The organism is Roseobacter sp. GAI101, assembly GCF_000156335.1.
Lineage (GTDB): Bacteria > Pseudomonadota > Alphaproteobacteria > Rhodobacterales > Rhodobacteraceae > Sulfitobacter.
Window position 1 is genome coordinate 1,161,346 of sequence record NZ_DS999213.1, and the last position, 47,999, is coordinate 1,209,344.

Here is a 47,999-nt window from a genome sequence, read left to right on the forward strand (position 1 = left end):
CCCGAACCATTGCGCCTATATTCCTCCCGAAAGCTGACAGTAACGGCTTAGTATAACTGCATCAGCAAACGCATCCCGATCATAAGTTGGCTGAACGCGCGGTCGTGCGCCTAGGTCAAGCCGTGGGCATTGATCTTCAGGGTCGTGAGCCCGCGCAAGGGATCGAGGCTTTGCACGTTTGTCCGTCGCAAATTCAATTCCTCCAGCGCGGTCAATTTCGGTATCATTGAAATATCTGATACCCCCGCACCATCAAGCGTCAGTCTTTTTAACGAGGTCAGAGCCCCCAACTGCGAAAGGTCTTGTAGATCGTCCGCGTTAATCACCAACTCTTCAAGCCGCTTCAACGGGCCGAGCACAGAGAGATCAGTACCAGCGACGGACACTGCCAGCGATTTAAGGCTGGTCAGCCCGGAAAGTGGCGTCAGGTCTGATGTCGCCACGCGAGAAAGGGCCCATAGATCCTGCAATTTGGTCAGGGGAGCCAGGGTCGACAGATCGCCAACCGGCAGGCTGGACATCGTCAATGCGCGCAGATTTGTGAGACCGGACAGTGGCGAAAGATCGGTTAGCTCGTTCCCTGAGATATTAAAGTCTTCAAGCGCCGTCAGCTTGGTGAGCGGACCAATATCGGAAAGCCCCGCCTCAGAAACACTCAACACTTTCAAACGCGTGAGCGGCGCAAGAAGACGCGCATCAAGTGCCGGTGGCGTCATGGAGCCGTCGTCAATGAACAAAAGATCTAGCGTCAGCGATTCCAGACGTACAAGTTCGGTCAGCGGACTGGGATCGTGCAGCGAGCAATCGAAAAGCGTTAGGGACGTTAAGCGGGGCAAATCCACCAAAGCGCGCAGCATGGTGTCAGTTTCAACGCATCGGTCAAAGTTTACCAACTCTAGAACTTCGAGCCGACGCAGTCTGCCCAGCTGCATCGCGTCTGGCAACATGCAGTCGGAAAGGACAAGTCGCCGCAAGGACGGTAAATCCGTCAGCGGCATAAGATCTAAGGTGGCCCCACCACACGTCAGGCTTTCAAGCGTTTCAATACGTTTCAAAGGGCCGAGATCGATGTGGGGATAATTGCCGGACATCTGGGCCAGAACAAGCTCTGTCAGCGGCAGTTTCTCGATCTCTGGAGGCAACTGCGTCAAACCACTCAGGTGTTTGAGGTCCAGCTTTCGACCACCGGTTTCCTTTAGATCCGCAATGGCTTTTCTAGCGTCGATAAAGGCTTGATCCCGAACTTTTGGGTCTGCAACCACGACCGGACTGTTTGCCGTTTTCCCTTGATCGCCGCTCAGCGTTTTCTGAGTGCTGCGCCTGAACCACGGGGCGCGGGCCAGCCAGCGCATCCAACGCAAGCGTTTTATCTTGGGGTGAACCGCCATTACTCAGAGTGAGTTCAAAGCAGCTAATTTGTCAAACAGTGCATAGACATCGTCGGATGTTCCCCCCCCCCCCTCTTCAAATGTTTTCAAACCGGCTTCTCCCTCACATCGCCTGAATGGCGGCTAATTCAAGCGGACAAGACAGACACGCCAGAAACCGTTCAAGTGAGTGGCAATACCGGGCACATCAGGAACAATGATCCAGCAATTCCATCCCGAGATCCGGCGAAAAAAGCATGAGCCATTCGGCGGTGCGCGCTATGAAATACCGCGTGGCCTCGGGCTGGTCTTCGACATGGCAATTGGCATCCCGAAGTTCCGCCTGCATCCGCTGCACCCCGACCCTGTCGGTAAAGGTGCATTGCACGTGCCCCCTGTCCAGCTTTGTATCGCTGATGATGACGCGCCCTACACTGCAATCGTCGCCCCTGAATGCATAGCTCCCCGACAGCCCTTCATCGCCGGCAGCGACCATCGGGGTCCACAGGAGTGAGAGAGCGAAAACAGTTTTCATCTTTTTCTCCAACGTGGCTCGAAATGATCGGTTAAAGCACCTCTCGCGCATGGGGGTTGTCTGGCGGACACAATCAGACGTACTTTTAATCCCGATACGTGAGATGCAACACAGTTGGTGCACTCATTCGGCTCAATTACAATTGAGCACATGGAAAGTTTGCAGATCAAGGCATTCCTTTGACGGGCGGATGCGAACGGGATTTTGCAAAGGGAAACAGTGAATATGGAAGCAACGGCAATTGCGATCGACGCGCTCGTTGCGGATGTGATTGACACCATGCCCGAGCGCCTTCGGCAGTCCGGCCGCGTTAAAGTGGAAATCAACCGCGCGTTTTCCGATTTTCTACGTGAGCGGGGCAAGATAACAGATGCAGATGTCGCGAGATGTGAAACCATATTGCACGAAGCGATGCACCGCCATGGCATAGAGGTGGCAGACCATAGGCCCGCCCCTGCGGCCCCTAAACCGATAGATGGGCCTGACATTTCGCACTGCAAGGATAGTCTAAGCACTCTCGTGGGTGCGGCATTCGCCACCACATTCGATGGCTCAGAGCACATGGCAAAAGCTGCCGCCGACAGGGCGTGGCGCGACGTGACATATCAACTTGATCGCTGGGCACTGCCGCCCAGCATCCGAACGGAACTGGAGAGTGCGGCCAGAATAGATATTGAAATCAACCCCCACGGGGTCGTTTCCCCCCCGAACAACGCGCAAGGTGGATGACACATGGGCAAGATGCTGATCCCGTCCAGCGATGAAATTCGACAGACTTTGGACCAGTCCGGACAGCACAAGGCGCTTACTGCATTCGACACAGCCATGGCCGCGGGTGATAAAATACAGGCGATCCAGATTGCACGTGAGGCCGGTGTGATACCCCGAAACTCAGGCACCGACACACGAGGAGACCGAACGAATGTATAATTTTTTCCCGGACGGCTTTGAGCCCGGCGAGGACGATGCGCTGTTCGGCTGGATTTTCGTTATCACGCAGATTGGCTTTCAGGCCATGCCTTACGTGTTTGGCCTGCGCCACTTTTTCACGTGGGAGGTCGAGAAACCGATCCTCTGGTTCTTTATCGGCAGCGGGCTTTCAATAGTGACCACATTCGGTATTCTGACCATTATAAGTCTGGCTCGGTGAATCCTGGATGTGCGGGCTGACAAAAATCAATAGCCACACGCGTGTGCCGACAAGTCGAAGAAGAAAATCCGAATTTCGATAACGATAAGTACCTGAACCGCATGATTACCAAGAGGCTGAAACTCCCCGATAAACTGACCTACCCGGTACAGATCGTTACGGTACATTTTGCCGCCGGGCAGAAGGTCGCGACCGGTGATGCGCTGTACACTCTCAAGGACTCCAAAGGCAAATCCGGCGTGATGCGCGCGCCCTTTGCCGGGACAATCATCGAAGGTCCAGTGCCCGAGGGCGTACATTTCGCGACGGCTCAGCCCGTGCTCGGCTTGGTAGCCGGAAACGAACATCCGATCCAAAGCAACATGAACGGAAAAGCGGAAGACGCTGCCGCGGAACAAAAAACCACGGCCTCCAGAGCCAAAGCTGAAACGAAGTCCCAGAGCTCCCCGACACGTCAGACCAAGAGCGATCCCGAAGTTGAGGCGAGCTCTGACTTTGCCTGCTTCGCAAAGAAACCGCAGCAAGAAAAAGACCCTGCCGCACGCTGTGACGCAAGCCCGGTCGCATCGCAGGAGAAGCTGGGCCTGGCGGTCGGCGGACTGATCCTGCTCGTCAGTCTTATCGTCATCGCTCTCGTCGCGGTCACCATTAGGCTACATTCGAGCCGGATCGCCTTGTTAGCGTAATCGCAGGGTGCGCCCTCGTTCTCGCTGCAATCGCGATTACGGACAAGGTTTTCACCAGACTTGGCAAAAAGCCCAGGGCAGGTTTCGTCATTTTGATGTTCTTTGTATTCTCCGCAGGCAGCATTGGCTTAATGTCCCTACCGGACAAGGCGGTTTCGCAGATCTTGGCACAGCTAGAGAGTCCCGCGCAGCTCATGCCTGATATGGAAAGGTCGCGGATTGCCTCTGAAGGCCCAAGTCCAAAAGAGCCTTACGCAGACGCGCCGCCCACTCAGCCAAATGTCACTGAGCCCCAACCCACGAAAACCAAGGGATTTCTGGATTTTATCCCTGAGAGTAAATGATCCGACTATTTTCCTTTGCAGCACACCTTCATTGGTAAGGGACGCAGCTTCGCAAACCCAGAAATGACCCGCGAGTTTAAGGTGATTTGGAAAAGGCGAAAAGGGGAGAATGATAGATTGGCGGAGGAGGTGGGATTCGAACCCACGGTACGCTCTCACGCACGCTGGTTTTCAAGACCAGTGCATTCGACCACTCTGCCACTCCTCCGCAGCACGGACCGCTTAAAGGGCTGGCAGCGATTCTGCAAACCTCGAAATGCAACAAAGCGCCATGTATCTCGCGGGGAAATTTGCCGATGCCGGCGCGACGGCCTTTTCACAGGCCCCGGTGCGCGCTACTGTGCTGCTCAGACCCCGGCAACGGGGCGTTAAACATGCCGTATCAACGGCGCGATCAGGCAGCGGTGCAAACGCCGCGCCAGCAGGCAAGGACGACAAAGATGAACAGGCGATCGCATTTCCCGACACTCTGGATACGACCATTGCGCGGCACGACGGCCGTTTTGGTGGCCGCTCTGACGCTTGCGGGGTGTGATGCAGCCGGTACGTTCGGTTTTGGGAAATCCGACGGCCAGGGGGCGGTGACCCCTGCCGGGTCAACCAAGCTGGTTGAACGTGACGTCGAAGCGCCTGATGTATTTTCCGCAAACGATCAGGGGCTTTGGGACGGTCGGCCAAGCCTGGGCGGTGTCTGGGTTGCGCATCCCGATGTCACAGACCCCGAGCGCGTGATCATTCGGAATGAAGCAAACGGCAAATTCGTGATCGGCGCTCTGTTTCGCCGCGAACGTGACCTTCCGGGGCCCAAGCTACAAATCTCGTCCGATGCGGCGGCCGCGCTAAGCATACTGGCAGGCGCTCCGGCACCGCTGAATGTGACCGCCCTGCGCCGCCAAGAGGTGGATACCCCCCCGCAAGACGCGGCACCGCAAGGTACAGTGGAAGCCCCCGCAGCCATGACCGAAACCACGCTTGACCCGGTCATGACGACGGCAAGTGCCGCCATAGATACTGCCCCAGCGGCGGCCCTGCCCGCCCAGACAGCGCCAAAACCCGCGGCCCCGCAGACGACATCATCGCTTGGCACACCCTTTGTGCAGATCGGTATTTTCAGCGTCGAAGCAAATGCCAACCGTGCTGCCAACCAGATGCGCAGCGCGGGCATGTTGCCAACGGTCAAGCGCAGCGAAATCGACGGCAAAGCGTTCTGGCGTGTGGTCGTCGGGCCCGCGAAGTCGAAATCGGAACTCAATGCATTGCTGAAATCCATCAAGACCGAAGGGTTCTCGGATGCCTATGCGGTGTCAAACTGACCCGTTGAAACAAGGAACCCGCCCCATGATCCGTATCTTTGCTGCCACGATCGCGCTGATCCTGACGACCCTGCCCGGCCACGCGTTCGAAACCCGCGCATCTGCGGCCTACGTGATCGACCAGACCACGGGCACCGTGCTGCTGGCCAAGAATGCCGATGATCCGCTGCCGCCAGCGTCAATGTCGAAACTGATGACGCTTTACATGGCGTTCGAGGCGGTCGAGCGGGGCAAAAGCAATGGCGGCCTGGACCTGACCGAAGAACTGCCCGTGTCGCAGCATGCGATGTCCTATGGTGGATCGACGATGTTTCTGGACACCACCGACCGCGTCAAGGTCGAAGACCTGCTGCGCGGCATCATCGTGTTGTCGGGCAATGATGCCTGCGCCGTGATCGCCGAAGCGCTTAGCCCGGACGGGACCGAAGCAGGCTTTGCCCGGCTGATGACCCGGCGTGCCCAGCAGATCGGCATGACTAATTCCACCTTCGCAAATTCCAATGGCTGGCCCGCCGCAGGTCACCGGATGTCGATGCGGGACCTCGGCCTTGTGGCGATGCGTTTGATCACTGACTTTCCGCAGTACTACCCGTTGTTTTCCCAGCGTGAATTCCTGTTCGATGGCCGCGCGCCCCAGAACAAGGCAAACCGCAACCCGTTGCTGGGTCTGGGGATCGGGGCGGATGGTCTGAAAACCGGCCATACCCAAGAAGCGGGCTATGGGCTGGTAGGATCGGCCAAACAGGGCGACCGGCGGGTGATCTTCGTAATCTCCGGCCTTGAAACCGCTGCTGAACGGGCGCAGGAATCCGAAGCGATCGTGAACTGGGCCTTTCGCCAGTTCGCACAACGCGAAATGGGGTCGGCCGGCACACAGATCGCCCAGGCCCCCGTTGCATTGGGCGCACAAACAGCTGTCGGGCTGGAACTGGCGAACGACCTGTCGGTCCTCATCCCCGTGTCGGGCGGCAGCGAAATCAACGCTGAGGTGGTCTATACCGGTCCGCTGCGTGCCCCGATCCTCAAGGGCGATCCCATCGGTGAATTGGTGCTCACCCGTGGTGACCTGCCAGAGGTACGCGCGCCTCTGGTCGCCTCGGACAGCGTCGCACCGGGCGGTTTCTTTGTGAAACTTCAGGCCGCAGCGCTGCATTTGCTGGACCGCCTGAACGCCGGGCCAGAGGCGGCTTCGTGAAGAGCCAAGGCTTTTTCATCAGCTTCGAAGGCATTGATGGGTCCGGCAAATCCACACAGACCAAGATTTTGAAAGAATCGCTCGAGGCGTTGGGATATGACGTGATCCTGACCCGCGAACCGGGGGGATCACCGGGGGCCGAGGAAATCCGCGCCCTTGTGCTGCAAGGCGACCCTGACCGCTGGTCGGCGCAGACCGAAATACTGCTGTTTACTGCCGCGCGCCGCGATCACCTTGAACGCACGATCCAACCTGCGTTGGACGCGGGAAAGGTGGTGATTTGCGACCGGTTTGCCGATTCCACCCGCATGTACCAGGGCCTAAGCCGGGGTGATCTGCGCGATGCTGTGGACCAGTTGCACGCGCTGATGATCGGCATCGAACCCGATCTGACGGTACTGATCGACATGGACCCCGCCGAAGGCCTGTCGCGTGCCCTGTCGCGCAACACTGTCGAAGAGCGGTTCGAGGATTTCGGTGAAAGCCTGCAAGTGGCCATGCGCAAGGGGTTTTTGGCACTGGCCGAGGAATTCGATGACCGCTTTGTCGTCATAGACGGTGCGCGGCAGATCGATCAGGTCGCGGCGGATGTTCTCGCCCAGACCCGTGCGCGCCTTGACGCCCGCTAGGCCTTTTCCTGCGCCCGCAATCTGCTAAACCACCCCCATGAGCGATGATGCCCCCCAGCCAGACCGTATCGACGGTGCGCGCCACCCGCGCGACACGCCCCGCCTGATTGGCCAGGAACCGGCCGAGGCGGCGTTTCTGGATGCCTTCAATTCGGGCAAGCTGCACCATGGCTGGCTGCTGACCGGCCCGCGCGGCGTGGGCAAGGCCACGCTGGCCTGGCGCTTGGCGCGGTTCTTGCTGGCCACGCCGGACCCGGAAGGGGGCGGCATGTTCGCGCCCGAACCGCCCACCAGCCTTGATGTCGATCCCGACCACCCTGTCGCCCGGCGCATCGCGGCTGGCGGCGAAGGCGCGCTCAAGGCCGTCACCCGTTCGGTGGATGAAAAGACCAAGCGCCTGCGCAAACAGATCGTGGTCGATGACATCCGCAAGCTGAACGGTTTCTTCCAGATGTCCGCCGCCGACGGGGGCCGCCGCGTGGTCATCGTGGATGATGCCGATCTGATGAACCCAAATGCTGCCAATGCCCTTCTCAAGATGCTCGAAGAGCCCCCCGCCCGCGCCATCATCCTGCTGATCAGCCATCGCCCTTCCGGCCTGCTACCCACCATCCGGTCGCGCTGCCGGACCTTGCGGCTGGGGACGTTGGACTCCGACCAGATGGGACAGGCATTGGCCCAATCGGGCGTCGATATCCAGGGCGATCCTGCGGCTCTGGCGGCGCTTTCGGGCGGGTCCGTCGGCGGTGCGCTTGGCCTGTCGCTGATGGGCGGCTTGCAGCTTTACGCCGAACTGGTCGGCATTCTGGGCACCCTGCCCCAGCTTGACCGGTCCCGCGCCCTTGCCTTGGCCGAAGCCGCCGCGGCGCGCGGTGCCGAAGAAAAGCTGGCGTTGCTGTTCACGCTGACCGATCTGCTGATGCTGCGCCTCGCGCGCACCGGTGCCTTGGGCCATCCCCCCCAGACCCAGGCGGCCCCGAACGAACATGCCATCCTGACACGGCTGGCCCCCACCCCCGCCCAAGGCCGCATCTGGGCCGAGGTCGCCCAAGACATAGGTGCCCGCGCCCGCCACGGCATGGCGGTGAACCTTGACCCTGCCGCGCTCGTCCTAGATACCCTGTTCAAGCTGGGTGATAACGCCCCACGATAGCCCTAACTTCAACAATCGGGACAGGCATGAGCGACATTTACCCCATCACCGACAGCCATTGTCACCTTGATTTCCCTGACTTTCAGGATGAATTGCCCGACGTGATCGACCGCGCCACGGCCGCTGGCGTCACCCGTATGGTCACAATCTGCACCAAGCTGAAAAACGAACCCGCCGTGCGTGCAATCGCAGAAGCCTATGCGCCGGTCTTCTACGCCGCCGGGACCCACCCGATGAGCGTCGCCACCGAACCGATGGCCAGCTATGATGATCTGCTGGCGCTGACCAAACACCCCAAGATGGTGGGCATCGGGGAAACCGGCCTTGATTACCACTACACCGCGGACTCGGCCGATATCCAGCAAACGTCGCTGCGCACCCATATCGCCGTCGCCCGCGACACGGGCCTGCCGCTGATCATCCATGCGCGCGATGCCGACGACGATATGGCCCGCATCCTGACCGAGGAACACGCCAACGGGGCCTACCCCTGCGTGATGCATTGCTTTTCCAGTACAGAGGCTTTGGGCCGAGCCGCCCTCGATCTTGGGTTCTACCTGTCGATGTCCGGCATCACGGCCTTCCCCAAAAGCCAGGATCTGCGCGACATCTTTGCCAACGCCCCGCTGGATCGCATATTGGTCGAAACCGACAGCCCGTATCTTGCGCCTCCGCCCCACCGCGGCAAACGCAATGAACCGGCGTTCACCGCCCATACGGCGCGCCGCGGGGCCGAAACCTTCGGCCTTGATTACGCCGATTTCGCCGCCCGGACCCAGGCGAATTTCGACCGCCTGTTCACCAAGGTCGCAGCCTTCCAAGAGGCCGCATGATGGCCGAAATGAAGATCACCATCCTCGGTTGCGGTTCTTCGGGGGGCGTGCCGCGTCTTGGCGGACATTGGGGGGCCTGTGATCCCGCCAATCCAAAGAACGCGCGGCGGCGGTGTTCAATACTGGTGGAACGCATCACCAAGGACGGCACCACATCCGTGCTGATCGACACCTCCCCCGACATGCGCAGCCAGCTGCTGGATGCCGGCGTGTCACGCCTTGACGCGGTGCTGTACACCCATTCGCATGCGGACCACGTGCACGGCATTGATGACCTGCGCATGATCGTCATCAGCATGCGCAAACGGCTGCAGGTCTGGGCCGATGCGCCGACCACCGCAGCCTTGCTGGACCGCTTCAGCTATGTCTTCGTCCAACCCGAAGGCTCCTCCTATCCGCCGATCCTCGACCTGAACCCCATCGAGGGCGACGTCACAATCGACGGCCCCGGCGGCGCGCTGACCTTTACGCCGTTTCTGGTCAATCATGGTGGTATGGACGCGCTTGGCTTTCGGGTGAACGACGTTGCCTATCTGCCTGACGTGGCCACGATCCCCGATCCCGTCTGGCCGCATCTGGAAAACCTCCGTTGCTGGATCGTCGACGCCCTGCGCCGCGACCCGCACCCCACCCACAGCCACCTTGCCCAAACCCTCAACTGGATCAAAGCCATGGCACCCGAAACCGCCGTGCTGACCAACATGCACAACGATCTGGATTACGAGACGCTGGCCGATGAAACGCCGGACCACATCCAGCCGGCCTATGACGGGCTGACCCTGACCTTCCCCGCCTAAGCTTCATTTTGCCAAATAAACTCCACGGGGGTGTGGGGGTGTGAAACCCCCGCTCCGACCCGCGCCAAACACACCAAGGCCTGATACCCGTGCAAACCCTCCTAGACGTCATCCTTCCGGTCTTTCTTGTCATCGGCTTCGGCTATGTCGCGGTCTGGCGCGGGGTGTTTCCCGTGGCGGGCATCGACGGCGTCATGCGGTTTTCGCAAGGCTTTGCGATCCCTTGCCTGCTGTTCCAGTCCATCGCAAAACTTGATCTGTCGGCGTCTTTCGACCCCGCCTTGCTGATCAGCTTCTACACTGGCGCTGCGATCTGCTTTGCCCTTGGCATCCTTGGCGCACGGTTCCTGTTCAACCGCGATTGGGAGGATTGCGTGGCCATCGGCTTTTGCTGCCTGTTCTCGAATTCGGTATTGCTGGGCCTGCCCATCACCGAACGCGCTTATGGCGAAGACGCCCTGACGGGCAATTTCGCGATCATCGCCATGCACTCGCCGTTTTGCTACGGGCTGGGCATCACGGTCATGGAATTCGTGCGCAACCGGGGTCAATCCGGCATCAGCTTTGTGCGCAATGTCGGCAATGCGATGTTCCACAATCCTCTGGTGATCGGGATCATCGGCGGGTTTGCGGTGAACTTCAGCGGTTTTGCGATCCCCGGCGTGATCGATGACGGGCTGTCCTTGATCGTGCGCGCCGCCCTGCCCGCAGCGCTTTTCGCTCTTGGCGGCGTGTTGATCCAATACAAACCCGAAGGCGACCTGAAGGCAATCGCCATGGTCTGCCTCATTGCCCTGCTGGTCCACCCGGCGATCGTGTGGATGATGGGGACCGGTTTCGGGTTGCCCCAAGACCTGTTCCGCTCGGGTGTGCTGACCGCGGCCATGGCACCGGGGTTCAATGCCTATATCTTTGCGAACATGTACGGGCGCGCGCGGCGCGTCGCGGCAAGCTCGGTCTTGATCGCCACGATCGCCTCGGTTCTGACGGCATGGATGTGGCTGACGGTCCTGCAATGACGCCGTTACTCTATTCCTTTCGCCGCTGCCCCTATGCGATGCGGGCGCGGCTGGCGATACAGGCTGCGGGCATCCCGGTTCACTTGCGCGAAGTCGTCTTGCGCGACAAGCCCGCTGCCTTTCTGGCCGCCTCTCCCAGCGGCACGGTGCCCTGTCTGGTGCTGCCCGAAGGGCGGGCCGTCAGGGTCATCGACGAAAGCCTCGACATCATGTTCTGGGCGCTGAAAATCTCCGACCCCGACGGCCTGCTGGATATGCCAGCCTCGGGACGTGACCTGATTGCGCGCTGTGACGGGCCGTTCAAGCATGCGTTGGACAGGACGAAATACGCCACGCGGTATCCGGACAGCGACCCGCTCCAGCACCGCGCCCATGCCGCTGCATTCCTGACCGATCTGAACGCGCAGATCGACACTCACATCTTTGACCGCCCCACCGTCGCGGATCTGGCCATTGCCCCCTTCGTGCGCCAGTTTGCCTTTATCGACAAGCCCTGGTTCGACGCGCAACCGTGGCGGCAGGTTCAGGCGTGGCTGGCAGCGTTCATGGCCTCTGATGACTTTGCGCGCATCATGGCGAAATACCCCCCTTGGGCAGAGGGCGACGCGCCAACACCTTTCCCACCTGCCGGAGACCTTTGATGACGCAAGCAATTGATCCGAAATGGGAATATGTCGCCGACGCGGTGATGGGCGGTGTATCACAGGGCCAGTTGACCCGGGAAACTGTCCAAGGCCATGCAGCCACGCGCCTGACGGGCGACGTGTCGCTCGACAATAACGGCGGCTTTTTGCAGATGGCGTTTGATTTCAGCGACGGGGGCGGCCCCGTTGACGCCAGCGCATGGTCCGGGATTGAACTGACGCTGTGCGGCAATGCCCAAACCTATGATCTTCGGCTGCGCACCACCGATCTGGACAGGCCCTGGCAAAGCTTTCGCATCCCCTTCACCGCGCCTGCACAGTGGACCACGATGCGATGCGCCTTTGCCGATCTGGAAGCACACCGCACCGACGCGCAGTTCGACCCACATGCGCTGCGCCGTCTGGGGCTGGTCGCTGTGGGCCGCGCATTTGCGGTTGATCTGGCGGTGCGCGATGTGGCGTTCTTTGCCTAGCGCGCCCTAGCGGAATGCCTTGTTGAAGTAATCCGTCAGGGGCTTGGCCAGATAGCTCAGCGGTGACCGCTCTGCGGTGCGGATAAACGCCTCGACCGGCATGCCGGGCACTAGCTTTTGGTCGCCAAGCTTCTCCAGCTCTTCCTCTCTTGGCAGCAGTTCCGCACGGTAGAACGACTGGCCGGTGACCTCGTCCTTGAAAACATCCGCCGAAATCCGTGACACCTGCCCGAAAATTTCCGGCGTGGTGCGCTGTTCAAAGGCGACGAACCGCAACGATGCTTCCTGACCCACATGGACCTGATCGATGTTGATCGCCTCGATGCGCGCGGATACCACCAGCGGCTGGTCCTGAGGGATTACGTACATGATGGGGGCCGCTGGCGACAGAACCGCCTGCAACGCGAAGATCTGTGAATCGTAGACCACGCCGGACACGGGGCTGCGGATCTCCATCCGGGACAGCGTTTCGCGCAAGGACAGGCGACGCTCGGCCAGCTCGATCTCGCGGTATTGCAAATCGCTGAGGGTGGTGTTCGCCTCTTCACGCCGGGTCGTGGTCAGCTTGAGAACCTGAATTTCCAGCGACGCGATCTGGCCGCGCAATTGTGCGACCGTCGCCTTGAGGCTGCCGATCTCGCCCAAGAGCCGCGCTTGTTCGCGTTGCAGCGACGACACCTTGGATGCTTGCGCCAGCCCTTTTTCCAACAGCGATTCCGCGTCTTCAAGTTCGCTCAGGATCAGATCCTGCTGGGTCTGGAACGCCGCCAATTGCGCCTCAGTCCCCTCGATCTGGTTGTTGGCCTGCGCAATTTGTTCCGAAATCTGGTCGGCCTCGCGCCGCAGGGATTCCTTGCGGGCCAGGAACAGGCTGCGCTGGCCGTCGATCATACTTTCGATCTCAGGGCTGTTTGCCGCCGCCTCGACCAGTTCATCGGGCAGGACGATATCTTCCAAGCCGTCCCGTTCTGCGGCAAGACGCGCCTGGCGTGCCTTGATCTCGAACAATTGGCCCTGGACGATGGCCAGTTCCGATTGCAGCAAAGCATCATCCAGCCGCATCACCACATCACCGGCCTCGATCTCATCGCCGTCCTTGGCCAGGATTTCACCGACCACCCCGCCTTCGGGGTGCTGCACGACCTGCCGGTTGTTTTCGACCTGGATCATCCCCGAGGCAATCACCGCCCCGGCGATCCGCGCGGTCACGCTCCAGACGCCCAGAACACCGACCAGCACGACAAGCGCACCGAACCCGATGCTCAGCGGCATCCACACGCGCCATGCCCTTTTTTTCGTTTGCCCAACGTTCATGATCGTGCTCCCGCTGCGATGGTCTGTTTGACGGTGTCCACGTTGCGCAGCATGGCCTGCATCACCTCGTCACGCGGTCCGTCAGCCTTGACGCGGCCCTGGTCTATCACCATCAGGCGGTCGCATTCCGCAATCGCCGATGGTCGGTGGGTCATGATGATGACCGCCCGGTCAGAGCGTTTGAAATCGCGCACCGCACGGTTCAGCGCCTCCGACCCTTCGGCGTCCAACGCCGAGTTCGGCTCATCCAGCACTAGCAACACCGGATCATTGTAGAACGCCCGTGCAAGGGCGATGCGCTGCCGCTGCCCCCCCGACAACTGGCTGTCCTGACCTTGGACGACGGTCTTGTAGCCGTCCGGCAGGGTCAGGATCATCTCGTGGGCGTTGGCCTGCTGCGCGGCTTCGATCACTTTGGCCTCGTCCGGCACCATCGACATGCGGGCGATGTTTTCGGCGACGGTACCATTAAACAGCGTCACCTGCTGCGGCAGATATCCGATGAAAGACCCCAGATCGTCCGGGTCATACTGGTCCAGCGTGGCCCCGCCCAGACGGATTTCACCCGTGGACGGTCTGACCAGCGCCAGCATGGTTTTCGCCAACGTCGATTTGCCCGACCCGCTCTTGCCGATGATCCCCAGAACCTGCCCCGGAGCGACCTCGAAATTGATGTTGGTCAGCGTCAGTTGTTTGGCCTCGGGCAGCATGACCGAAAGCCCCTTCAACCCCAGTTGTGCGGCGGGTTTGGGCAGCTTCATCGTCATGTTTTCAGGCGGCGTGGATTGCAGCAATTCGCCCAGCAATTTCCAGCCGCGCATCGACCGCTGTACCAGATGCCATTGCCCGATGGATTGTTCGATCGGGGCCAAGGCACGGCCCAGCAGGATCGACCCGGCGATCATCGCACCCGCGGTCATCTCGCCTTTCAGCACCAGCCAGGCCCCCACGGCCAGCATCGCGGATTGCAAAAACAACCGGAAGGTCTTGGTCAGGGCCGCGAAAAGGCCCGTCCAATCACTGGCGCGGATGGTCTGGTCCAACGCGCGGTCGCGCATGATATGCCAGCGCTCCGCCATGGTTCTGCCCATCCCCTGCGCACGGACGATTTCGCTGGACAGTCGCGACTGCTCGGCAAAGCTTTGTGCATTCTGGGACGCGATCTGCGCCTCGCTGGATTTGCGCTGCGTCAACCACGAGTTCAGCAAGGTCACGACGATCAGAACCGCACCGCCACCGACAGCCATCCAGCCCAGAAACGGATGGAAAATAAAGATCGCGGCCATGAACAGCGGCGTCCAGGGCACATCGAACAGCGCCAGCATCGCAGGCGAGGTAAACACTTGCTGCATGATTTCCAGATCGCGCAGTCCAGAGGCCGGCGAGGCACGGAATTTCGGCGCAATCGACCGCTTCATCTCGGCGGCGAAGACTCGGTCGTCCAGGCTGGTCTGGAACCGTGCCCCGAACCGCGCCAACACCCGACCGCGCGCGTAATCGAGAAACCCCATCAACCCGTAGAGCAGCGCCACCAGCAAGGACAACGCCACCAGCGTTTCCTCGGAGCGCGAGGCCAGCACGCGGTCATAGACCTGAAGCATGAACAAGGGGCCGGTCAGCATGAGGATGTTTACAAAGACGCTGAACAGGAACACGGCAATCAGCAGTCCTGTGCCGTTGCGCCGGGCTTTGCGCAATTCAGCCAGTCCGTATTGAGATTTCTTCACGATGGTATTCTTTCAAACCAGAGAAACTTTCGGGATCTGTAATGTTCATAGATTAAGTAAATGTGCCAGCGAGCCCCACGGAAGGCAGGCGGGAATCTGCCTTATTATTATGCGGCTTTGCGCCATCAGCCCCGGTGTTATGTTATCTATGTCACTGCATCGGGGCCGGACTTAGCGGTCGATTTGAGCCCGCTGCACAGGCGGATTAAGCGGCAAAAATGAGGCAAGTGAAATCTGTCGAACTGTACTCTTTCGGGAAAAACAGGTGCAAAGATGCTGCACAATGCTGCCAAAAACTGAAGATACCGCCATTTTTGGAAACAATGACATTTCAGCTTGGACACCGGATTTTACCGCCAACGTCATGCGCAAAACCGATGTTGAAAACGGCACGATCTTCTTGGGGAAAAGCGATTGGCACCGGGATAGGGATACAGGTCGAAATCATGGTGATCCGGCGAAATCTGCTTGGCCTCGCGGTCCCAGGATTGCGCAACCCGCCGACGCGGCGCGCGAATCAGTCGCGGTTCAGGACCGATTCGTGCAGGTGATAATTCCGGCATGCAACCCAAATTGACCGGCAGCGGATGCGCCAGGTTTGGTCCGACATCTTGAAGGTGGCGATTGTCAAAAGCCCCGTGCCCGTGCCAGCCCGGCCAGACAATGCGTGGCGATGGCGATCACATTAAGCCGCCCAATATGTACCTTCGTCGCATAGACATGCCGACACCGGGTCGCGATAGTTTAGCTCTTACCAGTGAGCTTTAGGGAGGCACAAAATGGCTTGGACGAAACCTAAAATCCGCGAAATCGAATGCGGTATGGAGATCAACATGTACGGTCCCGAGGGCGAAGAAGACGCCGGCGGTGTATTGTTCTGAACGGATTTTGCGTGCGGAAAGTAGGTTGACGTTTCGCGCGCATATCCTCGGGGCTGCTGCCGGTGGCGGATTGCCCCAGTGGAATTGCGGATGTGAAAACTGCAATTTGGCCCGCGCGGGCGCGATCCCCTCGCAGACCCAATCGTCGATCGCGTTCAGCGCGAATGATCGCGATTGGGCGATCCTGAATGCATCCCCCGACATTCGCCAGCAGATCGCACAGACGCCTGTGCTCCATCCAACGGACCTGCGGCGTTCGCCGCTTCGGTCCGTTTTGCTGACCAACGGCGACATCGACCATATTGCCGGATTGCTGACCCTGCGCGAGCAGCAACCGTTCAAACTGTTCGCGACCAAGGATATTCATGCGGTCCTGGCCAATAACCCTGTCTTTGATGCACTGAACCCCAATTTCGTGACCCGCGAGACGATTGAGCTTGGCGAAACCGTCGAAATTGCGCCCGGTCTGCGCGCGACCCTTTTCGCAGTGCCCGGAAAAGTGCCGCTTTATCTTGAAGGGGCGAGCGTACAAACCGATCTGGAGGGCGAGCAGACAGTGGGTGTCTGCCTTCAGGCCAAAGACAAGACCGCCTATTACATTCCGGGATGTTCGACATTCAAGCCAGATCTTCGTGCGCGGATCGAAGGTGCGGATGCCGTGTTCTTCGACGGAACCCTTTGGCAGGATGACGAAATGGTGGCGGCAGGCCTAAGCCAGAAAACCGGGCAGCGGATGGGTCATATGTCGATGGCGGGATCAGATGGATCAATTGAGGCCTTCAAGGAACTGAAAATCATACAAAAATTCTTTGTTCACATGAACAACACCAACCCAGTGCTGCGTCCCGGATCGCCGCAACGCAAACAGGCCGAAGCATCTGGCTGGACGATTGCGCAGGACGGTATGGAGATCAGGATATGACGTCAGCAGCCAAATTCGAGGCCCGTTTGCGCCAGATCGGGGCAGAACGGTACCACGACAAGCACCCTTTCCATGCGCTGCTGCATTCCGGTGGCTGCACACCGGATCAGGTGCGCGCCTGGGTGATCAACCGGTTCTATTATCAGGCCAGCATTCCCATGAAGGACGCGGCATTCATGAGCCGGGTCGCTGATCCTGCCCTGCGCCGCGCGTGGCGGTCCCGGATTGAAGATCATGACGGCACGGCAGAGAACGAAGGCGGCATCGCGCGGTGGCTGCGGCTGGCCGATGCCGTGGGGTTGGACCGGGATTATGTCGCCAGCGCCCAAGGGGTGTTGCCCGCGACGCGCTTCGCCGTTGACGCCTATGTGCGGTTCGTGCGCGACAAGACCTTGCTGGAAGCTGTCGCCGCTTCACTGACCGAACTTTTCGCCCCCAAGATACATGCAGCAAGGATCGAAGGCCTGCTGGCAAATTACGCTTTTGCCGATGATAGCAGCCTGTCCTATTTCCGCAATCGACTGAACGAGGCCCCGAAGGATGTGGCATTCGGTCTGGCCTGGGTGCTTGAACATGCCGATACGGACGAAAAACAGGATGCCGCTGCCGCTGCGCTGATCTTCAAAACGGATGTTTTATGGGCGCAACTGGACGCGCTGCATGCCGCCTATGTCACGCCGGCTCGAATACCGCCCGGAGCATGGCAGCCGGACAGCTATCTATCAGCGGTGCGCGCGTGACGGACAAAAACACCCTTCTGTCGGACGTGCCCTTTATCCCCCGCGGCGTCCGGCTGCATTTCGACAAGGTCCGCGATCTGTGGGTCCTGCTGGCCCCTGAGCGGACGATCAAACTTGATCCGATCGGTCTTGCGATCCTGCGCGAAATCGACGGCACCAGCACCCTGTCCCAAATCGCGGAGAACCTGTCGGCGCGCTATAATGCCCCCGTCGGTGAAATCACGTCAGACATATCCGAGTTCATTTCCGGCTTGATGGATCGTCGCATTCTTGAGGTCCGCGCATGACTGTCCCCGCCCCCATCGCCATGCTTGCAGAGCTGACGCACCGCTGTCCCCTGTCCTGCCCCTATTGTTCCAATCCGATAGCACTGGCCCAAAAGGACCGCGAGCTTTCGACCGACGTCTGGTCTGACGTGTTCCGGCAGGCCGCCGATCTGGGCGTGCTGCAACTGCACCTGTCGGGGGGCGAACCGGCTTCGCGCCGTGATCTGGTTGATCTGGTCAAGGCGGCGCGGGATGCAGGGCTTTATACCAACCTGATCACCTCGGCGATTGGCCTGACCGAACGGCGGCTGCAGGAACTTGACGCTGCGGGGCTGGACCACATTCAGCTGTCCCTGCAAGGCACTGACGCCGAAATGGCCGACCACATCGGCGGCTATAGCGGCGGGTTCAAACGCAAGATGCAGGCCGCCGAATGGATCACGCAGATCGGGTTTCCGCTGACCTTGAACGCGGTCGTCCACCGCAAGAACCTGCACCAGTTACCACGCGCCATCGAAATGGCGCTGGACATGAAAGCACGCCGGATCGAGGTTGCCATCGTGCAATTCCACGGTTGGGCGCTGCAGAACCGCGCGGCCCTGATGCCGACACGCGCACAGGCTGCCGAGGCAAGCCGGATCGTCGCCGAAGCACGTGTGGCCCACAAGGGCACGCTGGTGATCGATTATGTGCCAGCCGACTATCACAGCGACTATCCAAAGCGGTGCATGGGGGGCTGGGGCACGACCGGATTGAACGTGACGCCCGACGGATCGGTCCTGCCTTGCCATGCTGCCGAAACCATCAAGGGACTGGCGTTTGACAACGTGCAGGACAAGCCCCTGTCGGACATCTGGTACCAGGGCACCGCGTTCAATGCCTATCGCGGCGAAGACTGGATGCAGGAGCCCTGCCGGTCCTGTGACCGTCGCAAGCTGGATTTCGGGGGGTGCCGATGCCAGGCCATGGCGATCGCAAATGATCCTGCCGCCACGGACCCGGTGTGCATCAAATCACCGTTGCACGCCACGATGAAACAGCTGGCAGACGGCTTTGCAAGCGACGACGATGCTGCGTTGATCCATCGGAAAGGTCCCTGACCCTTAGCGCAGGTGGGACAGGAACTGGTACAACCGCTCGCGGTCGATCGGTTTGGCAAGCAAGGTGACGTCCAGGGCGTCGCATTCATTCTGTAAATCCTTCCCCCGATTGGCCGACACCAAGCGCACCGGCAGATTGCCAAAGTCCTTCTTGAGATGTTTCAGCAGCTCGATGCCCGACATGCCGCTGCCCAGCTGGTAATCCAGCACCAGCGCATCGGGGGCCAGCCGGATTTCCGACAGCAATTGCAATGCGGTTTCGCCGTCGGGCGCATGAATGACATGCGCGTCCCACCCTTCGATCATCATGATAAGCGCGTTGGCAAGCTGCAGATCGTTTTCGACAAGAAGAACCACAAGGCCCTTCCTGACCGACGCATTTTCGCCCAAGCGCCCCGCCGTGGAACGCTCTTGAATTTCGGTGCCATATCGTATCGGCAGATCAAAGGAAAAACAGCTTCCCTTGCCCGGTTCGGACCAAAGGCGCAGCGGGTGGTCAAGGCTCTTGCAGGCGCGCTCGACAATCGCCAGCCCCAGCCCCAAGCCCGCGTGTGAGGTTCTGGCGTCAAGCCGTTTGAATTCCTGAAACACGACCTGCTGATCTGCCTGCGAAATGCCGCAGCCCGTATCCCAAACCTCGATCCGGGCCATGCCACCGACGCGCCTGACCCCGACAATGACCCGCCCTTTATCGGTATAGCGGATCGCGTTGGAAATAAGGTTCTGCACGATGCGCCGCAGATATCCCGGATCGCTGCACACGGTCAGGCCGCACTCGAGGATGCGCAAATCCAGTCCCTTGGCCATCGCGACCGGCGTCAGTTCGTCGCGCAGCGGGCGCAGCAGCGCGGACAGACGGACAGGCTTGATGTCAAAGACAGCCTCGTTGGAATCCAGTTTCGAGATATCCAGCAGCGCCTCGATGATGTGTTCGACGCTGGACAGCGCGGTTTCAGCCTTGTTCGCGATGTTCAGCAGGTCCGTTTCACCGATCTGATCGGCCAGCGACGCCACGAAAAGTTTTGCAGCAGACAGTGGCTGCAGCAGATCATGGCTGGCCGCCGCGACAAATCGCGACTTGCTCGCATTCGCCCTTTTCGCCTCGGAAAGCGCCAGGCCAAGCTCATGGGTCCTGTGTTGCACACGCTTTTCAAGGCGTTCGTTCATCTCGGCCAATGCGCGCACGGATTCGCGTTCAACGGTAACATCCGTAAAGCTGATCACGAATCCACGGTCCGGCATTTCCTGCCCGAAGACGCTTAGAATTCTGTTCCTCGACCTGGTGACCTCGAATGCGATGGCCGTGCGCCCTGCCCCGTGTTCCGCCCAGCGTTTCAGCATATCGACATCGAAATCGGCCGAAAATTCCAGCTGGTGTTCCAGACGTTCAAGCAATGTCAGAAAGGGCAACCGGAGTGCGGATTGGTGCGGCGGCAGATCAAGCAGGCGGTCCATGCGTTTGTTCCAGCCAACCAGCTTTTTCTCGTGATCGAAAATGCAGACGCCCTGGTTAAGATGGTCCAGCGTGGCCTGAAGTGTCTGCGCTTGCTTGTCGCGCATGCGATCGCGCTCGAGACGCTCCAGCCTGATGATGTTGGTCACATCCGTCTGCAGGATGACGGTCCCGCCGCGCGCCGTGCGGTGTTCGCTGATCTGCAGCCACCGGTCCTGCGTCAGGCTGACGTTGAACACGACATGGTCATCGCGGTGACGTTCGTGGCGGGCTGTCGCCCATGCTTCGGGCGTCATATCCTCTGGCAATGCAAGGAACCGGCTTTGGGAAATCACCGTTACATAGTCGTCAAAGGCCATGCCTGCGTGCAGGTTTTTGCTGATATCGCAAAGATCGCGGCAAAAGCGGCTGTTTGACAGAACCAACCTGTCATTGGTGTCGAACAGGGCGAAGCCTTCATTGATCGTTTCAATCGCTTCCGTCAGGTTCGCCTGGGCAATTTCAGTCTCAACGTTCGCGGTCGCCAGTTGCGCGTTTGATTTCTGCAAAAGATCAAGCGTGCGTTCCAGATCCGCGGTGCGTTCGCGCACTTGCACCTCAAGCAGGGCCGCGCGTTCGAACTGGGCATAGGCAATGCCGGAATCCTCGTGTTTCTGTTCGACCTTGCGCATCAAGGCATGCGCGATCTGCAAGAGCTTCTCGTTTTGCCTTTCGAGGCTGTCAGATGGATTGATCAGCGACAAGGTTCAGTCTCCGTCAGGATCGGCATAGATCGCGACACCGGTCATGGTGTGGTTGACGTGAAGTGCGCCGATCTGTTCACCGTAGGTCGAAAACCCGAATACCCTGTGTCTGGCCAGAATATCCGAAACCTGATGGGATATCTGCGTCTGCTCGGCCTCCATGCGCCTGAGGATGCAATCGCACGCGAAGATGTCGCTGGGTGCGCCGTTTTCGCTCAGCTTGACCATTTCGCTTTCAAGATGCTCCACCATGTTTTTGGGCTGCGCAACCGTCAGCACCATGCCTTCGTCGATTGCAGAGAAGAAAACAAGTTCGCCGCTTTCGTTGACCTGCTGGATGGCGCGCACGTGGTGGCCGCCGCCGATGCGCACGACCACAGGGTGCGAGGCAAAGGTGAACTGGTTGACCTGATCGGGGTCCTTGCCCACGATCCGTGCGTATTCCTTAACCGCCGGTTCGCCGTTGATCGATTTGACAATACGGCGTGCCGGGTCCGCGCTGGTCACCACCATCTGCCTGTCAGTGGGGACCAGATGATCAAAACTGAAGACCCGCACGCGGTGGTCTGTCTGGATAAGGGACAGCACAGCGGCATTTTCGCAGACCCGCCCGTTCAGGGACACCAATGTGCGCCCGAAATGCGCACCATCCCCCGCAGAACCGCCAAAAATCGGAAGGTCGCGCAGCGCGGGCGAAATCGCGGCCGTCAAAATGTCTTCACGCAGCGAAAGGCCGTCAACGACCAAAAACGCAAAGCCCCGTTGTTTGTCCGGATTCTCGCTCTGGATCGCCAACCGGTCCAGCGCGATCCGGTCAACCACAGCCTGCGAACTTTCGCCCTGCAAATCCTCGATCAGAATTGATTTGCTGGCATAGTGCGCCGATGGAAATCCGATGGCGATGATCATGCCTTCCTCGAACCCGGACTGACCGATTTCGCCCGCCGTGGTGCAGGCGATCACGTCCGTATCCGGAAACTGTTCCTGTGCCTCGCGGGTGATCTTTGCAAAATCGGCGTCCGTGGTGACGAACAGGGCAACCAGCGCCAAAGGCTGGTGCGCGATCTGCTTCCTAAGCCTGGCAACCGGATTGGGTACCTCATGCGGTACTTGCCCCCTGCACAAGGTCGAAGACGGAGTGCTCTTGGCCCCCGCCACTTCTGGCTCGCAAATTTCCGTCAAATCTCTAAGTCTCCCTGTCGCACAGGATACTCGGCTTACTCTTCGCTTGCCAACACTTTCGAGAATTTTGCCTCATGCGCGACCAACACGGCCTGGGTCCGGCTTTGGACACCAAGTTTGCGCATGATCGCCGTCACATGGGCCTTAACGGTCGTTTCGGCGATCGACAGCTCAAAGGCGATCTGCTTGTTCAGCTTGCCCTCGCAGATCAGCTGAAGAATGCGGTATTGCTGATTTGTAAGCGACGCCAGCCGCGCGAGATTTGCATCGCTGCCATCCGGCTCGCGGCCATCGACATAACCGGACGGCGTGAAAATGCCCCCCGCTTTGACCCGTGCCAGCGCGTCCTTGAACACCAGACGTTGGCTGTGCTTGGGCACGAAACCCGATGCACCCGCGTTGATTGCAGCGTTTATGATCGCGTTATCCGTCATCGACGACACGATAATCACCGGCGATCCGGGGGCGTGGCGCTTGAGGCGCAAAAACCCGTCAAGGCCGCTGACATCCGGCAAATTCAGATCCAGCAGGATCAATTCCGGTGCCATGGCCCCCTCTAGCAGCTCCAACGCCGCTTCCAGACAGTCTGCCGTCAGAACCTCGGAAAACTGTGCGACAGACCGCAGTGTCAGTTCGAGCGCGTCACAGAAAAGCGGATGATCGTCGATGACCAGCGCCCAGTTTCCGGTGGGCGACGGGGCTTGATGTTCATCTGGAAGGATATTGTGAGGTGTCATTTCTACAGATTAGCGTGATCCGGTCACCACGTCTCTTGTATAAAAGTCTTAGACCCCTTCAGGCAAAAAAAATGCGCCCCTGCGTCGGGGCGCATTCCGGTTTCACGTCTGCAAAGCGTTACTTGGATGCAAGTTGCTGTGGCAGGCGGAATGTCCAAAGCGTGCCACCCTGGTTGAGGTAGCTGACCGTCTTGGCCACTTCACCACCCCAAAGCGGAACCGCGCCGCCCCATCCGGAAATCACGGTGACATATTGTTCGCCGTCCTGTTCCCAGGTGATCGGCTGGCCCACGATGCCGGAGCCTGTCTGGAACGACCACAGCTCTTCGCCAGTCTCATCGTCAAAGGCAATGAACTTGCCCTCGGGCGTACCGGTGAACACCAGACCACCTGCGGTTGTCATGACGCCTGCCCAAAGTGGGGCATCGTTCATGTATTCCCACTTGGTTTCGCCCGTATCTGGGTCGATGGCCTTCAGGCTGCCGATATGGTCTTCGTAGTTCGGCTTGATCGTAAAGCCTGAGCCAAGGTACGCGGCACCTTTCTTGTAGGTGATGGGTTCATTCCAGATGTCCATGCCCCATTCGTTGGACGGCACATAGAACAGGCCGGTCTTGGGCGAATGCGCCATCGGCATCCAGTTCTTGCCACCCAGGAATGACGGCGATGCAAAGACGACTTCACCTTTCTTGCCATCCGCCGCAGCGGACGGATCGCCCGGACGGCCTTCTTCGATAAAGATCGGGCGGCCCGTGTCATCAATGCCCGAAGCCCAGCTGATGTCCTTGACGAAAGGAACTGCCGAGACGTATTTGCCGTCTTCGCGGTTCAGAACATAGAAGAACCCGTTCCGGTCGGCCGTTGCAAAACGCTTGTTGCCTGTGCGGTCCTCATAGGCGACGACCTCGTTCACACCGTCATAGTCCCAGCCTTCGCGGGGCGTAGTCTGGAAGTGCCACTTGATCTCGCCCGTTGCGGGATCAATGCCGACCCGTGACGCCGCATAAAGGTTGTCACCGGCGTTGCCTTCGACAGGGGTGCCCGCATTGCGCAGGTGGCTGTTCCAGGGGGCGGGGTTGCCCGCACCAAACACCAGCGTGTCGGTGTCGATGTCATACGATCCCCCCAGCCACGTCGCGCCGCCGCCGGTTTTCCACATGTCGCCGGGCCATGTTGCGTTCAACGTGCCGGTCATGGTGGATTCAGCACCGTTGAGCGTTCCCATGTGACCTTCGATCATCGGCCGCGTCCAGATCGTTTCACCGGTTTCGGCATCGCGTGCCTGTACTTCACCAACGATCCCGAATTCACCACCCGAGTTGCCGGTGATGACCATGCCTTTGACGATCAGAGGGGCCGCGGTATAGCTGTAGCCTGCCTTGTAATCGGCGATCTTCTTGTTCCAGACGACATCCCCCGTCTTGCCGTTCAAGGCGACGATGCGGGCGTCAAGCGTGCCGAAATAGACGTTGTCGCCATAGATCGCCGCACCGCGGTTAACCACGTCACAGCAGGGCAGAATACCTTCGGGCAGACGCGCATCATATTGCCAGATCTCCTGGCCGGTTTTCACGTCGATCGCATAAATCCGCGAATAGGATCCGGTAATGTACATGATCCCGTCATGCACCAGCGGTTGTGTTTCCTGACCGCGCTGCTTTTCGCCTCCCAACGAAAAGGCCCATGCCGGAACAAGGTTTTTCACGTTTTCCTTGTTCAGGATGTCCAGCGGTGAAAAGCGTTGCAGGTGACGCCCCATGCCGTTGGTCAACACATCGCCGGTCGACGCGGTATCGTTCGCCAGATCGGCTTCCGTCACCTGCGCCGTTGCTAGGCTTGCGGTCATCATGGATGCCGTCAATGCCAATATAAATCTGTTCATATTGTTACCTCCCTTGGTGTTCCGATGATGGTCGCACAGCAGGAAACGGCGCAGACCAATCCGCGATTAGTATTCGCGCAATCCTGCTTGGGGGATATTGAACAATGGTCGTATGTCAGCCGGCCCACCCGCCCCGCGTCACGATCCGCAGACCGCACACGGGTACGATACCCGCAACGGGTCGCGCTGATACCTTCAGAAAAGTCGGGTTTTCGGGGATGGTCTGTGCACGCAACACCCGTCCGAAAACCACGCCGGCAAGCGGTGATCGCAGCCGTTAATCATGGGACGAGGATCGCCGATTAAGCCAAGCTGCAGCCGCCTCAGAACAGGGGCGCGTATTTCCAATCATCCGCATCCGGGGTGACTTCATCCAGATCGTACCCGGCCCCTTGTAGCCGTTTGGCAATCTCGAGGCCCTCGGCGGCAGCCGTGTCGATATAACGGCGTCCAAGCACATCATTCTGCGCAACCCCGTGCCCGCGCATCAGGTCAAGACCGTAGTTGAACTTGCCCACGGGATCCCCCGCCTCTGCCGCGCGCCGGTCCCATGCTGCGGCGGCATCAGGGTTGTATTCGCCCCCCAGACCATTGTTGTCGAGCTGGCTCATCCACGTCATCGCACCTGTGTATCCGTCACGCGCGCAGGCTTCGAAAATCGCGCGGGCGGTGGCGTGATCACCGGATTTGGTCATCATGTATCCACTGGCGCAGATCGTCATATCTGTCTGGCCGCGCCGAACCTTGTCGATCTGCGATTGCCAGGTCATTTCGTCGGGGTTGAGCTGGCCAAGCGGAATGGCGTCCTCGGCGTGGACAGGAACGGCAAGCAGGATAAGCATAAGGGTCAAATGTTTCATAATGGCATTTTAGCATGAATTGCGCAGCAATGCAGCACTGCCATGGTCGTAGATGGTGTCACCCCTTGCGACCGGGCCGCCCACGCGCCGGGTCATAGCCCCAGACGGCACAGCCAATGAAAACTGCGGCCGCCAGTACGGTCCACGCCAGCGCCGTCAGGTTCACCTGCCCGTATAGCGCAAAGCGGATCAATTCGACGGCATGGGTGAACGGGTTTAGCGCACAGATGGCGTGCAAAAGCTCGGAGCTTTCTGCCATTTTCCACAGCGGATAGAGCGCGGAGGACAAAAAGAACATCGGGAAGATCACAAAATTCATCACGCCCGCGAAGTTCTCAAGCTGCTTGACGAAGCTTGACAGCAGCAGGCCCAAAGCGCCCAGCATGAGCCCCGCGATCAAAAGGGCGGGCAACACGGTCAGGTAACCGACGGCGGGTGCCGTGACGCCAAACCCGGCGGCAATGGCCAGAAACGCATAGGCCTGCAGAATCGAGATTGCCGTCGATCCCGCCAGCTTGCAGACCAGCAGCCACCAGCGCGGCAGCGGGCTGTTCAGCAGCAGTTTCATAGACCCCATCTCGCGGTCATAGACCAGACTAAGCGAGGATTGCATGCCGTTGAACAGCAAGATCATGCCGCACAGACCAGGCACGATGTAGGTCTCGTATGTGATGTAGGTCTCGTAGGGGGCGATGATGCTGATGCCAAGCGCCGCGCGGAATCCGGCGGCGAAGACCAGCAACCAGACCAGCGGACGCACAAGCGCCGCGATGAACCGCTCGCGTTGATGCACAAAGCGTAACGCCTCGCGCAGGACAATGGCATAGAGCGAAACAAGATAAGGTTTCATTGCGCCGCCCCGGTCAGCGACAGGAACCGGTCCAGCAACGGCATGTCACCCGCGATGTCGCGCGCCGTGCCATCGGCCAGTATCCGGGCGCGGTGCAGGATCACCAGATGATCATCGGCGCGCACCTCGTCCGTCAGATGGGTGGCCCACAGCACGCTGATGCCCCCGCTTGCAAGTTCATGCACATGCTCGGTGATGGCCTGCCGCGATGCCGCGTCCAGCCCGACGGTGGGTTCGTCCAGCAGCAGCACGGCTGGCTGGTGCAGCAAGGCGCGCGCGATCTCGGCGCGCCGCCTATGGCCACCGTTCAGGGCGCGGGCCTTTTCCCCTGCCCGCTCGAGCATGTCCATTTGATCAAGTGCCGCATCAATTGCGCGCTGCGCCGATTTCCCCGACATTCCGTGCAGGGCGGCAAAATAGGTCAAATTCTGGCGCACGGTCAGGTCCATATCCAGCGTCATCTGTTGGAAGACGACCCCCAGCTTGGCCAGCGCCAGCCGTGGCTGTTTTGCGATGTCGTGCCCCGCCACTTCGATCCGCCCATCGGCCGAGGTCACAAGCCGGGTCAACAGACTGAACAATGTTGATTTGCCCGCCCCGTTCGGCCCCAGCAAGGCACAGAACTGGCCTTTCTCCACGACGAACCCGACATCATCCAATGCCGTCTTGGGGCCATAGCGATAACTGACGTTCGACAGGGCAAGGCCGTTCATTCGATGGTGATCTCGATGCGCTGCGTGTCGCCTGTCGTGCCGGGAATGTGCATGTCATAGCGCCCCGGCTTGATCGCGACAAAGCCGATTTCCATCGTGCCCGCCTCGTCGAACTCAAGACTGCTCAGGGCAAAGGGGCGGATTTCCAGACCCTCGATCACGATCTCGTCGATCCAGATCGCGCGGAAGAAGTCAGCCCCCGACAGCCCCAGTTCCTGCGATCCGTCAGCGATAATTTCAAATTCGTAATAGGTGCCGGATTTCAACATCCAAGGGCCGTCGCTGATCGGCTCTCCGACCGAGAGGGTGATGGGCGGGAGGTCTTGCTTGTTGCTGCCCGACATGAGGCCCGCTGCGCCATAGTCATGGGCCGATGCGGGACTGAATACCAAAAATACCGAGATAACGAGCGGGATGATACGTCGCTGCATGTTCATGGCCTAAATGCCGCCCCCCACGGAAAACGCCCCACCTTGATGGATTTCACTGCCTTGCGTGCAGCAACGTCGATCACGGTGACATCGCCCGAAACACCGTTGGTGGTGAACAGCCGTGCATGATCGCCGTCGAATGCCATGTGCCAGACCCGCCGCCCCACAAGGATGTACTCTTCTACTTCGTAGGTCTGCGCGTTGACAACGGCGACATGGTTTGCGGGGCCAAGGGCGACAAAGGCATATTTCTCGTCCGGTGTGAATTCGAACCCGACGGGCTGCACGCGGTCAGGATGCACGCCCTTGATCTCGAACGTCATCTTGCCCAGTTCGCCTTGGGTCGCGCTGTCGAAAACGGTGATGGAACCGCCGATCTCCGAGCTGACCCAAAGCTCTGCGCCGCCTTTGGTAAATTCGGCATGACGCGGGCGGCTGTCCACCAGCGTATTGGCGAAAAGCGTGTGGGTTCCGGTGTCGATCCAATGCGCCATATTCGTGGTCTCGGAGGTGGTGATGACAACCTTGCCGTCGGGCGACACCGCCATCCCCTCGGGTTCGACGCCGACATCGATCTGGGCCACGACCTTGCGGCTGTCCACGTCAACAACTGTGGTCACGGCGTCGTCTTCATTGGCGATATAAAGGTGCTTGTCATCCGGATGCAGGACGAATTGCTCGGGGTCTTCACCGGATGGCAGGTCATGCAGGATCTCGCCCGTCTCGGGGTCCATCACCTGAACCGCATCGCTGTCCGAGGCACAGATGTAGACACGGGAAAAATCGGCGGAAAACGTGATGCCGCGCGGGCGTTCGCCGGTGGCGTAGGTCTGGATCACCTCAAGCGTGTCCGTGTCGATCACGCTGAGCGTGTCGTCCTTTTCATTGGTCACCCAGATTTCGCCCGCGTGGGCTGGCACGGCCAGCGACAGGGACGCAAGGATCATATGGCATAGCTTCATTCAAAGACCTCGCAGCGGCTTTCCGGACGGTCAAGGCCCAGTGTGTCCAATTCATTTACCCGGTGCAAGAACCCCTCGAGCGGGGCCTGCGCGACCAGTGCACGCGTGTGGGCGATGGCGATGGGCTGGCGCAGCTGCCCGTTCCAGTCGCGCCATGTCAGGGGCCTGCCCTTGAAACCGGCCAGTTCGAAATCATCGGACAGGATATAGTCGCGCAGGATCGCGGGGTCATTGCTGCCGGTGCGGGTGACAGCCTCTCCCAAGGTGCGCATGGCGGCCCATGCGGCATAGTCCTGTGATTGCATGGCGCGGTCATGTTCTTGGGCAAACCGGTTTTGCAATTGCGTCGCCCCCCATTGTTCGATCACCGGTGACCAGGTCAGCGCGGACAGACCTTCGGACCCGGTCACGGGCCGTGCCACCCATGTGTTATACAGCAGGTAGCGGCCAAAATCCCCAAGCTCGTCCGCCACGATCAGGGCGTCATAGTCGCCAAGGGGTTGCGTAAACAGCGGCACTTCCTGGGCCGCGTTGCGCCGCATGTCGGCGTCAAAGGCCCATGTTTTTTCCTGCCCCAGTTTCAGCCCGAATTTGGTCAGCGACCGGCGCATCGCATCTGCATACGCGACGTCTTGGGGATATGTGCCCGACACCATCACCAGATCGGTCCAGCGTTTCTGGACAAAGACCTGCGCCAACGCGTCCGTGAGCATCGCGTCGGACGGCAAGGCGTGCAAAAGGTTGGCGCGGCAATCGGTGTCGCGCAGCGCGGTATCGCCAGCCGAGATGTTGAACAACACGGCGTCCTTGGCTTGCGGCAAATCCGCGATGGCCAGCAGCACGTCGGCCGGCGCGTCAATCAAAAGAAACGGTGTCCGCGAAAGCATGTCGGCAGTGGCGGCAACATGGTCCGCCCCCACGTCGACGATGCCGCTTTGCAGATCAAAGCTGTGGCCCAGGAAACGCCCCGTCGTCGCATTGTCCCCCAGACCGGTTTGCGCACCGGCAAGGCCCAGATCCTCAGGAATCGGGTCGAGGTTTGACAAGGTCGGCGGACGGGACTGTTTGATTTCAAGATACCCGATCGAGAGAGCGACATCCGCTGCCACGCCTAGACTGCAAGACATCTGGACAGCCACGCAAACCATGAAAATCTCTGCAAATTTACGCATGTCCGGGCCATCCTTTCCCGGCAAGGCTATCCCCAACAAGGATGACCGTCGAATACGACTTTGGTCGGGGGAACCGGGCATCACACGCAACCAAGGTCTTATATCGGGCCTTCGGGACCGGTGCTAGGTTTTGGAAAAATAACGACGACAAGGGGAATTTGTTATGATGAGTTTGACGCGAACGTCCGTGATGACCGCAGCGCTATTGGCTGGCACCATGGGCGTTGCCTTGGCCGCCGGTTTGCCATTGGGCATTTCACCTGTCGACACGGGCAACCTGCCGCCCACAGGGGACGAATGGCTGTCCGAAAACCCTTATCGTGCGGAAGCGGCAGGCGAAGAGGTCTGGCTCGAGGCGCTGGAAATCGGGGAATCCGGGTACATCCAGAACTGCGCGCGGTGCCACGGCCTCGAGGTCATCTCCGGCGGTTTGGCCCCTGATCTGCGCTACCTTGAGGCGTCTGAATACGGGGACGAATGGTATGTCGAACGGTTTCGTTCGGGATACACCCAGAACGGCACGACCAAGATGCCCGCCTTTGGCGAAGTCCTGGGGCAGGATGCGGCCTGGGCGATCCGGACGTATATCGAGACACGCCCAGACTCGGACGCGATGGAGGAAGCCTCGGATGAGCTCAAGGCCATCCGCGATGAACTGGTCGCCTATGCCAAGGATGCCAGCGCCGCTGATGCCGACGCGATCAAGGCACGGCTGAACGAACTGGCCCAGGGGATCGGCACCATGTCAGAGGCACCGGTTGCGGACTCAATCGCGTTTCGGGCGGCGCGCATGATCGATGGTTCGCCGGAGGCATATCACCTTGCGGCTGAAACCCTGACCATCGGTTTGTCGGCAGCGCATTAACCATGCGGTCCGCTGTAACAGCCTGCGCATTGTTCATCGGCCTGTCGCTAAGCGGGCCGGTCGACGCCGCCGACCCGTGCGCGGATTATGTCCCTCAGGAACGTCCGCAAAATGCCGGACGCGACATCGTCGGGCAGGATCTCGACGAGATCGTCGAACTGGGGCATATGCTTTTTGCCGTTTATGACGACAACGTGCCGTACAGTTGGCAGGACGCCGGCAAGCCGCGCGGCATCGACGTCGACATCGCACGGCTGATTGCCGATGACCTTGGCGTGACGGCGCAGTTCAACTTTGTCGGCGCGGGCGAAAATCTTGAGGCTGATCTGAGGAATAACATCTGGAAGGGCGGCGTGATCGGTGGCCGCGTATCCAACGTCATGATGCGTATTCCCTATAATTCCAGCTTCGCCTGCCGGGTCGAACAGGTGACATTCACGGGCCAATACGCCTCGGAATCCATCGCCATCGCCTATTCGAACGCCGCCTATCCGGAGGAAAAACCCGTCCCCGCCTATTTCCGTTTCGACACGGTTGCGGTCGAGAACGATTCAATTTCGGACTTCTACCTCTCAAGCTTCGCGGGCGGGCAGTTCCGTCAGAACGTGCATCGCTTTACCGATATGGGACAGGGCATGGTCGCGCTTGCGTCTGGTGAAACCAAGGCGGCAATGGGCCCGCGCGGGCAACTTGAATACGGCCTGACCGATGATATCGGCATCCATCAGCCCCCCCTCGCCGGTTTCGCCGTCAGCACCTGGACCTTGGGCGTCGCGGTAAGTTTCAGCTACCGGCCGCTGTCGTACGCCGTGGATGACGCGATCAGCGCGGCGCTGGCTGATGGGCGGATCGCCAACATCTACGAAAGCTACGGGCTGAGTTTTCAGCAGCCTGTACGATAGCAAATACACCCTTGGTCGTATAACCGAACCAGCCAAATCCGATTAGGCTGACCATAGAACAGGACGGAATTTGCAATGAATCTTAGCGACTCGAAAACCATCAATGCGGACCGCGCCACAGTCTGGGCCGCGCTGCTGAACCCCGATGTCCTGAAGGCCTGCGTGCCGGGATGTCAGGACATGACCGGGTCCCCCGAAGACGGGTTCGAAGCGGTCGTTGTGCAGAAGGTCGGCCCGGTCAAGGCGACGTTCAAGGGGGCGGTCACGCTTAGCGACATAAACGAACCCGAAAGCCTGACCATCACGGGCGAAGGCAAAGGCGGTGCCGCCGGGTTTGCAAAGGGCGGCGCGGATGTGCGGCTGGAAGCGGATGGCGACCAGACGATCCTGCATTACGAGGTCGAAGCCAAGGTCGGCGGCAAGCTGGCGCAGCTTGGCAGCCGCATCATCGACGGCTTTGCCAAGAAGATGGCGGACCAGTTCTTTCAGAATTTCCAGGACGCGGTCGGAGAGCCCACAACCGAAGGCGAAACGATCACCACCGAGATCGGGGAAGAGAAGAAAAAGGGGTGGTTCAAGAGGCTGGTCAGCAACTGAAGCATCCCGACGACATGAATTTCAAGACGTGACTTTAGAGAAGTAAGGAACACCATGACAAAGGTAACAATGACCATCAACGGAAAGTCGGTTTCGCGCGACGTGGAGGGGCAGACGCTGTTGGTGTCCTTTCTGCGCGATGACCTGCATCTGACTGGCACCCATGTCGGCTGCGACACATCGCAATGCGGGGCCTGCACCGTGCATGTGGATGGCAAATCCGTCAAATCCTGCACCATGTTCGCCGTCGAAGCCGAAGGTGCCGAGGTCAAGACCATCGAAGGGATGGCCAATGCGGATGGATCGCTTAACGTGATGCAACAGGCGTTTCAGGACCACCACGGCCTGCAATGCGGCTATTGCACCCCCGGCATGGTCATGTCGGCCACCGCCTTGCTGAAGGACAACCCCAAGCCCACGGAAGCCGAAGTGCGCAAGCATCTGGAAGGCAATATCTGTCGCTGCACGGGCTACCACAACATCGTCAAGGCGATCCTCGCCGCCTCCGGTCAGGACGTCAGCGCGATTGCAGCAGAATAACAAGGGTCAGGCCTGCGGATCACCGCGACACTGCCCCACAATACATTTCAGGGAGATTTCACATGCCTAAGGACACCGGAATAGGTGCATCACCGCTGCGCCGGGAAGACGTTCGTTTTCTCAAGGGAGCCGGCGAATATACCGATGACATCAAGACATACGGAGAGACGGTCGCAGTCTTTGCCCGGTCGACCGTTGCCAACGGGATCATCAAATCGATCGACACGTCGGTCGCCGAAGGCATGCCGGGGGTTCTGGCGGTCTTTACCGGCGCGGATTTCGTCGAGGTCGGTGGCAACCCCGCAGGCTGGCTGATCAACAGCCGCGACGGTGAACCGATGAAGGAACCCAAGCGCCCCGTGCTGGCCCATGGCAAGGTGCGTCATGTCGGCGACGCCTATGCTGCCGTCATTGCCGAAACCGACCGTCAGGCCCGTGATGCCGCCGAGGCTATCGAGATTGATATCGAGGAACTGCCCGCGATCATCGACGTGAAGGAAGCACTGAAAGGTGACAATTTCGTCCATGACGAGATCGGCACCAACCAGTGCTTCGACTGGGGCTGGATCGAAGACAACCGTGCCGCCACCGACGAGGCCATCAAGAACGCCCACCACGTCACCACGCTTGAACTGGTCAACAACCGTCTTATCCCCAACGCGATGGAACCGCGCTGTTCCATGGCCAGCTACAAGGCCAGCGGTGACGAATACGTCCTGCACACCACATCGCAAAACCCCCACCTGACGCGGCTGCTGATCTCGGCCTTTGTGATGGGCATTCCGGAAAACAAGCTGACCGTGATCGCGCCAGACGTCGGCGGCGGTTTCGGATCGAAAATCTACCACTACGGCGAGGAAGCATTGGTTCTGGCCGCTGCCAAGCGTGTCGGCCGCCCGGTGAAATGGACGTCAGACCGGACCGAAGCCTTCCTGACCGATGCGCATGGCCGCGACCACGTCACCAAGATCGAACTGGCGACCGACGCCGAAGGCAATTTTCAGGCCTTCCGCACCGAAACCTATGCCAATGTGGGGGCTTACCTGTCGAACTTCGCCACGGCGACGCCGACCTTCCTGCATGGCACCCTGATGGCGGGCAACTACACCGTTCCGCTGGTCTATGTGAACGTCAAGGCGGTCTTTACCAACACCGCGCCCGTCGACGCCTATCGTGGCGCGGGCCGCCCCGAAGCGTCCTATTCGCTGGAACGGGTCATCGACAAATGTGCGCGCGAGTTGGGAATGGATCCGATCGCGCTGCGCCGCAAGAACTTCATCAAGCCCGAACAATACCCCTTCGCCTCGGCGGCCGGTCTTGAATACGACAGCGGCAACTACGACGCGCTGATGGACAAGATGGAAGAGGTCGCCGACGTCAAAGGCTTTGCCGCCCGCCGCGCGCAAAGCGAAGCGAACGGGATGCTGCGCGGTTTCGGCGTGAACGCCTATGTCGAGGCCTGCGGCATCGCGCCCTCGAACCTTGTCGGTGTCCTGGGCAGCCGCGTTGGCCTCTACGATGCGGCAACCGTGCGCGTGAACGCGACCGGCAACCTGAGCGTTATGGTCGGGGCGCACAGCCACGGACAGGGCCATGAAACCGTGTTCCCGCAGGTGGTTGCGGAAATGTTGGGGATCGACGCTGCCAGCATCGATATCGTCCATGGTGACACGTCCAAGATCCCCTTCGGGATGGGCACCTACGGCTCGCGCAGCCTTGCGGTCTGCGGCTCTGCCGTGGTGCGCGCGACCGAAAAGATCATCAACAAGGCCAAGAAGATCGCAGCCCACATGCTGGAAGCCGCCGAAGGCGATATCGAACTGAAAGATGGCCAGTTCTCGGTTGCGGGTACCGACAAATCCGTGTCCTTCGGCGAAGTGGCACTCAAGGCGTACATCCCCCATGATTTCCCCCTCGAAGACATCGAACCGGGGCTGGAGGAGACGGCGTTCTACGATCCGGCCAACTTCACCTTCCCGTCGGGGGCCTATTGCTGCGAGGTCGAGGTGGACCCCGACACCGGCAAAGTCCGCGTTGACCGCTTTGCCGCCGTCGATGATTTCGGCAACGTGATCAACCCGATGGTCGTCACCGGGCAGGTGCATGGCGGTCTGGGCCAGGGCATCGGCCAGGCGCTGCTGGAAGCTGCGCGCTACAACAGCGACGGCCAGCTGGAAAGCGCGTCCTACATGGATTATGCGATGCCGCGGGCCGACGACCTGCCGTTCTATACGGTCGATCATTCGCAAGGGACGCCCTGCACGCACAACCCGCTGGGCGTCAAGGGCTGCGGCGAAGCCGGGGCCATCGGGTCGCCCCCCACCATCGTCAATGCCGTCATCGACGCGCTGCAATCGAGCGGCAAGAACGTCACACATATCGACATGCCCCTGACCCCGCACCGTGTGTGGTCGGCCATGAAGAACGCTTGAGGGAGACCGCACATGTACGCATTTGATATCGAACGGCCCACCACCGTCGCAGACGCCGTAGAGGCGCTGAAGGCTGACGAGGCGCAGCCGCTGGGAGGCGGGCAAACCCTGATCCCGACGCTGAAGGCGCGGCTTGCCGCCCCCTCAAAACTGGTTTCGCTGGGCAACGTGAAGGAAATGCAGGGCATCTCCATCGACGGTGATACCCTGCGCATCGGCGGTGCCACGATCCACGCCACCGTCGCGACAGAGGCCAGATCGCGCTATCCCGGTCTTGCCAGGCTGGCGTCAAAAATCGGTGATCCCGCGGTGCGCAATCGCGGCACCATCGGGGGGTCCATCGCCAACAACGATCCCGCGGCCTGCTATCCCGCCGCCGCCCTTGCGTCAGGGGCGACCATCATCACCAACACCCGCCAAGTTGCGGCGGATGATTTCTTTCTCGGCATGTTCGAGACGGCGTTGGACGAAGGTGAAATTGTTACGGCGGTATCCTTCCCCATCCCTGAGGCATCAAACTATCAAAAGTTCGTGCAACCGGCCTCGCGCTTCCCTCTGGTTGGCGTATTTGTCGCCAAATTCGCGGACGGTGTGCGCGTCGCCGTCACAGGCGCATCGGAAGGCGGCGTCTTCCGCTGGACCGAAGCGGAACAGGCCCTGTCCGGCACCTTCGCGCCGGATGCGCTGGACGGTCTGAATGTCAGCGAGGATGGCATGATCAACGATCTGCATGGCGACGGCGAATACCGCGCGCATCTGATCAAGATCATGACAGGCCGCGCCGTCAAAGCCGCCAGCTGACCAATCACGTCAGAGAATAAGAATTAAGGCTCCTGCATGTGCGGGGGCCTTTTTCCGTTTCTAGGCCTTGATCGTCATCAATTGGCCCTGCTGATCCACCAGCGTGATCGCCCGAATGCCAAACTGCCCCACCACCGCGCGGATCAGGGACAGTGGTGCCAGGGTCAACGCGGTCGAAAAGCCGTCAGCCGTCGTTGCATCCCGTGCCTCGACGGACACGGTGGACCATCGTGGCCGGACGCTGCCATGCAGGATATGCCCCTGCCCCATCAGCGGGACAGCCATCGGGCTTGAGGTTGCGATCGCCCCGCTGCGCAGGGTACGCGTGCCCAGATGCCCCAGGACCGGATCGCTCAGCCCCAGCGTCCAAGGCCCGCCGGTGGCCCGAAACTCTCCGATGTTGACCAGCGTATCGGCAAGGCCCGCAGCGCCCAGCAATTCGGCAATCCTGTCGGTGGCAAACCCTTGGGCGATGCCGTTGAAGGTCAGCGCCTGATGCGCGTCCAGCTTGATAAGGTCGCGATCATGCTGCACGCGTTCCCAGCCGATCAAGGCGCGTGCCTTGGCGATATCGCCGCCTTCGGCCAATGCCCGCCACAAGGGCTGCACGGTCGGGTCGAACAGACCGCATGTCGCCGTATGTATCGCACCGCTTAATTGCATGAGGGATGTGAACATCGCATCTGGCCGGACAAGTCGCCCGCTGCGGTTCAGCTTGGAAATTCGGGAGTTGTCATCAAACAAGTTGAATTGCGCCTCGACGCGGGTCAGCAGGTCACGGGCGGCTTTCAATGCAGGAACAGCAATGTCTTTTGGCCCCCGGATCGTGATCTCTACCTCTGCCCCCAAGGCGCGCCCCTGCCACCGCTGGGCGAAAGCGGGGGCCGCAACAAGGCTGGCCGCCGAGATGGAAATGAAACGGCGTCGCGTCAGGGTCATTCGGCGGCCACCTTTCTCAATCGGTGATCCCGGCGCGCGGCAAGAATAAGCGGCACACATTGCTTGGGGTCGTCGTGGATCGTGACGCAGTCCAGACATTCAAAGCATTCGGAATACTGGATTTCACCGGTTTTCTTGATCGCGCCATAGGCACATTTCACCCGGCAAAGCTGGCAAGGCGACCCGCATTCAGCCCGACGGTCGATCCATTTGCGCGTCCGGATCAGCCCGCCGATTGCCATGACCGCCCCCAGCGGGCAAACGTAGCGGCAAAACCCCTTGAACACGACCATCGACAGCAGCAACAGCCCTGCGGCATAGGCGACATAATACCATTCCCGCAGGAAAAAGGTGGTGATCGCGGTCTTGAACGGCTCGACTTCGATGGCCTTGTCCAGCCGTGCGGGGACGGTGAACATGATCGCGATCAAGGCAAAAAGGACGATGTACTTGATCCACTTCAACTGATCGTCCAGCCTGTCGGGCACGTCGATCTGCGGAATGCGCAGCAAGCGTGCAATGTGATGCGCGAACTCTTGCAGCGCGCCGAAGGGACACAGCCAGCCGCAAAACAGCCCCCGGCCCCACAGCACGAAACCCACGATACTGACCGCCCAGATCATCAGGGAAAACGGATCATAGAGCAGGAAGGAAAACGATCCGCCTTCTAACAAGGTGCGGATCACGCCCAGCGGGGTCACGATGGAAAGCTGCCCCTGCCCCCACCAACCGATAAAGCCAGTGACAAATGCCAGAATACCCAGCCGGATCGGCGTGAAATGCCGATGGCCCGCAAGACGGTTCAGGTTCGTGCCAAGCAGCACCAGCAGCCCAGAGAGGAACACCCCCAGAACGATCAGATCACCCATCCGGTTGCGCAGGGCGCTGACCCATGGCGGTACGGGTTTGACCACGTCGGGCCGTTTGAAGAACCGCGCGTCGGTCACATGGTCTACCACCAGCGACGCAGACCCGATTTCGGGCTGAAAGACGCCGTGTTCGCGTAATGCCTTGATCTGCAACGTCCAAGGCGCGGTCGGATCAAAGCCCAGGCGGCGATCGGTCCGCAGGATCAGCGCCGCGCCATCCTGCAATTCTGCGGGCACATCATCGGCCAGTTCGATATAGATATCCGCATCCCTGAGCGCGATGGGAAAGCCCCCCTGCGCCGCACTGATCAGGTCTGGCGACGTGTTGCGGATGAATTCCTTGGTGGTCAAACCATGGCGCGCCGTCTCTACGACAAGGATCGGCTCGTCGCTGGTTGAAATGGCCATGAAGCCCTGCAATTCCTGCAAGCTGCTGTCCGATAGCACTGCGCGCGCAATGGCAGGCGGCCCGATGTCCACGATCCAAAGGTCAAGATAGACGCCATCAGGGTCTGCCGCCGCTTCTGGGTCATCGTCTTCCCACAAGGTCCCTGCAAATTCCGCGTCGATTTCCGAATTCAACACGACCTTATGCGTCACCAAACCCTGTTCGATCAGATCGGCCCAATCAAGATCCTCGCGCAGGTCCATGTCCGGATAGGCGGGCGGCCCCGTCGATACGCCGCTCATCTTTTCGCGCGCCACTTTCAACGTCGCGGCCAGCACGCTTTCATGCGCGATACGGATCGACGCCGTCGCTTTGGTCACGCCGTCCAGATAGACCAGCGCACTGCCGTCGGACCCTGCCCCGTAGGGTGTGCCCACGACCAGACTTTCGGAAATGGAATGACCACGATACTGCTCGAAGAACTTGTGAAATGGTGCTTCTCCCAATCCCGACACGAAAATCGGCTCGTTATGGGACAGCAACTTTACGTCAAGAAAACGGCCCTCCAGATCAAGGATAACCAACATGTTGATCGCCGCCCCCGAAAACCCTGGCAAAGGGGCCATCGGCTCTGTCTCGAAGACAAAGCCTGCTTCCGCCCCGCCGGAGTTCAGAAGCTGCCAGACGCCCTCATCGTTGATCCGCTCTCCCAATACCATCGGCGGTGCGACATAGGCTTCGATGATGCTGCGATCCAACGGCTCTGCCATCAGCGAAAGCGCCGCGAACAGCCAGCAAACCGCTGCCTTCAGAAAGATGGTCGGATCAAGGCGGACAGACATCACCCAAGTCTATTGGGTAGCGCATGATAACCCTATTGGACATTGGTCGAAGTCCCCACGCTGTGGCGCAGGTAGAAGATAGGCGCGCTTGGTCTACCGACACATCACGTTGAGTGTGGCCAAGGTACCGGTTGTCGTGCGCAGTACTTCAACGGTATTCGGGCCGGTCATGCGCGGAATGACCCGTTCTGACTGCGTGTCAGAATATCCCGAATGTTGGAAAAGCGGGCTGGAAGTGACGTAAAATGGTGTGGATGAGAGGTGACCAAGCCCTCCTCGAAACCCCAAGGCAGCAATGCTGACGTCCAGTGCGCGTACCGGGGCAACCGTGATATTCGGGTTATGGGTGCTAAGCCAAGGACCCCATACATTTCGTCTGATCATTTAGAACCAATATTTCAGTGTATTCCGAAGGGTGCCGTTCTGATGTTTGGCACTGTGTCAAAATCCGTTCGAATTCACGCGCCGGAGTTTCGAATAAGCCGGTAAAGCGCAAATCAGCGGCGCTGCATATGCCGTCAAATCCGGGCGATTTGGCCCACGAAAACGTATGAGGCACGCCACCCAAGGCATTTCTTTGGCCCTGCAAGATGACAAACGTACTTTCTTCGCGAACCGACACCTTGCCAAACGTCTTTGTCTGCGCCCCCCCGGTAACCAGACCGATGCCCTGCACGATGGCGGGTTCAGCCAGCCGTGTAAGCGGTGACAAGAGTTTTGACGGCGCTCGTTCCTTTGAATACCAGTACCACTTTCCAGCGCCGCTAAGTTGGGCCTCAAGACCATCAAGTGTCACAATAATGTCGAGCCTTTCTGCAATGCCCGCAATGCCTTGGGTCAGGCGCAACGGCACAGGTGCATCAGGAGGCAGATCGGGAATGTCCATGATCGGGGCATGGGTCAGCGTTATACAGGCAGATGCGAACCCGTTGCGGTTCAACATTTGCCGCAGACTCTCCTGCAATGGGAAATACCCGTCGATGATATCTTCAAAGCGCGTCGCCTTGACGGGAATGGCCCGGGTTTTTGCTTTGCCTTGCGTCATATCAAAACAGATTGAAATATTCGGCTTGCTCCCATTCTGACACGGTCATCAGATAGCGCTGCCATTCGGCGCGTTTGAGATGCACCAGATACTGTACAAACTCATCCCCCAGCGCCGCTTTGAAAAGACCACTTGCTTCAAATGCATCTATGGCCGCGCTTAAATTGTCGGGCAGTTGGGCCGCACTATTCGCGTATGGCGTCAGCGTGGGTGACGGGGCCGATGCGCCGGACGTGATGCCAGACAGACCGCCGAGAATTTGCGCAGCGAACGCGTAATATGGGTTTGCGGTTGTGTCTGCCACGCGGTTTTCTATCCGGCTGGCATTATCGCCGGGGTAAAGCAGTGCGCGGATCATCGCGCCGCGATTGTCTGCGCCCCATGTGATCCGATTGGGGGCAAGCTGAAATTCTGTAAATCGCTTGTATCCATTCACCGTAGGCGTGGTCAGCAAGCAAGAAGCAGACGCATGTTGCAACAGGCCGGCGATCCAACCCGATGCCTGCGGCGTCAGGTCACTGTTTTCGGACACAAACAGGTTCTTGCCGGTATTGATGTCCAGCAGGGATTGATGGATGTGCCATCCGTTCGCAACAGCGTTTGGGAGTTTTGGTTTGGCCATGAAAGTTGCATGCAACCCGCGCTGGGCGCAGACCTCTTTCACCATTGTGCGAAACAAGACAAAGCGCTCGGCTTGAACCATCGGGCCAGACGGATCGAAGGTAAACTCGAACTGGCTCGGCCCCATCTCGACTTCCATTGAGCGCGGAGCCAGCCCCAGTTCATCGGAAAAGCGGCGCAGGGTATCAAGGATTTCCTCGGCTTCGCTATAGCGGGTGTCGGTGAGATATTGCCAACCTTGGGTCAGGTTCCTGGTCGAAATCGCCGCGGGCGGAATCGTTGCTTGTTCATGCCCCAAAGCCGCATCTGTCTTTTGAAAAATCTGAAATTCGACTTCCAGTCCAAAGACAGCCTCGAATCCTGCATCGCGCAGTTTATCAACGGCGTTTCGCAGCACCGTCCTTGATGAAAACCCTATCGCTGCCCCTGTTCGGCTAATCACGTCACACATCAAAATTGCCGAGTGTGGGGACCAGGGCAAGAGGTGGAAACAGCCTGGGTCAGGGACCAGCAACACGTCGCTCGCCCCGTCGAGCAGCGCATCAATTCCCGAGACGGAACCAGATGCGCTTCCCCCCCAGACATCAAAGACCGTACGGTGCGCGGTGTCCTTTAACAGCAGCGTTGACGGCACCCCGATCCCGGACGAGAACGCGCTTTTCAGCATGCGGGCTGCGATCGTTTTGCCGCGAAGTATCCCGTGCTGGTCCACAAAGACCAAGCGCACCGTTTCGATATTGTTTGCTGTGACTTGTTCTATGATGCCCTGCGCCAGTATGGCAGAATTCCCATCCCGATAGCCCAGGCTTGCAAGCGCGCCGGATTTTATCTCATCGGCCAAACTGTTGCTCATACTGTTCCCTCAAACCACCACGTTAAACGGTTGCATCCCAAGGGCATTCAGACCGGCGCGCCAAATCCGCCTGCCGACTTGCATCTTTCCAGTCCGCGCTGTTTGCAATTGCATCATTTGACAGCGGACCAACCATGTCCAAGGGTGCCTTGCCGTTGCGCATGGGCAATTCATCAGTCCCCTGCTCTACCGCCGCGATTGCCGCACGCAACATGCGCCTGTAACGGATAATTGCAGCATCGGAGCGGCCCAGGTGCTCCTGCGTTCGGTCCTGGATCCGGCCCATGCCCTCAACGGCCCATTGGTCATGGACGTTGATATCAAGCCCCATGCCTGTGTAGGTCGTCGTCGCTTGTTCCGCAGGATCGTAATGATAGTCGTTCGTCCGGTTTTTCAGCGGCGCGTAATCGGGCAAGCGATGTTCCTTGAGCCTTTGTTCTCGCATCAAATTCTTGTTGACCGGTTTTTGAAAGCTGGTGAACATCGTGTACCAATAGCAAGTATAGTCATCTATCGGCACGTGCCATTGTGTGATCGTCATTTCGCGGGACATCGGAATGCAGATGGCCTCGGGAAATATCTGATTTGTGACGCGCACATGGGTCTTGCCATTGTTCAAAGTGCGCAGCGCGGTAATTTTCAGACCAAAGTCGGTTTCCTCAACTTCAATATCCGGCCGCGGGTATTCGCGCAGTATCTGGGTCATCGGAATGTCCGTGTCGGCAGCCTTGTCGCGGAACTGTTTGCCATATCCGTCAGAGGTATCTTCATCCTCGAGGAACCGATGCAAGAACGAGGCGTGAGCCGGATCTATGCCAATTTCCAAAGCCTGCAGCCAATTGCATTCCCACAAGCCCTTGAACGCGAAGACATGGCTGTCCGGCGCGCGAAAACAGTCGAAATTCGGAAACTCTGGCGGCGTGCCCGGCCCCATATAGGCAAAGAACAGGCCATTGCGGTTTTCGACCGGGTATACCGGGCCGGTGTGGTCGACCTTGATGTCTTTTGCAGCCGGGTAAAATGCGGGCGGTTCATCATTGGACGCGATCCGCGTCGCCAGAACCAGTTGGTCAGCGTCGTCGCGCACCAAAGTCAATCGCTCCCCCAACAGGTTCACGGGCACATTATCCCCGTGCGCCAGCTCTTCCGCCAAAGCCGCCGGCTGCCAATAACGACGCAACACCGCGCCTGCGGGGGTGTTGGGGCCAATCCGCGTTATCCGGTCGTTCAGGTCCTGACTGATCATTGTGTCGCGCCTTCCGTGGGTTCACTGGCAAGAGGCTCGCTCTCGCTGATATATGCCATGATATCACCGTCCCGCTCGATCACAGGTATCATAGGCACCTTGATTTGCTTATACATCAACGAGCCTTCCGGCTCCGCAGGTTGTTCGACGCATTGCCCGCTTCGATCAAAATGCCAGCCGTGAAACGGGCAGCGCAATCCATTGTCCTCAAGTCGGCCAAAGCACAGGTCAGCCCCACGATGCGGACAGTTCCGTCCGATCAGGCCAAGTTCACCGTCGTCATCCCGAAACAACACCAGCCGTTGACCTCGCAGCGTCACGGGGATCACCGGTCTGGGAATGTTCAACTCGGCGCTTTTGGCCACAACAACCCAACGGGCCGGGTCTTCAAACTGGTCGAATGGTGTTTTGTCATCAGCTTGGGGCACGCGACTTGACCTCCACAGAATGTGTGCGATAATCGCACTTTATGTCATATAAAGAACGTAATTTCTTTGGTGAAATCTGTCAACATGACCCAGAAGAACAGCGCATCAACATTTGCCAAGGGCCTGAAGGTTCTGTCATGCTTCGAGACCGGCAGACGTGACCTGACAATGGCCGAGGTTTCGCGCCTGACTGGCTTTGACCGCGCAACAACGCGGCGGCTGTGCCTGACTTTGGAGGACAGTGGATACCTTCAAAAGGAAGACCGCGCGTTCCGGCTAACGCCAAAGATTTTGGCCATGGCCGGGGGGTATTTGACCGCCAATGATTTCGGCCGCTCTGTGCAACCGGTCCTCAATCAGTTCGCCGAGGCGTTCGAAGGAGAGATCGCATTGGCCATGCGTGATGGAGACCGCGCGATCTATATTGCGCGATCTGCCACATCCTCTGCGCGGATTTCGTTCGGATTTTCAATCGGCAGCACATTGCCTTTACTGCCAACGGCCGTCGGGCAGATGTTGCTTGCACGCGGTCTGGCCAGCGATGTGGATTTGGATCTTGCACGCCTCATCCCCGAAAAACTGACCGAGGCCACAGATATGGATCTGACCTCAATTCGCCAAAAGATCGAACGAGCGGCATCCCAAGGTTATGCGTTCGTGCGCAACGAATTTGAAATGGGGGCCGCCGGCATCGCGGTGCCCGTTGGAAACATTGGTGCCTCGCCCGCAGTCTTGGCGACAACGGCGTCTATCAACCAATTCGACAAAGCGGCAGAGTTTGATCGCGCGTTGGACATTTTGCGCCGTGCTGCCATGAACCTACGTCTTTAACCTTTGACTGCTACCGCCGGACGCGGGTGCCGCCAGAAGCCCCCCGGAGGTCAACACCCCTGCGCGAGCGTGATCGCTTTATCCCGTGTATTCAGGCCGTTCCCCGGTTTGAACTGGGGGCATTGGCCTGATGAGATGCAGACGGTTTACATGATTTGCATCTGCAGCGATCTGGACATCAGGGACCGAAACAGCATTGCATTAAATCGCGCTGGAACCCGGCGCGTTGGCCGTGCAGTGCGGCCAGTGATTGTTGCAGTGGAATAAAGCGGAGCGATTTCCGGGGTAACCAATCCGAACTTTTCCAGTAATCAGATTTGTGATAAGGTGACATAACAGCCACATGCTCTAAAATACGGGAGGGAGTAGGTTGAGATTTTTCAATGCGATCGCAAATGAAAAATAGTTGCTAAGCAGCATAGTCAGTAAACTGAAAAACGGCGGGTTGCCGTAAACCGTTCAGGAATAATTGATGACCAAATTACTGCATGTTGACGATGACGATGACATCCGTGAGGTCACCAAGATAGCTCTCGAAATTTTCGACGACTTTGAGCTTATGCAATGCGCATCCGGTGAAGAAGCCCTGCGTGCAGTAGGAGAGTTTATTCCGGATGTTCTGCTGCTTGACGTAATGATGCCTGGGTTGACCGGCCCTCAAACTCTTGAAAAAATCCGTATGATGCCCGGACTTGCAGAAGTGCCGGTAATTTTCCTGACAGCCCGCACGGCTACCGACGAGAATAAAGAGCTTTGGGATCTCGGCGCGTTAGAGGTTATGAACAAACCTTTCGATCCGATGTTGCTGAGCCAGCAGATCAAGACAGCGCTCGATCGGCTCTCTTGATTTTCCTGAGTTGCCGCATTTGCAGCTCAACTGTGGTGCTTACGCCCCTGGCACGTCACTGCGCGGCCTTCAGTATCTCCAAAAGGTCTTCTTTGCTTAAGGAAAACGGGTTGCCTTTCATGGAGGACGCCTTGGCGGCAGCGTCAGCCACATCTGAATGATCGCGCTGCGGCAGCCCCATATCGGCCACCCCCCGCAGCCCCTGCCCCTTGGACCAGCGCGCGAGCGCAGGGATGCCGGCCCCGGCCTTACCATCCGCAAAATGGGCATCAATCACGCCTTGCACCCATTGGATGCGCCGATAAATTTCGGTCTCCGGCTTTGCTTTACCCAAATGGGAATTCAGAACCGCAGGCAGCAATGCACCGCAGATTTCCCCATGCGGCGCGTTGGTCTTTCCGCCAATCACACCCGCAAAGCCGTGGACCGCGCCAAGACCGGCATTCGCCAACGCCAAACCGCCGCAGGTGCTGACCCACGCCATGCCATCCCATGCTTGGGGTCTGTCCTTTTCGACAAGATCACGCAAGACACGCAGGCCGACCGGAATAGCGGCAAGGCACAAGGCGTCCGTCATCGGGTTCGATTTCACGGATAAATAGGGTTCGATCACCTGCGTGATGGCGTCCAGGCCTGCGGCAAGCACGATGGATTTGGGCGCGGCCTGCATCAGGTCTGGATCCACAATCGCGATCTGCGGCACCATGCGCGGATCGCGCAGGCTGACTTTGACGGCATGTTCGGGCACCGAAATCACCGCGTTCTTGGTCACTTCTGCCCCCGTACCTGCCGTCGTCGGCAGCGCGATCATCGGGATCGGTGCCGTCTCAAGCGGCTGGCCGCCGCCAACCCCTTCAAGATAGTTCAGGGGCGGCCGTGGGTTCGGCAGAAGCGCTGCCAGCGCCTTGGCAAAGTCGATAACCGACCCGCCGCCCACCGCAATCACGACGTCCGGACGATAATCGGCAAGCCGGCTTAACGCGGCCTCGATATCCGGCAAGCTGGGTTCGGTCTGACAGCTTTCGGTTTTCACCGTGAGGGAGGCCGCCTTGCACGATTGCAGCAGCCAGTCGGCCCGCGCCGCGGTCGCACCGTGAACCACCAGGACGGATTTGCCAAAAGCGCGTGCCAGTGCTGCCGTCTGTCGGCTTTGCCCGCGTCCGAAATGGATCGCCTGCGGACTGAAAAATGAAAACATCCGTCTCTCCTTTGCCCCCAACCCTTGGCATTGGTACACCCCTTCGGCAGCGTCGCGCTTCTTCAACGAGCAGTTGTGCTCAGAAGCTCAGCGTTGCCTGAACCGCCTTCTTCCAAACCGCATATTTCGAGGCACGCAGCGCGTCATCCATCTGGGGTTTGAACTGGGTTTCCCGCGCCCATGTGGCCGCAAATTCCGCTTGGTCCGGGTAGATGCCTGCATGCATACCCGCCAGCCAAGCTACGCCAAGCGCGGTCGTTTCATGCACCATCGGCCGGTCAACCGGCGCGCCGATGATGTCTGACAGAAACTGCATCGCCCAATCGCTTGCCGCCATCCCGCCATCCACCCGCAGGGTCGGCTGGACGCCACTTGCCTGCCAATCTGACGCCATTGCCTCCAGCAGATCGCGGGTCTGATAGCCGACGCTTTCCAGCGCGGCCTTGGCCATTTCGGCGGGGCCGGAACTGCGCGTCAGCCCAAAGGCCGCACCACGGCAATCGGGGTTCCAATAGGGCGCGCCCAAGCCGACAAAGGCGGGCACAAGAACGACGTTTTGATGAGGGTCCGCCTGTTCGGCCAACGCTTGGGTTTCGGCGGCGTCCGAGATGATCTGCAACCCATCGCGCAGCCATTGCACGACGGCCCCGGCGACAAAGATCGACCCTTCAAGCGCATAGGTCGGTTTGCCGTCAAGCTGATAAGCGATCGTTGTCAGCAGCCGGTTCTTGGACATGACAGGCGCATCGCCAGTGTTCAGCAGCGCAAAACATCCCGTCCCGTAGGTCGATTTCAACATGCCGGGTTCAAAACAGGCCTGCCCGACAGTGGCAGCTTGCTGATCGCCCGCAACGCCGTGGATCGGGATTGCGCCGCCCAACAGATCTGGCTGCGTGTGACCGAAATCAGCCGCGCAGTCCTTGACCTCGGGAAGCATTTGCATGGGGATGTCGAAAACGTCGCAGATCGTGCTGCTCCACCGGCCCTTGCGAATGTCATAAAGCATGGTGCGGGCGGCATTGGTCGCGTCCGTGGCATGCGTCTCACCGCCTGTCAGCTTCCAGATCAGAAAGCTGTCGACCGTTCCGAAAAGCAGATCGCCATCGGCAGCACGTTCGCGCGCGCCTTCGACGTGATCAAGTATCCATTTCAGTTTCGTGCCCGAGAAATACGGATCAAGCAAAAGCCCGGTACGGTCGATGATCATCGCCTCGTGCCCTGCTTCGCGCAGCGTGTTGCACATATCCGAGGTCCGTCTGTCCTGCCAGACAATCGCGTTGTGAATGGGCTGGCCGGTCTTCTTGTCCCAGACGATCACGGTTTCACGCTGGTTGGTGATGCCGATCCCCGCGATTTGGGATGGCGTGATGTTTGCGCCCGCGATGGCGTCGCGGCAGGTGTTGACGGTCGTCTGCCAAAGATCGTCGGGATCATGTTCGACCCAACCCGATTGCGGAAAATGCTGTGCGAATTCTTCTTGCGCGCTGGAAACGACGGCCATCGCGCCATCGAACACGATTGCACGGGTCGAGGTGGTGCCCTGATCGATGGCAAGAATATAGGTCATGGGTGTCCCCGCAGTGTCATTAGGCGTTCAACAGGATCTGCCCCAAAAGACGGTGTCCCGTCAAACTCTGGGGGGATCGCGCCAGCCCTTAGGGGCGGCGTCTTGATTATTCAGG

The 47,999-nt window shown here is 59.4% G+C and carries 48 protein-coding genes and 1 tRNA gene; 26 read left to right on the forward strand and 23 right to left on the reverse strand.

Annotated elements, in window-relative coordinates; all coding sequences use genetic code 11:
- Positions 1-110 precede the first annotated feature (110 nt).
- Together RGAI101_RS05445 and RGAI101_RS05450 are read right to left on the reverse strand one after the other, a co-directional pair.
- Entirely contained in the window at positions 111-1,352 is a 1,242-nt protein-coding gene (locus RGAI101_RS05445) for a leucine-rich repeat domain-containing protein (RefSeq protein WP_037227479.1), read from the reverse strand.
- Positions 1,353-1,575: 223 nt separating this feature from the next.
- A complete protein-coding gene (locus tag RGAI101_RS05450) occupies positions 1,576-1,902 on the reverse strand; it encodes a hypothetical protein (protein ID WP_157044635.1) in 327 nt (108 codons plus the stop codon).
- Between the two features lie 225 nt (positions 1,903-2,127).
- On the opposite strand from RGAI101_RS05450, the gene RGAI101_RS05455 reads away from it, so the two are divergent.
- The 3 genes from RGAI101_RS05455 (at position 2,128) to RGAI101_RS05470 (ending at position 3,738) form a co-directional block, all read left to right on the forward strand.
- Complete coding sequence (locus RGAI101_RS05455; protein ID WP_008226580.1) at positions 2,128-2,631, forward strand: hypothetical protein; 504 nt, start codon at positions 2,128-2,130, stop codon at positions 2,629-2,631.
- A gap of 193 nt (positions 2,632-2,824) precedes the next feature.
- On the forward strand, positions 2,825-3,052 hold the full coding sequence (locus tag RGAI101_RS05465; RefSeq protein WP_008228579.1) for a hypothetical protein: 228 nt from the start codon (positions 2,825-2,827) through the stop codon (positions 3,050-3,052).
- 41 nt (positions 3,053-3,093) lie between these two features.
- Positions 3,094-3,738: a hypothetical protein gene (locus RGAI101_RS05470; RefSeq protein ID WP_008229200.1), complete on the forward strand. Its 645-nt coding sequence runs from the start codon at positions 3,094-3,096 to the stop codon at positions 3,736-3,738.
- A gap of 462 nt (positions 3,739-4,200) precedes the next feature.
- On the opposite strand, the gene RGAI101_RS05480 is transcribed toward RGAI101_RS05470, so the two are convergent.
- Positions 4,201-4,290 (reverse strand) — tRNA-Ser (locus tag RGAI101_RS05480).
- Between the two features lie 232 nt (positions 4,291-4,522).
- On the opposite strand from RGAI101_RS05480, the gene RGAI101_RS05490 reads away from it, so the two are divergent.
- The 9 genes from RGAI101_RS05490 to RGAI101_RS05530 all read left to right on the forward strand — a co-directional run bounded on the left by RGAI101_RS05490 (position 4,523) and on the right by RGAI101_RS05530 (position 12,138).
- Positions 4,523-5,395 (forward strand): SPOR domain-containing protein, encoded by an 873-nt coding sequence (locus RGAI101_RS05490; protein WP_083792071.1) that lies wholly within the window; start codon positions 4,523-4,525, stop codon positions 5,393-5,395.
- 25 nt (positions 5,396-5,420) lie between these two features.
- Complete coding sequence (locus tag RGAI101_RS05495; RefSeq protein WP_008226048.1) at positions 5,421-6,590, forward strand: D-alanyl-D-alanine carboxypeptidase family protein; 1,170 nt, start codon at positions 5,421-5,423, stop codon at positions 6,588-6,590.
- Entirely contained in the window at positions 6,587-7,219 is a 633-nt protein-coding gene (tmk, locus tag RGAI101_RS05500; protein ID WP_008226349.1) for a dTMP kinase, read from the forward strand. Before RGAI101_RS05495 ends, tmk begins: the two co-directional genes overlap by 4 nt.
- A 37-nt stretch (positions 7,220-7,256) precedes the next feature.
- On the forward strand, positions 7,257-8,372 hold the full coding sequence (locus RGAI101_RS05505; protein WP_008226348.1) for a DNA polymerase III subunit delta': 1,116 nt from the start codon (positions 7,257-7,259) through the stop codon (positions 8,370-8,372).
- Positions 8,373-8,398: 26 nt separating this feature from the next.
- Positions 8,399-9,205 (forward strand): TatD family hydrolase, encoded by an 807-nt coding sequence (locus tag RGAI101_RS05510; RefSeq protein ID WP_008225388.1) that lies wholly within the window; start codon positions 8,399-8,401, stop codon positions 9,203-9,205.
- Positions 9,205-10,002: an MBL fold metallo-hydrolase gene (locus tag RGAI101_RS05515; protein WP_037229096.1), complete on the forward strand. Its 798-nt coding sequence runs from the start codon at positions 9,205-9,207 to the stop codon at positions 10,000-10,002. Before RGAI101_RS05510 ends, RGAI101_RS05515 begins: the two co-directional genes overlap by 1 nt.
- Positions 10,003-10,091: 89 nt before the next feature.
- Positions 10,092-11,021: an AEC family transporter gene (locus RGAI101_RS05520; RefSeq protein ID WP_008225008.1), complete on the forward strand. Its 930-nt coding sequence runs from the start codon at positions 10,092-10,094 to the stop codon at positions 11,019-11,021.
- Positions 11,018-11,662 carry a glutathione S-transferase gene (locus tag RGAI101_RS05525; RefSeq protein ID WP_008227309.1) on the forward strand — a complete coding sequence of 215 codons (645 nt, stop codon included), beginning with the start codon at positions 11,018-11,020 and terminating at the stop codon, positions 11,660-11,662. Before RGAI101_RS05520 ends, RGAI101_RS05525 begins: the two co-directional genes overlap by 4 nt.
- Positions 11,662-12,138 (forward strand): CIA30 family protein, encoded by a 477-nt coding sequence (locus RGAI101_RS05530; RefSeq protein WP_008227948.1) that lies wholly within the window; start codon positions 11,662-11,664, stop codon positions 12,136-12,138. The genes RGAI101_RS05525 and RGAI101_RS05530 overlap by 1 nt, the downstream gene beginning before the upstream one ends.
- Positions 12,139-12,144: 6 nt before the next feature.
- On the opposite strand, the gene RGAI101_RS05535 is transcribed toward RGAI101_RS05530, so the two are convergent.
- Complete coding sequence (locus RGAI101_RS05535) at positions 12,145-13,452, reverse strand: HlyD family type I secretion periplasmic adaptor subunit (protein WP_037227486.1); 1,308 nt, start codon at positions 13,450-13,452, stop codon at positions 12,145-12,147.
- A complete protein-coding gene (locus tag RGAI101_RS05540; protein WP_008225531.1) occupies positions 13,449-15,179 on the reverse strand; it encodes a type I secretion system permease/ATPase in 1,731 nt (576 codons plus the stop codon). Before RGAI101_RS05540 ends, RGAI101_RS05535 begins: the two co-directional genes overlap by 4 nt.
- A 283-nt stretch (positions 15,180-15,462) precedes the next feature.
- Here RGAI101_RS05540 and RGAI101_RS05545 point away from each other — a divergent pair, with 283 nt between their 5' ends.
- From RGAI101_RS05545 to pqqE, 6 genes are all read left to right on the forward strand, one after another.
- A complete protein-coding gene (locus tag RGAI101_RS05545) occupies positions 15,463-15,756 on the forward strand; it encodes a hypothetical protein (protein ID WP_008227274.1) in 294 nt (97 codons plus the stop codon).
- A 202-nt stretch (positions 15,757-15,958) separates the two neighbouring features.
- A complete protein-coding gene (pqqA, locus tag RGAI101_RS21500) occupies positions 15,959-16,060 on the forward strand; it encodes a pyrroloquinoline quinone precursor peptide PqqA (protein WP_083792011.1) in 102 nt (33 codons plus the stop codon).
- 25 nt (positions 16,061-16,085) lie between these two features.
- Complete coding sequence (gene pqqB, locus RGAI101_RS05550; RefSeq protein ID WP_008227508.1) at positions 16,086-16,982, forward strand: pyrroloquinoline quinone biosynthesis protein PqqB; 897 nt, start codon at positions 16,086-16,088, stop codon at positions 16,980-16,982.
- Entirely contained in the window at positions 16,979-17,722 is a 744-nt protein-coding gene (gene pqqC, locus RGAI101_RS05555) for a pyrroloquinoline-quinone synthase PqqC (protein WP_008226388.1), read from the forward strand. Before pqqB ends, pqqC begins: the two co-directional genes overlap by 4 nt.
- Complete coding sequence (gene pqqD / locus RGAI101_RS05560) at positions 17,719-18,009, forward strand: pyrroloquinoline quinone biosynthesis peptide chaperone PqqD (protein WP_254655243.1); 291 nt, start codon at positions 17,719-17,721, stop codon at positions 18,007-18,009. Before pqqC ends, pqqD begins: the two co-directional genes overlap by 4 nt.
- The gene (gene pqqE, locus RGAI101_RS05565) at positions 18,006-19,088 is read left to right on the forward strand and encodes a pyrroloquinoline quinone biosynthesis protein PqqE (RefSeq protein ID WP_008225028.1); all 1,083 of its coding nucleotides are present in this window, start codon (positions 18,006-18,008) and stop codon (positions 19,086-19,088) included. The genes pqqD and pqqE overlap by 4 nt, the downstream gene beginning before the upstream one ends.
- Positions 19,089-19,091: 3 nt before the next feature.
- Here the strand turns inward: pqqE and RGAI101_RS05570 are convergent, their stop codons facing one another.
- The 10 genes from RGAI101_RS05570 to RGAI101_RS05615 all read right to left on the reverse strand — a co-directional run bounded on the left by RGAI101_RS05570 (position 19,092) and on the right by RGAI101_RS05615 (position 30,073).
- Entirely contained in the window at positions 19,092-21,284 is a 2,193-nt protein-coding gene (locus RGAI101_RS05570; protein ID WP_008228662.1) for a hybrid sensor histidine kinase/response regulator, read from the reverse strand.
- Positions 21,285-21,287: 3 nt separating this feature from the next.
- Positions 21,288-22,466 carry an FIST N-terminal domain-containing protein gene (locus RGAI101_RS05575; protein ID WP_157044636.1) on the reverse strand — a complete coding sequence of 393 codons (1,179 nt, stop codon included), beginning with the start codon at positions 22,464-22,466 and terminating at the stop codon, positions 21,288-21,290.
- A 35-nt stretch (positions 22,467-22,501) separates the two neighbouring features.
- On the reverse strand, positions 22,502-23,203 hold the full coding sequence (locus tag RGAI101_RS05580; RefSeq protein ID WP_008228995.1) for a response regulator: 702 nt from the start codon (positions 23,201-23,203) through the stop codon (positions 22,502-22,504).
- 118 nt (positions 23,204-23,321) lie between these two features.
- On the reverse strand, positions 23,322-25,085 hold the full coding sequence (locus tag RGAI101_RS05585; protein ID WP_008228986.1) for a PQQ-dependent methanol/ethanol family dehydrogenase: 1,764 nt from the start codon (positions 25,083-25,085) through the stop codon (positions 23,322-23,324).
- Positions 25,086-25,408: 323 nt separating this feature from the next.
- On the reverse strand, positions 25,409-25,945 hold the full coding sequence (locus RGAI101_RS05590; RefSeq protein ID WP_008228349.1) for a hypothetical protein: 537 nt from the start codon (positions 25,943-25,945) through the stop codon (positions 25,409-25,411).
- Positions 25,946-26,003: 58 nt separating this feature from the next.
- A complete protein-coding gene (locus tag RGAI101_RS05595; protein ID WP_008227989.1) occupies positions 26,004-26,795 on the reverse strand; it encodes an ABC transporter permease in 792 nt (263 codons plus the stop codon).
- Entirely contained in the window at positions 26,792-27,508 is a 717-nt protein-coding gene (locus RGAI101_RS05600; RefSeq protein WP_008225411.1) for an ABC transporter ATP-binding protein, read from the reverse strand. Before RGAI101_RS05600 ends, RGAI101_RS05595 begins: the two co-directional genes overlap by 4 nt.
- Positions 27,505-27,945, reverse strand: a complete 441-nt coding sequence (locus RGAI101_RS05605) for a hypothetical protein (RefSeq protein ID WP_008225638.1) — start codon at positions 27,943-27,945, stop codon at positions 27,505-27,507. The genes RGAI101_RS05600 and RGAI101_RS05605 overlap by 4 nt, the downstream gene beginning before the upstream one ends.
- Positions 27,942-28,886 (reverse strand): YVTN family beta-propeller repeat protein, encoded by a 945-nt coding sequence (locus RGAI101_RS05610; protein ID WP_008227956.1) that lies wholly within the window; start codon positions 28,884-28,886, stop codon positions 27,942-27,944. Before RGAI101_RS05610 ends, RGAI101_RS05605 begins: the two co-directional genes overlap by 4 nt.
- Positions 28,887-28,897: 11 nt before the next feature.
- The gene (locus RGAI101_RS05615; protein WP_083792012.1) at positions 28,898-30,073 is read right to left on the reverse strand and encodes an ABC transporter substrate-binding protein; all 1,176 of its coding nucleotides are present in this window, start codon (positions 30,071-30,073) and stop codon (positions 28,898-28,900) included.
- A 163-nt stretch (positions 30,074-30,236) separates the two neighbouring features.
- On the opposite strand from RGAI101_RS05615, the gene pedF reads away from it, so the two are divergent.
- The 6 genes from pedF to RGAI101_RS05645 all read left to right on the forward strand — a co-directional run bounded on the left by pedF (position 30,237) and on the right by RGAI101_RS05645 (position 36,210).
- Positions 30,237-30,938, forward strand: a complete 702-nt coding sequence (gene pedF / locus RGAI101_RS05620) for a cytochrome c-550 PedF (RefSeq protein ID WP_008228714.1) — start codon at positions 30,237-30,239, stop codon at positions 30,936-30,938.
- A gap of 2 nt (positions 30,939-30,940) precedes the next feature.
- Positions 30,941-31,840 (forward strand): substrate-binding periplasmic protein, encoded by a 900-nt coding sequence (locus tag RGAI101_RS05625; RefSeq protein WP_008229103.1) that lies wholly within the window; start codon positions 30,941-30,943, stop codon positions 31,838-31,840.
- A 75-nt stretch (positions 31,841-31,915) separates the two neighbouring features.
- Positions 31,916-32,437, forward strand: a complete 522-nt coding sequence (locus RGAI101_RS05630) for a CoxG family protein (RefSeq protein ID WP_008227092.1) — start codon at positions 31,916-31,918, stop codon at positions 32,435-32,437.
- Positions 32,438-32,491: 54 nt separating this feature from the next.
- On the forward strand, positions 32,492-32,977 hold the full coding sequence (locus tag RGAI101_RS05635) for a (2Fe-2S)-binding protein (protein ID WP_037227489.1): 486 nt from the start codon (positions 32,492-32,494) through the stop codon (positions 32,975-32,977).
- 62 nt (positions 32,978-33,039) lie between these two features.
- Entirely contained in the window at positions 33,040-35,409 is a 2,370-nt protein-coding gene (locus RGAI101_RS05640; protein WP_008229444.1) for a xanthine dehydrogenase family protein molybdopterin-binding subunit, read from the forward strand.
- Positions 35,410-35,421: 12 nt separating this feature from the next.
- On the forward strand, positions 35,422-36,210 hold the full coding sequence (locus RGAI101_RS05645; RefSeq protein WP_008225188.1) for an FAD binding domain-containing protein: 789 nt from the start codon (positions 35,422-35,424) through the stop codon (positions 36,208-36,210).
- 60 nt (positions 36,211-36,270) lie between these two features.
- Here RGAI101_RS05645 and RGAI101_RS05650 read toward each other — a convergent pair whose 3' ends face one another.
- From RGAI101_RS05650 to RGAI101_RS05675, 6 genes are all read right to left on the reverse strand, one after another.
- Positions 36,271-37,149: an FAD:protein FMN transferase gene (locus RGAI101_RS05650; RefSeq protein WP_008229470.1), complete on the reverse strand. Its 879-nt coding sequence runs from the start codon at positions 37,147-37,149 to the stop codon at positions 36,271-36,273.
- On the reverse strand, positions 37,146-39,248 hold the full coding sequence (locus RGAI101_RS05655) for a 4Fe-4S binding protein (protein WP_008229431.1): 2,103 nt from the start codon (positions 39,246-39,248) through the stop codon (positions 37,146-37,148). Before RGAI101_RS05655 ends, RGAI101_RS05650 begins: the two co-directional genes overlap by 4 nt.
- A gap of 349 nt (positions 39,249-39,597) precedes the next feature.
- Positions 39,598-40,293: a hypothetical protein gene (locus tag RGAI101_RS05660; protein WP_008228580.1), complete on the reverse strand. Its 696-nt coding sequence runs from the start codon at positions 40,291-40,293 to the stop codon at positions 39,598-39,600.
- Between the two features lies 1 nt (position 40,294).
- Complete coding sequence (locus tag RGAI101_RS05665; protein ID WP_008225523.1) at positions 40,295-41,767, reverse strand: glutamine synthetase family protein; 1,473 nt, start codon at positions 41,765-41,767, stop codon at positions 40,295-40,297.
- 22 nt (positions 41,768-41,789) lie between these two features.
- Entirely contained in the window at positions 41,790-43,013 is a 1,224-nt protein-coding gene (locus RGAI101_RS05670) for an aromatic ring-hydroxylating dioxygenase subunit alpha (RefSeq protein ID WP_008225421.1), read from the reverse strand.
- Positions 43,010-43,441, reverse strand: coding sequence for a Rieske 2Fe-2S domain-containing protein (locus tag RGAI101_RS05675; RefSeq protein WP_037227492.1), 432 nt, complete (start codon positions 43,439-43,441; stop codon positions 43,010-43,012). Before RGAI101_RS05675 ends, RGAI101_RS05670 begins: the two co-directional genes overlap by 4 nt.
- A gap of 84 nt (positions 43,442-43,525) precedes the next feature.
- Between RGAI101_RS05675 and RGAI101_RS05680 the strand changes: the two genes are divergently transcribed.
- Both RGAI101_RS05680 and RGAI101_RS05685 read left to right on the forward strand, forming a co-directional pair.
- Positions 43,526-44,272 carry an IclR family transcriptional regulator gene (locus tag RGAI101_RS05680; RefSeq protein WP_037229111.1) on the forward strand — a complete coding sequence of 249 codons (747 nt, stop codon included), beginning with the start codon at positions 43,526-43,528 and terminating at the stop codon, positions 44,270-44,272.
- Between the two features lie 472 nt (positions 44,273-44,744).
- On the forward strand, positions 44,745-45,119 hold the full coding sequence (locus RGAI101_RS05685) for a response regulator (protein WP_008226934.1): 375 nt from the start codon (positions 44,745-44,747) through the stop codon (positions 45,117-45,119).
- A gap of 55 nt (positions 45,120-45,174) precedes the next feature.
- Here the strand turns inward: RGAI101_RS05685 and RGAI101_RS05690 are convergent, their stop codons facing one another.
- Both RGAI101_RS05690 and glpK read right to left on the reverse strand, forming a co-directional pair.
- Positions 45,175-46,317, reverse strand: coding sequence for an iron-containing alcohol dehydrogenase (locus RGAI101_RS05690; protein WP_008226620.1), 1,143 nt, complete (start codon positions 46,315-46,317; stop codon positions 45,175-45,177).
- A 79-nt stretch (positions 46,318-46,396) separates the two neighbouring features.
- Positions 46,397-47,884 carry a glycerol kinase GlpK gene (glpK, locus tag RGAI101_RS05695; protein WP_008228673.1) on the reverse strand — a complete coding sequence of 496 codons (1,488 nt, stop codon included), beginning with the start codon at positions 47,882-47,884 and terminating at the stop codon, positions 46,397-46,399.
- Between the last annotated feature and the right edge of the window lie 115 nt (positions 47,885-47,999).

Excerpts from the sequence above, each read along its gene's own strand:
- RGAI101_RS05605 (WP_008225638.1), bottom strand. The coding sequence starts at position 27,945 with ATGAACATGCAGCGACGTATCATCCCGCTCGTTATCTCGGTATTTTTG.
- RGAI101_RS05615 (WP_083792012.1), bottom strand. The coding sequence starts at position 30,073 with ATGCGTAAATTTGCAGAGATTTTCATGGTTTGCGTGGCTGTCCAGATG.
- RGAI101_RS05680 (WP_037229111.1), top strand. The coding sequence starts at position 43,526 with ATGACCCAGAAGAACAGCGCATCAACATTTGCCAAGGGCCTGAAGGTT.
- pqqE (WP_008225028.1), top strand. The coding sequence starts at position 18,006 with ATGACTGTCCCCGCCCCCATCGCCATGCTTGCAGAGCTGACGCACCGC.
- RGAI101_RS05640 (WP_008229444.1), top strand. The coding sequence starts at position 33,040 with ATGCCTAAGGACACCGGAATAGGTGCATCACCGCTGCGCCGGGAAGAC.
- RGAI101_RS05660 (WP_008228580.1), bottom strand. The coding sequence starts at position 40,293 with ATGACGCAAGGCAAAGCAAAAACCCGGGCCATTCCCGTCAAGGCGACG.
- RGAI101_RS05635 (WP_037227489.1), top strand. The coding sequence starts at position 32,492 with ATGACAAAGGTAACAATGACCATCAACGGAAAGTCGGTTTCGCGCGAC.
- RGAI101_RS05545 (WP_008227274.1), top strand. The coding sequence starts at position 15,463 with ATGCTGCCAAAAACTGAAGATACCGCCATTTTTGGAAACAATGACATT.
- pqqA (WP_083792011.1), top strand. The coding sequence starts at position 15,959 with ATGGCTTGGACGAAACCTAAAATCCGCGAAATCGAATGCGGTATGGAG.
- RGAI101_RS05685 (WP_008226934.1), top strand. The coding sequence starts at position 44,745 with ATGACCAAATTACTGCATGTTGACGATGACGATGACATCCGTGAGGTC.
- RGAI101_RS05630 (WP_008227092.1), top strand. The coding sequence starts at position 31,916 with ATGAATCTTAGCGACTCGAAAACCATCAATGCGGACCGCGCCACAGTC.
- glpK (WP_008228673.1), bottom strand. The coding sequence starts at position 47,884 with ATGACCTATATTCTTGCCATCGATCAGGGCACCACCTCGACCCGTGCA.
- RGAI101_RS05465 (WP_008228579.1), top strand. The coding sequence starts at position 2,825 with ATGTATAATTTTTTCCCGGACGGCTTTGAGCCCGGCGAGGACGATGCG.
- RGAI101_RS05655 (WP_008229431.1), bottom strand. The coding sequence starts at position 39,248 with ATGTCTGTCCGCCTTGATCCGACCATCTTTCTGAAGGCAGCGGTTTGC.
- RGAI101_RS05495 (WP_008226048.1), top strand. The coding sequence starts at position 5,421 with ATGATCCGTATCTTTGCTGCCACGATCGCGCTGATCCTGACGACCCTG.
- RGAI101_RS05595 (WP_008227989.1), bottom strand. The coding sequence starts at position 26,795 with ATGAAACCTTATCTTGTTTCGCTCTATGCCATTGTCCTGCGCGAGGCG.
- RGAI101_RS05515 (WP_037229096.1), top strand. The coding sequence starts at position 9,205 with ATGGCCGAAATGAAGATCACCATCCTCGGTTGCGGTTCTTCGGGGGGC.
- RGAI101_RS05445 (WP_037227479.1), bottom strand. The coding sequence starts at position 1,352 with ATGCGCTGGCTGGCCCGCGCCCCGTGGTTCAGGCGCAGCACTCAGAAA.
- RGAI101_RS05530 (WP_008227948.1), top strand. The coding sequence starts at position 11,662 with ATGACGCAAGCAATTGATCCGAAATGGGAATATGTCGCCGACGCGGTG.
- RGAI101_RS05490 (WP_083792071.1), top strand. The coding sequence starts at position 4,523 with ATGAACAGGCGATCGCATTTCCCGACACTCTGGATACGACCATTGCGC.
- RGAI101_RS05650 (WP_008229470.1), bottom strand. The coding sequence starts at position 37,149 with ATGACCCTGACGCGACGCCGTTTCATTTCCATCTCGGCGGCCAGCCTT.
- RGAI101_RS05625 (WP_008229103.1), top strand. The coding sequence starts at position 30,941 with ATGCGGTCCGCTGTAACAGCCTGCGCATTGTTCATCGGCCTGTCGCTA.
- RGAI101_RS05600 (WP_008225411.1), bottom strand. The coding sequence starts at position 27,508 with ATGAACGGCCTTGCCCTGTCGAACGTCAGTTATCGCTATGGCCCCAAG.
- RGAI101_RS05590 (WP_008228349.1), bottom strand. The coding sequence starts at position 25,945 with ATGAAACATTTGACCCTTATGCTTATCCTGCTTGCCGTTCCTGTCCAC.
- RGAI101_RS05505 (WP_008226348.1), top strand. The coding sequence starts at position 7,257 with ATGAGCGATGATGCCCCCCAGCCAGACCGTATCGACGGTGCGCGCCAC.
- pqqC (WP_008226388.1), top strand. The coding sequence starts at position 16,979 with ATGACGTCAGCAGCCAAATTCGAGGCCCGTTTGCGCCAGATCGGGGCA.
- RGAI101_RS05670 (WP_008225421.1), bottom strand. The coding sequence starts at position 43,013 with ATGATCAGTCAGGACCTGAACGACCGGATAACGCGGATTGGCCCCAAC.
- RGAI101_RS05585 (WP_008228986.1), bottom strand. The coding sequence starts at position 25,085 with ATGAACAGATTTATATTGGCATTGACGGCATCCATGATGACCGCAAGC.
- RGAI101_RS05690 (WP_008226620.1), bottom strand. The coding sequence starts at position 46,317 with ATGTTTTCATTTTTCAGTCCGCAGGCGATCCATTTCGGACGCGGGCAA.
- RGAI101_RS05645 (WP_008225188.1), top strand. The coding sequence starts at position 35,422 with ATGTACGCATTTGATATCGAACGGCCCACCACCGTCGCAGACGCCGTA.
- RGAI101_RS05510 (WP_008225388.1), top strand. The coding sequence starts at position 8,399 with ATGAGCGACATTTACCCCATCACCGACAGCCATTGTCACCTTGATTTC.
- RGAI101_RS05525 (WP_008227309.1), top strand. The coding sequence starts at position 11,018 with ATGACGCCGTTACTCTATTCCTTTCGCCGCTGCCCCTATGCGATGCGG.
- RGAI101_RS05610 (WP_008227956.1), bottom strand. The coding sequence starts at position 28,886 with ATGATCCTTGCGTCCCTGTCGCTGGCCGTGCCAGCCCACGCGGGCGAA.
- pedF (WP_008228714.1), top strand. The coding sequence starts at position 30,237 with ATGATGAGTTTGACGCGAACGTCCGTGATGACCGCAGCGCTATTGGCT.
- RGAI101_RS05450 (WP_157044635.1), bottom strand. The coding sequence starts at position 1,902 with ATGAAAACTGTTTTCGCTCTCTCACTCCTGTGGACCCCGATGGTCGCT.
- RGAI101_RS05535 (WP_037227486.1), bottom strand. The coding sequence starts at position 13,452 with ATGAACGTTGGGCAAACGAAAAAAAGGGCATGGCGCGTGTGGATGCCG.
- RGAI101_RS05580 (WP_008228995.1), bottom strand. The coding sequence starts at position 23,203 with ATGACACCTCACAATATCCTTCCAGATGAACATCAAGCCCCGTCGCCC.
- RGAI101_RS05455 (WP_008226580.1), top strand. The coding sequence starts at position 2,128 with ATGGAAGCAACGGCAATTGCGATCGACGCGCTCGTTGCGGATGTGATT.
- RGAI101_RS05665 (WP_008225523.1), bottom strand. The coding sequence starts at position 41,767 with ATGAGCAACAGTTTGGCCGATGAGATAAAATCCGGCGCGCTTGCAAGC.